51 protein-coding genes (1 of these 51 cut by a window edge) are annotated in these 57671 nt (G+C 61.8%); 32 read left to right on the forward strand and 19 right to left on the reverse strand.

Translation table 11 applies throughout. The annotated features are described in order from the left end of the window. Together AC1DUY_RS17105 and hydA are read right to left on the reverse strand one after the other, a co-directional pair. Positions 1–54 carry the 5' end (the start) of a DSD1 family PLP-dependent enzyme gene (locus AC1DUY_RS17105; RefSeq protein ID WP_478115759.1) on the reverse strand. It extends 1062 nt beyond the left edge of the window, so 54 of the gene's 1116 nt are visible here — the first part of the coding sequence; the start codon lies at positions 52–54; its stop codon lies beyond the left edge, outside the window. Further along, entirely contained in the window at positions 54–1520 is a 1467-nt protein-coding gene (gene hydA / locus AC1DUY_RS17110) for a dihydropyrimidinase (protein WP_478115761.1), read from the reverse strand. Before hydA ends, AC1DUY_RS17105 begins: the two co-directional genes overlap by 1 nt. A gap of 99 nt (positions 1521–1619) precedes the next feature. Here hydA and AC1DUY_RS17115 point away from each other — a divergent pair, with 99 nt between their 5' ends. Continuing rightward, entirely contained in the window at positions 1620–2279 is a 660-nt protein-coding gene (locus AC1DUY_RS17115; RefSeq protein ID WP_199712036.1) for an aspartate/glutamate racemase family protein, read from the forward strand. 251 nt (positions 2280–2530) lie between these two features. Here the strand turns inward: AC1DUY_RS17115 and AC1DUY_RS17120 are convergent, their stop codons facing one another. Then, on the reverse strand, positions 2531–3460 hold the full coding sequence (locus AC1DUY_RS17120; RefSeq protein ID WP_478115763.1) for an N-carbamoyl-D-amino-acid hydrolase: 930 nt from the start codon (positions 3458–3460) through the stop codon (positions 2531–2533). A 212-nt stretch (positions 3461–3672) separates the two neighbouring features. Between AC1DUY_RS17120 and AC1DUY_RS17125 the strand changes: the two genes are divergently transcribed. The 6 genes from AC1DUY_RS17125 (at position 3673) to AC1DUY_RS17150 (ending at position 11720) form a co-directional block, all read left to right on the forward strand. Continuing rightward, entirely contained in the window at positions 3673–4215 is a 543-nt protein-coding gene (locus AC1DUY_RS17125) for a DUF4142 domain-containing protein (RefSeq protein ID WP_478115765.1), read from the forward strand. Between the two features lie 80 nt (positions 4216–4295). Beyond that, positions 4296–6413, forward strand: coding sequence for a catalase (katE, locus tag AC1DUY_RS17130; protein WP_478115767.1), 2118 nt, complete (start codon positions 4296–4298; stop codon positions 6411–6413). Between the two features lie 226 nt (positions 6414–6639). After that, positions 6640–8253: an ABC transporter substrate-binding protein gene (locus tag AC1DUY_RS17135; protein ID WP_478115769.1), complete on the forward strand. Its 1614-nt coding sequence runs from the start codon at positions 6640–6642 to the stop codon at positions 8251–8253. A gap of 24 nt (positions 8254–8277) precedes the next feature. Next, complete coding sequence (locus AC1DUY_RS17140; RefSeq protein WP_478115774.1) at positions 8278–9255, forward strand: ABC transporter permease; 978 nt, start codon at positions 8278–8280, stop codon at positions 9253–9255. A gap of 3 nt (positions 9256–9258) precedes the next feature. Continuing rightward, a complete protein-coding gene (locus tag AC1DUY_RS17145) occupies positions 9259–10089 on the forward strand; it encodes an ABC transporter permease (RefSeq protein ID WP_175366988.1) in 831 nt (276 codons plus the stop codon). Next, positions 10086–11720: an ABC transporter ATP-binding protein gene (locus AC1DUY_RS17150; RefSeq protein WP_478115776.1), complete on the forward strand. Its 1635-nt coding sequence runs from the start codon at positions 10086–10088 to the stop codon at positions 11718–11720. Before AC1DUY_RS17145 ends, AC1DUY_RS17150 begins: the two co-directional genes overlap by 4 nt. A gap of 171 nt (positions 11721–11891) precedes the next feature. Here the strand turns inward: AC1DUY_RS17150 and AC1DUY_RS17155 are convergent, their stop codons facing one another. Further along, positions 11892–13196 (reverse strand): NAD(P)/FAD-dependent oxidoreductase, encoded by a 1305-nt coding sequence (locus tag AC1DUY_RS17155; RefSeq protein WP_478115778.1) that lies wholly within the window; start codon positions 13194–13196, stop codon positions 11892–11894. A gap of 123 nt (positions 13197–13319) precedes the next feature. Here AC1DUY_RS17155 and AC1DUY_RS17160 point away from each other — a divergent pair, with 123 nt between their 5' ends. Then, the gene (locus tag AC1DUY_RS17160) at positions 13320–14177 is read left to right on the forward strand and encodes a VOC family protein (RefSeq protein WP_478115780.1); all 858 of its coding nucleotides are present in this window, start codon (positions 13320–13322) and stop codon (positions 14175–14177) included. A gap of 151 nt (positions 14178–14328) precedes the next feature. Here the strand turns inward: AC1DUY_RS17160 and AC1DUY_RS17165 are convergent, their stop codons facing one another. The 6 genes from AC1DUY_RS17165 to AC1DUY_RS17190 all read right to left on the reverse strand — a co-directional run bounded on the left by AC1DUY_RS17165 (position 14329) and on the right by AC1DUY_RS17190 (position 19249). Next, positions 14329–15711, reverse strand: coding sequence for a M20 family metallopeptidase (locus AC1DUY_RS17165; protein ID WP_478115782.1), 1383 nt, complete (start codon positions 15709–15711; stop codon positions 14329–14331). 1 nt (position 15712) lies between these two features. Further along, positions 15713–17056, reverse strand: a complete 1344-nt coding sequence (locus tag AC1DUY_RS17170; protein ID WP_478115784.1) for an aspartate aminotransferase family protein — start codon at positions 17054–17056, stop codon at positions 15713–15715. 41 nt (positions 17057–17097) lie between these two features. Beyond that, the gene (locus AC1DUY_RS17175) at positions 17098–18096 is read right to left on the reverse strand and encodes a phosphotransferase (protein WP_478115786.1); all 999 of its coding nucleotides are present in this window, start codon (positions 18094–18096) and stop codon (positions 17098–17100) included. 349 nt (positions 18097–18445) lie between these two features. After that, on the reverse strand, positions 18446–18682 hold the full coding sequence (locus tag AC1DUY_RS17180) for a DUF6719 family protein (protein WP_089268054.1): 237 nt from the start codon (positions 18680–18682) through the stop codon (positions 18446–18448). A gap of 5 nt (positions 18683–18687) precedes the next feature. Beyond that, on the reverse strand, positions 18688–18828 hold the full coding sequence (locus tag AC1DUY_RS17185) for a hypothetical protein (RefSeq protein ID WP_158596770.1): 141 nt from the start codon (positions 18826–18828) through the stop codon (positions 18688–18690). 160 nt (positions 18829–18988) lie between these two features. Further along, the gene (locus tag AC1DUY_RS17190; RefSeq protein WP_141137206.1) at positions 18989–19249 is read right to left on the reverse strand and encodes a hypothetical protein; all 261 of its coding nucleotides are present in this window, start codon (positions 19247–19249) and stop codon (positions 18989–18991) included. 406 nt (positions 19250–19655) lie between these two features. Here AC1DUY_RS17190 and AC1DUY_RS17195 point away from each other — a divergent pair, with 406 nt between their 5' ends. Then, on the forward strand, positions 19656–19967 hold the full coding sequence (locus AC1DUY_RS17195; RefSeq protein ID WP_441231833.1) for a hypothetical protein: 312 nt from the start codon (positions 19656–19658) through the stop codon (positions 19965–19967). Between the two features lie 39 nt (positions 19968–20006). On the opposite strand, the gene AC1DUY_RS17200 is transcribed toward AC1DUY_RS17195, so the two are convergent. The 3 genes from AC1DUY_RS17200 to AC1DUY_RS17210 all read right to left on the reverse strand — a co-directional run bounded on the left by AC1DUY_RS17200 (position 20007) and on the right by AC1DUY_RS17210 (position 23083). After that, positions 20007–21326 (reverse strand): UDP-glucose dehydrogenase family protein, encoded by a 1320-nt coding sequence (locus AC1DUY_RS17200; protein WP_089268057.1) that lies wholly within the window; start codon positions 21324–21326, stop codon positions 20007–20009. A gap of 71 nt (positions 21327–21397) precedes the next feature. Then, entirely contained in the window at positions 21398–22189 is a 792-nt protein-coding gene (locus AC1DUY_RS17205) for an FkbM family methyltransferase (RefSeq protein ID WP_089268058.1), read from the reverse strand. A gap of 126 nt (positions 22190–22315) precedes the next feature. Continuing rightward, positions 22316–23083 (reverse strand): sugar transferase, encoded by a 768-nt coding sequence (locus AC1DUY_RS17210; RefSeq protein ID WP_478115790.1) that lies wholly within the window; start codon positions 23081–23083, stop codon positions 22316–22318. A gap of 818 nt (positions 23084–23901) precedes the next feature. Between AC1DUY_RS17210 and AC1DUY_RS17215 the strand changes: the two genes are divergently transcribed. The 9 genes from AC1DUY_RS17215 (at position 23902) to AC1DUY_RS17255 (ending at position 35558) form a co-directional block, all read left to right on the forward strand. Continuing rightward, positions 23902–24630: a metallophosphoesterase gene (locus tag AC1DUY_RS17215; RefSeq protein ID WP_478115885.1), complete on the forward strand. Its 729-nt coding sequence runs from the start codon at positions 23902–23904 to the stop codon at positions 24628–24630. Between the two features lie 116 nt (positions 24631–24746). Continuing rightward, positions 24747–25361 (forward strand): polysaccharide biosynthesis/export family protein, encoded by a 615-nt coding sequence (locus tag AC1DUY_RS17220; RefSeq protein WP_244528336.1) that lies wholly within the window; start codon positions 24747–24749, stop codon positions 25359–25361. 309 nt (positions 25362–25670) lie between these two features. After that, on the forward strand, positions 25671–27095 hold the full coding sequence (locus tag AC1DUY_RS17225) for an outer membrane beta-barrel protein (protein WP_175366891.1): 1425 nt from the start codon (positions 25671–25673) through the stop codon (positions 27093–27095). Continuing rightward, the gene (locus tag AC1DUY_RS17230; protein ID WP_478115793.1) at positions 27076–29388 is read left to right on the forward strand and encodes a GumC family protein; all 2313 of its coding nucleotides are present in this window, start codon (positions 27076–27078) and stop codon (positions 29386–29388) included. Before AC1DUY_RS17225 ends, AC1DUY_RS17230 begins: the two co-directional genes overlap by 20 nt. After that, positions 29385–30806, forward strand: a complete 1422-nt coding sequence (locus AC1DUY_RS17235; RefSeq protein ID WP_175366892.1) for a VpsF family polysaccharide biosynthesis protein — start codon at positions 29385–29387, stop codon at positions 30804–30806. Before AC1DUY_RS17230 ends, AC1DUY_RS17235 begins: the two co-directional genes overlap by 4 nt. Continuing rightward, positions 30803–31885, forward strand: a complete 1083-nt coding sequence (locus AC1DUY_RS17240; RefSeq protein ID WP_478115795.1) for a glycosyltransferase family 4 protein — start codon at positions 30803–30805, stop codon at positions 31883–31885. The genes AC1DUY_RS17235 and AC1DUY_RS17240 overlap by 4 nt, the downstream gene beginning before the upstream one ends. 67 nt (positions 31886–31952) lie before the next feature. After that, a complete protein-coding gene (locus AC1DUY_RS17245) occupies positions 31953–33059 on the forward strand; it encodes an acyltransferase family protein (RefSeq protein WP_478115797.1) in 1107 nt (368 codons plus the stop codon). Between the two features lie 76 nt (positions 33060–33135). After that, positions 33136–34116 (forward strand): acyltransferase family protein, encoded by a 981-nt coding sequence (locus AC1DUY_RS17250; RefSeq protein ID WP_478115799.1) that lies wholly within the window; start codon positions 33136–33138, stop codon positions 34114–34116. Positions 34117–34118: 2 nt separating this feature from the next. Further along, on the forward strand, positions 34119–35558 hold the full coding sequence (locus AC1DUY_RS17255) for an oligosaccharide flippase family protein (RefSeq protein ID WP_478115801.1): 1440 nt from the start codon (positions 34119–34121) through the stop codon (positions 35556–35558). A 13-nt stretch (positions 35559–35571) separates the two neighbouring features. On the opposite strand, the gene AC1DUY_RS17260 is transcribed toward AC1DUY_RS17255, so the two are convergent. Next, positions 35572–36768, reverse strand: coding sequence for an endo-1,4-beta-xylanase (locus AC1DUY_RS17260; RefSeq protein WP_478115803.1), 1197 nt, complete (start codon positions 36766–36768; stop codon positions 35572–35574). Between the two features lie 12 nt (positions 36769–36780). Here AC1DUY_RS17260 and AC1DUY_RS17265 point away from each other — a divergent pair, with 12 nt between their 5' ends. The 13 genes from AC1DUY_RS17265 to AC1DUY_RS17325 all read left to right on the forward strand — a co-directional run bounded on the left by AC1DUY_RS17265 (position 36781) and on the right by AC1DUY_RS17325 (position 49805). Further along, positions 36781–37671, forward strand: coding sequence for a WecB/TagA/CpsF family glycosyltransferase (locus AC1DUY_RS17265; RefSeq protein ID WP_439057515.1), 891 nt, complete (start codon positions 36781–36783; stop codon positions 37669–37671). Then, entirely contained in the window at positions 37668–38948 is a 1281-nt protein-coding gene (locus AC1DUY_RS17270; protein WP_478115806.1) for a glycosyltransferase, read from the forward strand. The genes AC1DUY_RS17265 and AC1DUY_RS17270 overlap by 4 nt, the downstream gene beginning before the upstream one ends. An 8-nt stretch (positions 38949–38956) precedes the next feature. Next, positions 38957–40147, forward strand: a complete 1191-nt coding sequence (locus AC1DUY_RS17275; protein ID WP_093759189.1) for a glycosyltransferase family 4 protein — start codon at positions 38957–38959, stop codon at positions 40145–40147. Further along, on the forward strand, positions 40144–40551 hold the full coding sequence (locus AC1DUY_RS17280; protein ID WP_231077799.1) for a hypothetical protein: 408 nt from the start codon (positions 40144–40146) through the stop codon (positions 40549–40551). Before AC1DUY_RS17275 ends, AC1DUY_RS17280 begins: the two co-directional genes overlap by 4 nt. A gap of 19 nt (positions 40552–40570) precedes the next feature. Beyond that, positions 40571–40966 (forward strand): hypothetical protein, encoded by a 396-nt coding sequence (locus AC1DUY_RS17285; protein WP_116664041.1) that lies wholly within the window; start codon positions 40571–40573, stop codon positions 40964–40966. A 251-nt stretch (positions 40967–41217) separates the two neighbouring features. Next, positions 41218–42378 carry an acyl-CoA dehydrogenase family protein gene (locus tag AC1DUY_RS17290; protein WP_478115807.1) on the forward strand — a complete coding sequence of 387 codons (1161 nt, stop codon included), beginning with the start codon at positions 41218–41220 and terminating at the stop codon, positions 42376–42378. A gap of 363 nt (positions 42379–42741) precedes the next feature. Further along, on the forward strand, positions 42742–43749 hold the full coding sequence (locus AC1DUY_RS17295) for an ABC transporter substrate-binding protein (RefSeq protein WP_478115808.1): 1008 nt from the start codon (positions 42742–42744) through the stop codon (positions 43747–43749). A gap of 1 nt (position 43750) precedes the next feature. After that, the gene (locus tag AC1DUY_RS17300; RefSeq protein WP_478115809.1) at positions 43751–44566 is read left to right on the forward strand and encodes an ABC transporter ATP-binding protein; all 816 of its coding nucleotides are present in this window, start codon (positions 43751–43753) and stop codon (positions 44564–44566) included. Continuing rightward, positions 44559–45383 (forward strand): ABC transporter permease, encoded by an 825-nt coding sequence (locus tag AC1DUY_RS17305; RefSeq protein ID WP_478115810.1) that lies wholly within the window; start codon positions 44559–44561, stop codon positions 45381–45383. The genes AC1DUY_RS17300 and AC1DUY_RS17305 overlap by 8 nt, the downstream gene beginning before the upstream one ends. Before the next feature lie 213 nt (positions 45384–45596). Next, positions 45597–46529, forward strand: coding sequence for a sulfonate ABC transporter substrate-binding protein (locus AC1DUY_RS17310; RefSeq protein WP_439064577.1), 933 nt, complete (start codon positions 45597–45599; stop codon positions 46527–46529). After that, positions 46526–47686, forward strand: coding sequence for an FMNH2-dependent alkanesulfonate monooxygenase (gene ssuD, locus AC1DUY_RS17315; protein ID WP_478115811.1), 1161 nt, complete (start codon positions 46526–46528; stop codon positions 47684–47686). The genes AC1DUY_RS17310 and ssuD overlap by 4 nt, the downstream gene beginning before the upstream one ends. A 59-nt stretch (positions 47687–47745) precedes the next feature. Beyond that, positions 47746–49137 (forward strand): LLM class flavin-dependent oxidoreductase, encoded by a 1392-nt coding sequence (locus AC1DUY_RS17320; RefSeq protein WP_478115813.1) that lies wholly within the window; start codon positions 47746–47748, stop codon positions 49135–49137. 65 nt (positions 49138–49202) lie between these two features. Further along, positions 49203–49805 (forward strand): RBBP9/YdeN family alpha/beta hydrolase, encoded by a 603-nt coding sequence (locus AC1DUY_RS17325; protein WP_478115814.1) that lies wholly within the window; start codon positions 49203–49205, stop codon positions 49803–49805. Positions 49806–49833: 28 nt separating this feature from the next. Here AC1DUY_RS17325 and AC1DUY_RS17330 read toward each other — a convergent pair whose 3' ends face one another. The 4 genes from AC1DUY_RS17330 to AC1DUY_RS17345 are packed head-to-tail and all read right to left on the reverse strand — an operon-like array spanning position 49834 to position 55056. Continuing rightward, positions 49834–51603 carry a dipeptide ABC transporter ATP-binding protein gene (locus AC1DUY_RS17330; RefSeq protein ID WP_478115816.1) on the reverse strand — a complete coding sequence of 590 codons (1770 nt, stop codon included), beginning with the start codon at positions 51601–51603 and terminating at the stop codon, positions 49834–49836. Then, positions 51600–52514 carry an ABC transporter permease gene (locus tag AC1DUY_RS17335; RefSeq protein WP_093759199.1) on the reverse strand — a complete coding sequence of 305 codons (915 nt, stop codon included), beginning with the start codon at positions 52512–52514 and terminating at the stop codon, positions 51600–51602. The genes AC1DUY_RS17330 and AC1DUY_RS17335 overlap by 4 nt, the downstream gene beginning before the upstream one ends. Beyond that, entirely contained in the window at positions 52511–53428 is a 918-nt protein-coding gene (locus AC1DUY_RS17340) for an ABC transporter permease (protein ID WP_478115819.1), read from the reverse strand. Before AC1DUY_RS17340 ends, AC1DUY_RS17335 begins: the two co-directional genes overlap by 4 nt. Positions 53429–53436: 8 nt before the next feature. Beyond that, the gene (locus tag AC1DUY_RS17345) at positions 53437–55056 is read right to left on the reverse strand and encodes an ABC transporter substrate-binding protein (protein WP_478115821.1); all 1620 of its coding nucleotides are present in this window, start codon (positions 55054–55056) and stop codon (positions 53437–53439) included. A 296-nt stretch (positions 55057–55352) separates the two neighbouring features. On the opposite strand from AC1DUY_RS17345, the gene AC1DUY_RS17350 reads away from it, so the two are divergent. Next, a complete protein-coding gene (locus AC1DUY_RS17350) occupies positions 55353–56690 on the forward strand; it encodes an LLM class flavin-dependent oxidoreductase (RefSeq protein ID WP_478115823.1) in 1338 nt (445 codons plus the stop codon). 64 nt (positions 56691–56754) lie between these two features. Here the strand turns inward: AC1DUY_RS17350 and AC1DUY_RS17355 are convergent, their stop codons facing one another. Continuing rightward, entirely contained in the window at positions 56755–57597 is an 843-nt protein-coding gene (locus AC1DUY_RS17355; protein ID WP_478115825.1) for a CmcJ/NvfI family oxidoreductase, read from the reverse strand. Between the last annotated feature and the right edge of the window lie 74 nt (positions 57598–57671).

The following is a 57671-nucleotide window of genomic DNA, read 5'->3' on the forward strand; positions in this document are numbered from 1 at the left end:
AGGCGTCTGGATATCCGCGAAACCCGGCAGATTGGGATCGAGCATGTTTGTCATCACAGCAGCTTCGCGCCGAAGTTCTTCGCCGGGTCCATTTCGGCAGCGAGCTTGCCTGACGGCGTCGCGGCCCTGCCGCCTTCGCGCAGCATCAGGCGTCCCTCGCCCGGCTTGCTGGTGAACGTGTCGCCATCCACCAGCACACGGCCGCGCAACAACACCTTCTCGGGCCAGCCTGTGACCGTGCGGCCAGAGAACGGCGAGAAGCCGGTGAGATCGTGCATCATCTCATCTGAGAGCGTCACCTTGCGCGCCGGGTCCCAGATCGCGATGTCGGCATCGTTGCCGATGGCGATCGATCCCTTCTTCGGCAGATTGTAGATCTGCGCCGGTGCGGTCGATGTGAGCTCGACGAATTTTGACAGGCCGAGGCGCCCTTTCGACACCATCGCATCGAACAGCAGCGGCAGGCGCACTTCGAGGCCAGGCAAACCGTTGGCGACCTGCTTGAATGTCGGGTTCGGTCCTGCGCGCAGCTTGCCGGTTTCGTCATAGCGATACGGCGCGTGATCCGACGAGATCAGTTGCAGATCGCCGAGCGACAGCGCCTGCCACAGCGCTTCCTGATCGTCCGTGGTGCGCGCCGGCGGGCTGCACATCCACTTCGCGCCTTCGGCGCCGGGCTTGTCCATGTCCTCGGCGGTCAGGAACAGATATTGCGGGCAGGTCTCGGCGAAAATCTTGACGCCGCGGCCGCGCGCCTCGCGGATCACGGCGGCGCCTTCGCGCGTCGAGACGTGGAAGATCATCACCGGCTGGTCGAGCAATTCGCTGAAGGCGATCAGCCGCGTGAAGGCTTCGAATTCCGAGACGCGCGCATGGCTGACGGCGTGATATTTCGGCGCGGTGTAGCCCTTGTCGATCAGGCGCTTCACCATCCAGGCGATGACGCCGTGGTTTTCCGCGTGAACGCAGACCAGCGCCTTCGCCTCACGCGCAGCGGCGAGAATATCCAGCAGCTTCTCGTCATCGACCTTGAGCCGATCATAGGTCATGAAAATCTTGATCGAGGAATGGCCCTGCTTCACCAGCGCCGGAATATCGTCAGAAATGACCTTGTCGGTGACATCGGAGACGATGATGTGGAAGGCGTAGTCGATCATCGCGCCCTTCTTTGCGAGCGCCGTGTAGTCGGTGACGACCTCCTGCACATCCATGCCGACATGCTGGGCCGCAAAGGAGATCACGCTGGTGGTGCCGCCAAAGGCCGCGGATCGCGTCGCACTCTCGAAAGTGTCGGCATTCATGATGCCGGCGGCGGAGAGCTGCTCGATATGGGCGTGGGCATCGACGCCGCCGGGCAGAACCAGCTTGCCTGTTGCATCGATCTCTTTACGGCCGGCTGCGAGCCCACTGCCCAATGCCACGATGGTCTCACCGGTAATACCGACATCGGCAGCAAACACATCGCTCGATGTGGCGACGGTGCCACCGCGGATCACGAGATCGTAGACGGGATCGGACAAGGGCAGAACTCCAGGAATTAGATCGGCTATGCGAACATTTTACAGGCTTTGACGGTCGGCACTTTCCGGTAATACTACTGTCCTGACAAGGAGCCGAATATGCAGCCCCGCAAGAAGATTCTGGTGGTCAATCCGAACAGCAATCCGCAGGTGACGCGCAACCTCGCGGAGGCGTTGCAACCGGTGATGTTCGAGGCCGGACCCGAGATCGAATGCGTCACGCTGGCGGAAGGGCCATTGGGCGTGCAGACGCAGGCCGATCTCGAAAGCGTCACGATACCGCTGAGCCGGCTGGTGGCCGCCGACAATTCCGCCGATGCCTTCGTCATCGCCTGCTATTCCGATCCCGGCCTGCATGTTTGCCGCGAGGCGACGCAACGTCCGGTATTCGGGATCGCCGAATCCGGCGTGCTGACCGCGCTGTCACGCGGCGACCGCTTCGGCGTCATCGCGGTGGCGCAGGGCTCGATCGGCCGGCATATGCGTTATCTGCGCCAGATGTGCCTGATGGATCGGTTCGCTGGCGAACGTCCGCTCAACATGACTGTGGCGGAAGCAGCCTCCGGCGACGACACGCTGGCGCGCATGATCAAGGTCGGCCGCCAGTTGAAGGACGAGGACGGCGCCAATGCCGTAGTGATGGGCTGCGCGGGCATGTCGCGTCATCGCAGCGCGCTCGAGGATGCGCTCGGCATTCCGGTGATCGATCCGACCCAGGCTGCGGTGAGCATGGCCATTGGCACGGTGATGTTTCAGTAGCGGATTTCACTCCGGCGGGAATGCGCTCCCTCTCCCCGCACTGCGCGGGGAGAGGGTCGGGGTGAGGGGCGAGGCACGAACTCAGCCTTAACTCTACAGCAAGTGAACTGCTCGACGATCGATACGAGAATCCGACATTAACGCGACTGCGGTGAACCGCCCCTCACCCGCCGCGAAGACGCGGCGACCTCTCCCCGCGCAAAGCGGGGAGAGGTTAGGTCAGCGCTTCTCGTCGATTTAAGAGCGTCGCCTCACTCCGGCGGCAGAACCACGCCCGTCTGGCTGGTGATCCGGCCATAATGCTCGATGCGCCGGTGGCGCTTGAAGTCGAAGATGGTGTCCTTGCCGAACTTCGTGTCGTCGAGATCGACGGTGCAGACCAGCAGCTCATCGCCTTCAGTTTTGGCTTCGGCGAGAATGACGCCGTTGGGATCGACGATCAGTGAGCCGCCGATCAGGGGATGACCGTCTTCATCGCCGGCCTTGGCGACGGCGACCACGAAGGTCGAGTTCTGATAGGCGCCGGCCTGCACCGACAGGCGGTTGTGGAACAGGCGCTGCTCCGGGCCCTCGACTGACTTCTGCGAATTCACCGACGGCGTGTTGTAGCCGAGCACGATCATCTCGACGCCCTGCAGGCCCATCACGCGATAGGATTCCGGCCAGCGGCGGTCGTTGCACACCATCATCCCGAAGATGCCGTCCAAAGCGCGGAAGACGGGGAAGCCGAGATCGCCCGGTTCGAAATAGCGCTTTTCCAGATGCTGGAACGCACGCTCGGTGTCGAATTCGACATGTCCGGGCAGATGCACCTTGCGATATTTGCCGACGATCTTGCCGGTCTTGTCGGTGAGGATCTGGGTGTTGAAGTGATGGCCGTCGGGCGTCAGTTCGGCGTATCCGATGGACAGCGCAATATTGGCCTTCGCGGCGGCATCGAACAGCGGCTGGGTCGCGGCGTTCGGCATTTCCGACTCGAACCAGGTGTCGACCTCGGTCTGGTCGGTCATGTACCAGCGCGGGAAAAATGTCGTCAGCGCCAGTTCTGGGTAGACGACGAGGTCGGCGCCCTTCCCCTTGGCTTCGTCCAGCAGCGCCAGCATGCGCTTGACCACGGCCTCGCGGCTTTCGGCTTTCTGAATTGGGCCCAGTTGGGCAGCGGCGACGGTAAGCTTACGCATAAAATTATCCGGGTTCGGGTTGCGTGCGGTTTGTACCAGAACCGAAAGCAATGATCGAGCCAACACGAGGCCCTTCCGGCCCGGCTGTGACCGGGCGGCCCAGACAGGCCTGATCCGGGCCTTCGCCCCCCGGACTCATTTGGTCCGGAACACAACACGATTGATCCGGTTGTGCTGACACCTGATGCCCTCGTCCAAACAGTGGAAAAATCATGAAACGCCGCACCCTCATTGCCGCGAGCCTGTTGCTCGTGTCCTCCGCCCTCGCCCCAGCCGTTTACGCACAGTCCGTCGGCGAAAAGACGGGCGTCAATTCCGTTCTCGGTGTCAGCCCGAGCACCCCTGATTTCGTCAAGCAGGTCGCGATCAGCGACATGTTCGAGATCCAGTCCAACACGCTGGCGGAAAGCAAGGGAAATGCCGCCGAGAAATCCTTTGCAGCCATGATGGTGAAAGATCACACCAAGACCAGCACCGAGCTGAAGGCGATGGTCAGCAGCGGCAAGGTTAAGGCCGAACTTCCGGCAGCGCTCGACAGCGCGCATCAAAGTAAGCTCGACAAGTTGAAGGAACAAAGCGGAGCTGACTTCAGCAAGAACTTCAATTCGATCCAGGTCGACGCCCACAAGGACGCGGTTGATCTGTTCGAGCGCTACGCCAAAAGCGGCGACAATACCGAATTGAAGGACTGGGCCGGAAAGACGCTGCCGGCGCTGAAGCATCACCTCGAAATGGCGCAGAACCTCGGCAAGTAGCGCCTGCCCAACGCCGAACTCCCTGAGGCCCGCGAACACAATCGCGGGCCCTTCTCCCGGTAACTTCTGCGAGACATCCCATGGCTAAATCATCGACGCCCAAGAGCGACACCACCAATGTAACGATTCACGATCAGACACTTGTTCGCGGTGAAGGCGGCGAACTCCATCAGATCGCCGGACCAGATGACGCGTTGCTGACGACGGCCCAGGGCGGCCCGGTTTTCGACGATCAAAACTCGCTCAAGGCCGGATCGCGCGGACCGACATTGCTCGAGGATTTTCACTTTCGTGAAAAGATCTTCCATTTCGATCACGAACGGATTCCCGAACGCGTGGTCCATGCACGCGGTTATGCCGCGCATGGCTTCTTCGAAAATTACGGTTCACTGGCCAAGCATACCCGCGCAGATCTGTTTCAGCGCGCAGGCGAGCGAACCCCCGCCTTCGTTCGATTCTCGACGGTCGCGGGCAGCAAGGGCTCGTTCGACCTCGCACGCGACGTGCGCGGCTTTGCCGTCAAAATCTATACCCAAGAGGGTAACTGGGACCTGGTCGGCAACAACATCCCGGTGTTCTTCATCCAGGATGCAATCAAGTTTCCCGATCTGGTCCATGCCGTGAAGGAAGAGCCCGACAGCGCCTTCCCTCAGGCGCAGTCGGCCCATGACAACTTCTGGGATTTCATTTCGCTGACGCCCGAGAGCATGCACATGGTCATGTGGCAGATGTCGGACCGAACGATTCCCCGCTCTTTCCGCTTCATGGAGGGGTTTGGCGTCCATACGTTCCGCTTCGTAAACGCCAAGGACGAATCGACCTTCGTCAAATTCCACTGGAAGCCGAAGCTCGGTCTGCAATCGGTGCTGTGGAACGAGGCCGTCAAGATCAACGGCGCCGATCCGGATTTTCATCGCCGCGACTTGTGGAGCGCTATCCAGTCCGGCGACTATCCCGAATGGGAGCTGCGGGTGCAGCTGTTCAACAACGAGTTTGCTGACAAATTCGATTTCGACGTGCTCGACCCCACCAAGATCATCCCCGAAGAACTCGTGCCCCCGATCGCTATCGGCCGTCTGGTGCTGGACCGCATGCCGGACAATTTCTTTGCTGAGACCGAGCAGGTCGCGTTCATGACGCAGAATGTTCCGCCCGGCATCGACTTCACCAATGACCCGCTGCTGCAAGGCCGCAACTTCTCCTATCTGGATACACAGCTGAAGCGGCTCGGCAGTCCGAACTTCACCCATATCCCGATCAATGCTCCGAAATGTCCGTTCGGACATTTCCAGCAGGACGGGCACATGGCCATGCGCAACCCGGTCGGTCGCGTCAACTACCAGCCAAATTCGTTCGGCGTAGGCCCGCGCGAGTCAACCGCCAAAGGCTTCAAGACATTTGCTGACATAGAGCAAGGCGCGAAGCGTCGGCTGCGCGCCGAGAGCTTTGCGGATCACTACAGCCAGGCACGGCAGTTCTTCATCAGCCAGACCAGGGGCGAGCAACACCATATTGCCGCAGCGCTGACTTTCGAATTGAGCAAAGTGAAGACACCGGTAATCCGCGAGCGCATGGTCGCGCATCTCCTGAACATCGATGAAGGACTGGCCAACAGGGTCGGCACCATGCTGGGTCTTCCGACGATGCCGAAGCCTGCTGACGCGGCGATGCCCACGCGGCAGGATCTGGCGGAGTCGCCAGCGCTCAGTATTGTCGCAAATGGCCCGCAGCGTTTCGAGGGCCGCAAGCTCGGCATCCTCGTCACCGACGGGGTCGATGCCAAGCTGCTTGCCTCCCTGCAAGGCGCGGTGACGGAGGCTGGCGCAACATACGAGATCATTGCGCCAAAGGTGAACGGGGTTGAAGCCAGCGATGGCAGCCTGGTCGCCGCCGACCAGATGATCGATGGTGGCCCGTCCGTTCTCTATGACGCAGTCGCCGTGCTCCCGGCGGAAGCCGGAATCGACGACCTCTTGCAGGAAGCAACCGCCCGCGACTTCGTCACCGACGCCTTTGCCCACTGCAAGTTTATCGGACATTCCGAGGCCGCCGAGCGGTTGTTCGCCAAGGTGGGAATCGCGGACGACCTCGATGAAGGCGTCGTTGCGCTGGGCAGCGCCGACGACGTGGCGGGCTTCATGGACAAGCTGGCCAAGCTGCGGCTCTGGAGCCGCGAACCGAGCATCAAGATGCGCTGAAGCGTGCAGTTGCCCGCCCTGTGTGCGGGCCGGCATAACTTTTGAGCAAAGCTTTCAGATCGAAGCAATGGCGCGGCATTTTATGCTGCGCCATTGCTATGTCTTGCAAGAATTCTCTGAGCCGCCGCAGCATTAGGGAATGACTTGGCCGCCGGTTATGCCCTAGGTTGCGCGGGCTATGCGCTGGTTCCATCTGCGCAGGCACGACGCAGGAGACTTCGACACCATGACCCGCCTGGAAATGACCCGCCGCACGGCGCTGCTGACCTCCGCCGCCATTGCGGCCAATGTCGCGAACCCGCTGCGCGCCTTCGCGCAGGAAACGCCCCGCAAGGGCGGCGTGTTCAATGTCCATTACGGTGCAGAACAGCGTCAGCTCAACCCCAGCATTCAGGCCTCCACCGGCGTCTACATCATCGGCGGCAAGATCCAGGAAGCGTTGGTCGATCTCGACGCCAATGGCCAGCCGGTTGGCGTGCTCGCGGAGAGCTGGGAATCCACACCGGACGGCAAGACCATCACCTTCAAGTTGCGCAAGGGCGTGACCTGGCACGACGGCAAGCCATTCACCTCGGCCGATGTCGCATTCACCGCCATGAACATGTGGAAGAAGATCCTCAATTACGGATCGACCCTGCAGCTGTTCTTGACCGCCGTGGAAACGCCGGACGCGCAGACCGCGATCTTCAAATATGAGCGCCCGATGCCGCTCGGCCTGCTGCTGCGCGCGCTGCCAGACCTCGGCTATATCTCCGCCAAGCACCTCTATGAGGGTAGCAGCGACATCCGCCAGAACCCGACCAACCTTGCCCCGGTCGGCACCGGCCCGTTCAAATTCGTCAAATACGAGCGCGGCCAATACATCATCGCCGAGCGCAACGAGAACTACTGGCGCCCCAATGCGCCCTATCTCGACCGTATCGTCTGGAAGGTCGTCACCGACCGCGCTGCCGCTGCCGCCCAGATGGAAGCCGGCGACATCCAGTACAGCCCGTTCACCGGTCTCACGATTTCCGACACGGCACGGTTGAGCAAGGACAAGCGTTTCATCGTCTCCACCAAGGGCAACGAAGGCAACGCGCGCACCAACACCATCGAGTTCAATTTCCGCCGCAAGGAGCTCGCGGATATCCGCGTTCGCCGCGCCATTGCGCATGCGATCAATGTGCCGTTCTTCATCGAGAATTTCCTCGGCGACTTCGCCAAGCTCGGCACCGGCCCGATCCCCTCGGTCTCCACCGACTTCTATCCGGGTCCGGATACGCCGCAATATCCCTATGACAAGAAGAAGGCGATCGCGCTGCTCGACGAGGCCGGCTTCAAGCCGGGCGCCGGCGGCACCCGCTTCTCGCTGCGCCTGCTGCCCGCGCCATGGGGCGAGGACATCTCGCTGTGGGCGACCTTCATCCAACAGTCGCTGGGCGAAGTCGGCATTCCCGTCGAGATCGTCCGCAACGACGGCGGCGGCTTCCTGAAGCAGGTCTATGACGATCACGCCTTCGACCTCTCTACCGGCTGGCACCAGTATCGCAACGATCCCGCCGTCTCGACCACGGTCTGGTATCGCTCCGGCCAACCGAAGGGCGCGCCCTGGACGAATCAGTGGGACTGGAAGAACGACGCCATCGACAAGGTAATCGACGACGCGGCCACCGAAATCGATCCGGTCAAGCGCAAGGCGCTCTATGCGACCTTCGTCAAGGAAGCCAACACCCAACTGCCGGTGTGGATGCCGATCGAGCAGATCTTCGTCACCGTGATCACCGCGAAGGCGCGTAACCATTCCAACACGCCGCGTTGGGGATCGTCGAGCTGGCACGATCTTTGGCTTTCCGCCTGAGCCAAACTTCGCCACAATAGCCAGATGCGCATCCTGAGCCTTGCGGGGCGGCGGCTCGCCGCCTCGATACCCACACTATTCCTGATCCTGATCGGCGTGTTCCTGCTGCTGCAATTCGCACCGGGAGACACCGTCGATGCCATGATGGCGCAGATGGGCGGCGGCGATGCCGCGACCGCGCGCGAGCTGCGCAAGTTCTATGGGCTCGACCTCTCGATCCCGATGCAACTCGGCAACTATCTGTGGCGACTGATCCGCCTCGATCTCGGTTTCTCCTCGATCTACGGCAAGCCGGTCGCCACCGTCATCCTCGAACGCCTGCCGCCGACGATCCTGCTGATGACCGCGTCGCTGTCCTTTGCGTTTTTCTTCGGCCTGCTGCTCGGCGTCATCGCCGCGCGCGGCGTCAACAAATGGCCGGATACGCTGATCTCCACCCTCGGCCTCGTCTTCTATGCGACGCCGTCGTTCTGGTTCGGCCTGATGGCCATCGTGGTGTTCTCGATCTATCTGCAGTGGCTGCCCGCTGGCGGCTTCGAGGATATCGGTGCCGCACAAGTCGGATTTGGCCGCACGATCGATATCGCGCTGCATCTGATCCTGCCGACCTTGACGCTGGGCCTGATCTTCCTCGCCATTTATCTGCGCATCATGCGCGCCTCGATGCTGGAAGTGCTCAATCTCGATTTCGTCCGCACCGCGCGCGCCAAAGGCCTCGACGAGACCCGCGTGGTGGTCAAGCATGTGCTGCGCAATGCGTTGCTGCCGATGGTGACGCTGATCGGCCTGCAGGCCGGCACCATGCTCGGCGGCTCCGTCGTGGTCGAGAGCGTGTTCTCCTTGCCCGGTCTCGGGCGCCTCGCTTATGAGTCTGTCGTGCAGCGCGATCTCAACACCCTGCTCGGCATCGTCTTCGTCTCGGCTTTGCTAGTGATATTGGTCAACTTCCTCGTCGACCTTCTCTATGCGCGGCTCGATCCGCGCATCCAGGCGGAGACGTAAGCGATGGATGCCGTGAAACGCTATTTCCGCAGCCCGGCCGCCGTTGTGGGCCTGCTGCTCCTGCTGGTGGTCATCGTGATGGCCATCACCGCGAGCTGGATCTATCCGCGCGATCCGCTGGCGCTGGCTGGCCGGCCGCTGATCTGGCCGTTCTCCAATCCGCGCTTCCTGCTGGGCACCGATAATTCCGGCCGCGATATCGCGGCGCAGATTTTCTACGGCGCGCGCATCTCGCTGCTGATCGGCGGTGTGGCGACTGTCATCGCCGTGGTCATCGGCGTGCTGATCGGCGCCTTTGCCGGCTATTATGGCGGCTGGGTCGATACGGTCTTGATGCGCATCACCGAGGCGTTCCAGACCCTGCCGAATTTCGTGCTGCTGCTGGTGCTCGTCGCCGTGTTCGGCTCGACCATCACCACCGTCACCGTCGCCGTCGGCATCGTGTCATGGCCCGCGCCTGCGCGGCTGACGCGCGCCGAATTCATGTCGCTGCGCAGCCGCGAATTCGTGCAGGCCGGGCGCACGCTGGGCATGAAAGACATCCAGCTGATCCTCGGCGAGATCCTGCCTAATGCGCTGCCGCCGGTCATCGTCTATGCCAGCGTGGTGATGGCGCTGTCGATCCTGCTGGAAAGCGCCCTCGCCTTCCTGCGTCTGTCCGATCCCAATGTCGCATCGTGGGGAAATCTCATTGGTCTCGGCCGCGACGTGCTGCGCGTGCAGTGGTATGTCTCGGCAATCCCCGGCATCGCCATTCTGCTCACCGTGCTGGCGGTGTCGCTGGTCGGCCAGGGCCTCAATGACGCGCTCAATCCGAGACTGAAAAGCCGATGAGCGCCGTGGACAATCCGATCCTCACCATCGACGGGCTCAGCGTGAAGCTGCCGAAAGGCGCCGATCGCTCACACGCGCTTGGCGGCGTCTCCATGGCGATTTCCGCCAACGAGATCGTCTGCGTGGTCGGCGAGTCCGGCTCCGGCAAGTCTGTCATGGCCAACGCCATCATGCGGCTGCTGCCCGGCGAAGTCGCCATCGATGGCGGCCGCGTGCTGTTCGAGGGCAAGGATCTCGCCAGCGCCAGCAATGCCGAGATGCGCAAGGTGCGCGGCGCCGGGATCGCGATGATCTTCCAGGAGCCGATGACGGCGCTTAATCCGCTGCGCACCATCGGCGACCAGATCGGCGAGATGTTCGAGATCCATACCGATCTCTCGAAGGCCGACATCAAGGCGCGCGTGCTGGCTTTGCTGCAAGACGTGCACATTCCCGATCCTGCCCAGGCCGCACGCGCCTATCCGCACGAACTCTCTGGCGGCCAGCGCCAGCGCGCGATGATCGCCATGGCGCTGGCGCTCGATCCGCGTCTCCTGATCGCCGACGAGCCGACCACCGCGCTTGACGTCACCACGCAGGCGCAAATCCTGAAACTGATCAAGGAATTGCAGAGCCGCAGGAATACCGCGGTGCTGTTTATCACCCACGATTTCGGCGTGGTCGCCGAGATCGCCGACCGTGTCGTGGTGATGCAGCATGGCAATGTGGTCGAACAAGGCGACGTCAAGGACGTGCTGACGAATCCGCAGCATCCCTATACGCAGCAACTGATCGCCGCGGTGCCGCCACTGACGGCGCCGCCGCCGCGCGCACTGTCCGACGACATCATCCTGACGCTCGACAACGTGTCGAAGACCTATCGCAATGGCGGCTTTCTCGGCCGCGGCGTGCGCGTGACCCATGCGGTGAAGTCCGTCTCCCTGAAACTGCCACGTGGTGCGACGCTCGGCATTGTCGGCGAGTCAGGTTCGGGCAAATCGACGCTGGCCCGCTGCATCATCAGGCTGATCGATCCCGATGGCGGCGCGATCGTGCTGGAAGGCAAGGACTGGGCGAAGCTCACGCGCGACGAGGTGCGCCGCGAGACCAAGCACATCCAGATGGTGTTTCAGGACCCGTTCGCCTCGCTGAACCCGCGCCGCAAGGCCGGCGACCTCGTGGCGCAGGGCCCGATCGTGCACGGTACGCCGCGCACCGAGGCGATAGCGGCTGCGAAAGAACTGTTCCGACTGGTCGGCCTCGATCCCTCGGCCATCGATCGCTTCCCGCACGAATTCTCCGGCGGCCAACGCCAGCGCATCGGCCTCGCACGTGCGCTCGCGCTGAAGCCCGACGTGCTGGTGGCCGACGAGGCTGTCTCGGCGCTCGACGTCTCGGTGCAGGCGCAGGTGCTGAAGATGCTGCACGAGCTGCGCGAGCGGCTCGGGCTTTCGATCGTCTTCATCACGCATGACCTGCGCGTGGCCGCGCAGATCTGCGATCTCGTGGCCGTCATGAAAGACGGCGAAGTCGTCGAGCACGGTCTGGCCGGCGAGGTGTTCGGCAATCCGCAGCATGCCTATACGCAGGCCCTGCTGGCCTCGATCCCCGGCGGCGATTTCGCGCGCAGCCGGAAGCCGGTGACGGTGTAGTTCCGCGCCGGCCTCGCGCACCCTCGCCCCGCACTTGCGGGGAGAGGGCTGGGGTGAAGGGCACTTCGATCCGCAAACGTCAGGAATGAGGTGAGCGCCGTGCGCCGCCCCTCACCCGCCGCGAAGACGCGGCGACCTCTCCCCGCGCAGAGCGGGGAGAGGTTAAGAAAGTCACGCCATCTCCTTCGCGTCCCTGCGGCGATAGACCAGCAGCATGAAGGGTGCGAGCAGACGCATGAGCCCATGCGCCGCAATCGGCACCGGCTCGGAGAATGGCAGCGCCAGTTCGCTCTCCGGCACGCCGCGCACCACCTTCGAGAATTCGTCGCCGAGCGCCACCGACAGCGCCACGCCGCGACCGTTGCAGCCGGTCCAGCCATAGGCGTTCGGCCCGAGTCTGTGCATGCGCGGCAGGAAGTCCGTGGTCATGCCGACATAGCCGTTCCAGACATAATCGAACTGGACATCGCCGATAACAGGCCACAGCCGCTTCAGACGTTCCGCGACCATAACTTTCAGCCGCTCCGTCTTGTCGCCGAGCCCAACGACATTGCCGCCGGTGACGAGGCGATTGCGCGCGTCGTAGCGCGCGAAATACAGTTCGCCATGCGTGTCGGACATCGACTGCCGGCGGGGGATGATGGTCTTGCGTGCCTCGTCCGACAACGGCTGCGTCGCCATCTGCCAGGACAGCACCGGCATGACTTCACTGGCGATGCCTGGTGAGAGCTGCTTGGAGAATTCCCCGGTATAGGCATTGGTGGCGACGACCAGGCTGCGCGCGCTGATCTCGCCGGCTTTCGTCTTCACGATCCAGCGGTCACCCTTGCGCTCGTAGCTCTCCACCGGCGAGCGCGCATAGATGCGACCACCCTGCTCCAGCACCACGCGCGCAAGGCCGCGCGCCAGCGCCAGCGGATTGATATGGCCGCCGGTCTTGTTCCAGAAGCCGCCGAACCACGCATCGGAACCGAGCAGCCCGCGCATCTGCTCGCGTGACAGCAGCTCCACCGGCGCGCCGTGCTTGGACCATTGCCGGACGCGGCGCTCGGCAATCTTGATGCGGCCCGGCGAATGCACCGGCTGGATCCAGCCATTTTGTTCGGCCTCGGCCTGGATCTGATAACGGCGCGTGAGGTCGAACAGGATTGAGGCGCTGTCGCGGATCAGCCCGACGAGGCGCTCGCCGGCCGTGCCATAGCGCTTGATGATGTCCTCGGGATCGGGCCGCGACAGCGTCGGGATGACCTGGCCGTTATTGCGCCCCGACGCACCCCAGCCCGGCTCCATCGCCTCGACCACGGCGACATCGACACCGGCTTCGCGCAGATGCAGCGCCGTCGAGAGCCCCGTGAAGCCGCCGCCGATGACGACCACATCGGCGTCAACAGCGCCCTTCAGCTCGGGCAAGTCCGGACCCGGAGGCGTGACGCCGGCCCAGAGCGACTTCGGCCAGGGCACGTTTGCGGTATCCATCGTCACGCCTTTCTGCAGCATCAATCGTGCATTGCGCCGCGCAACCGAACATAACCGTTCTCTTGCGGCACCGCTGCATTCTGCATAGTTTACGCGCCTGATCCATTGCAAGGTAATGAGCACGTGACGCTGAAAAACATCGTTGGAATCGACCACGCCGTGGTCGTCGTCAAGGACCTCGACGCTGCTGCTGCGAACTGGAAGAGCCTCGGCTTTACGGTGTCGCCGCGCGGCACCCACAGCGCCAAGATGGGGTCCGGCAATTACACCATGATGCTCGGCCCGGATTACGTCGAACTGCTCGGCGTGCTGAACGAGACCGAGCACAATGCGCCGACGCGCGCCTTCCTCGCCAAGCGCGGCGATGGCATCGAGCGCATCGCCTTCACCACCACGGATGCCACTGTCGGCGCCGAGGAAATCCGCGCGCGCGGCTATACGCCGATCGGCCCGACCGATTTCGAACGCCCGGTGACGATGCCGGACGGTAGCCTGAGCGCGGCGAAATTCGCCACCTATCAGTGGCCCTATGAGGAAGCCCCCGGCGGCCTCCGCATCTTCGCCTGCCAGCACAAGACCCGCGAGACTGTGTGGATTCCAGAGCTGCAGGTGCATGCCAATACGGCCAAGCGCCTGAAGAAGGTGTTCATCGTCACGCCGGAGCCGGAGAAGGACGCGCAGCATATGGCGAAGCTGATCGACGGATCGACGAAGACGGAAGCCGATGGCGCCGTGACTGTGCCGTCGGGCGGCGACCGCGCGGACTTTGTGTTCGTCACCAAGGACGTGCTTGCGAAACACTTCCCCGGCACGTCGCTGGCCGGCATTCCGGAGCGCGGCGGCATTTCGCTGGTGTTCGGCGTGGCGGATGTAGCGGCCGCCGAAAAGGCTGTGGGTTCAGCCGGCAGCCGCAGCGATGTCGGCGTCGTCGTGCCGCCGAGCAAGGGCAACGGTGTGTTGCTGGCGTTTGTGAAGGATTGAGAGGGCGCTGCCCCCTCCTCGTCATCCCCGGGCTTGACCCGGGGATCCATCTTTTTGAAGATGACGGGTGCGAAAGATGGATGGCCGGGTCAAGCCCGGCCATGACAGCGCAAAGCACGAGCGCCATTGCTCATCGTTACTATCGCAACGATTAGGCCCGCACCGGCGCTTCACCCAAATCCCAGAACAGCCCCGCCATGATGTTCAGCGCCTCCTCCGTCACCGGCAGGAGAATGTGCTCATCCGGCGCGTGCTGCGAGCAGCCGGGATAGGAATGCGGCACCCACACGGTGGGGAGGCCGAGAATATCCGTGAACACGTCATTCGGCAGCGAGCCGCCGAAATTCGGCAGCAGCGCCGGCGCGCTACCCGTCGTCTTGCGCACGGACTCCACGGCCCAGCCGACCCAGGGATTATCGATATCGGTGCGCGACGCCGAAAAATATTGCGACTGGCTCACCTTGATATCAGCGAAGCCGTTTTCAGCGAGATGCTTCTGAATGGCCGGCACGACATTTTCGATATCGGTGCCGACGACGAAGCGGAGCTGGAGCACCGCACTGGCCTTGCCGGGAATGGCGTTGGCCGGATTGTTGATATTGCCGGCATTGATCGCCAGCACTTCCAGCGTATTCCACGCATAGAGCCGTTCCGCCGGCGACAATCCGTCTTCGCCCCAATTCTCCGACAGAGCCGGTTCATCGGCAGACGGCGCGACGATCACATCGGCAAGGGCTGCCCGCACCTGGTTGGAAATGCGCGGCGGCTTCAATGCGTCCAGCAGGATGCGGCCGTTGCTGTCGACCAGCGTCGCTATCGCCGAAGCGAGGATCGTTGCTGGATTCGCGAGTAGCCCACCCCAATTGCCAGAATGATGCGCGCCGTCACGCAGCTCGATATCGAGATGGATGCGGCGGCCACCACGGCAGCCGAGAAAGATCGTCGGACGCTCGGCGGAGAGACGCGGGCCATCGGAGGCCAGAAACAGGTCGGCCTTCAGCGCATCGCGATGGGCTTCGCAGACCTTCGGCAGATCGGGTGAGCCGATCTCCTCACCCATTTCGATGATGAATTTCGCATTGAAGCCGAGCTTGCCGCCGCGCGCTTCATGCACGGCGCGAAGTGCGGCGATGTTGATGGCGTGCTGGCCCTTGTTGTCGGCGGTGCCGCGGCCATAGACGCGTTCTCCCACCGTCGTGCAGCGCCATGGATCGAGCCCATCCCGCCATTCGCCTTCCATGCCGGGGACCACGTCACCATGGCCATACATCAGCACGGTCGGAAGATCGTCGCTCTCGTGATAGGTCGCGAGCAGATGGGGTCCGCGCTCCGATGGCGACGGGATGATCTGCGTGGTGAAGCCGAGTGCCGTGAAAGTCGGTGTCAGTTCCTGTTCGAGATAGGCGCGCAGATCGTCGGCGCGCTTGTCGCTCTGGCTCTCGGTCTTGTAGCCCACCATGCGATCGAGCGTGGCGAGGAAATCACCTGATGTGAATTGCGCGTTGACCCGCGCGATGGCATCAATCCGTGTCATCTCAGAGCGATGCCATCACGGCTTCGGCCTCGGTCAGCAGGCGACCGGCATTCGCTTCGGTGAAGACCAGCGGCGGACGAACCTTCAGCACATTGGCACGAGGGCCCGTCGCCGAGATCAGCACGCGGCGCGCGCGCAGACCGTTGACCACGGCAGATGCCGCGGCGGCATCCGGCTCCTTGGTGCTGCGATCCTTCACGAGTTCAACGCCGACATAAAGCCCCGAACCACGAACATCGCCGATCTGCTCATATTTCTTCGCCAGCGCATGGAAGCCGTCGCGCAGGATCTTGCCGACGCGGAGCGAATTCTCGACAAGCTTCTCGTCGCGAATGACATTCAGCACGGCCTGTGCGGCCGCCATCGCCACCGTATTGCCGCCGAACGTGTTGAAGTAGCGGTTGTCGCGGCCGAATTTCTCGACGATCTCCGGCAGCATCACAGCAGCAGCAACGGGGTAGCCATTGCCCATCGGCTTGCCCATGGTGATGATATCAGGCGTGATGCCGTGGCGCTGATAGCCCCACAGTTTCTCGCCGCTGCGGCCGAAACCGGACTGCACTTCATCGGCGATGAACACGCCGCCAGCCTTGTGCACGACATCGATCACCGGCTTCAGCACGTCGGTCGGATGCGAGAAGATGCCATCGGACGAGAACATCGAATCCGCAATAAAGGCGGCAACGCCGGCACCGCGGCGCTGCAGGTCGACGATCTGCTCGGACACTTTCTCCGCCATCCAGGCGCCGATCTTCTCCGGCGCAATGCGATAGGAATCCGGTGCCGGGACGCGACGCACGAAAGTGCCGAGCGGCGAATACGGCCCGAGCGACGGCGAGAAGCCCGCGGTCAGCTCCGAATTGCCGTGATAGGCCTCTTCGGTGATGATGATGCCCTGATTGCCGGTGTGATGCTTGGCCATGCGAACGGCGAGATCATTGGCTTCCGAGCCGGTGCAGGTGAACATCGCATGACGCTTGGGCCCGTCGAATGTGCCGAGCAGGTCTTCGGCGTAATCGAGAATACCCTTCTGGATGTAACGCGTATGGGTGCAGATGGTCTGCGCCTGCTGCGTGATCGCATCGACCACGCGCGGGTGGCAGTGACCGACCGACACCACGTTGTTGTAGGCGTCGAGATATTCGTTGCCCTCTGAATCATAGAGCAGCACGCCCTTGGCGCGCGCGACCTCGACCGGGTTGCTGTAGAACAGCCGGTAGGCTGGACCGAGCAGATCGCTGCGGCGCTTCACGAGCTCGCGGCTCTCCTCAGTGAGGCCGGTTGCCGTGGCGGGGTCGAAGCCGTTGACCATCTTGCCGCGCGGGGCGCTGGTGACTGCGGTCATGTTGTTGTTTCCTCTGGAAGCAGGGTCGGATGTGGCAAAGATTATCTGGCGAAGTCCATCAACTGATCGGAGATCTCGTCCATCGAGCGGGCGATGAACCAGTCCATCTGCACCCAGGTCTGCTCATTGTTGCGCAGAACATAGGCGGCGACGGACGGCACCCGGTTGGCCATGGCCGTGGACAGCAGCAGGCGCGTCGCCAGACGCGAGAAGATCAGATGCGGAATGAGGCTCAGTTCTTCCGCCGTCAGATCGGCGATGGAGAGATAGCCTTTCAGCAGATCGCGGCCATCGGCAAAGACATCGCCGTCCATCGCGACGGGCAACTGATTGAGCATCGCCGTCGAGGCGTCGATGGCAATTGCAGTGCGGACCGTATCGCCAAAATCAATGATGCCGCTGACGAAACCCGGCAGCGCCGCATCGACGACAATGTTGGAGCGGGTGAAATCATTGTGCAGCACCTGCATGCGGCACTGTTTGAGCCGGGTTTCGATCGCCGAGAAGCGCTCGAGCGCCGCCTCGACCTTGCGGCGCTGGCCGGCATCGGTGATTTCCGCCAGCAGATCGCGCAGCGTCAGCAGGTTCTTGACGTCCCATGCGACAACCCGAGAATCCGACGGATGGCTGAAATCGGCCAGCGCGAGGCGGAGCCGCGCCAGCAATTTGCCGATCTCGGCCCGACCCGACGCCGTGGACGGCACCTCGCTGAGGGGCTGGCCTTCGAGATAGGACATCATCCGCACCTGCCGGCGCTGGCCGGCACGATCCAGATAATTGAAATGCCGCTCGCCCTTGTCGTTGGGAATGACGCGCGGCACCGGCAGATCGGGCGCACGCGCCGCGACGTGATCGAGCACCTGCACCTGCAGATCAATCTCGGGAATGTCCTCGATGGGGTTCGCAACCTTCAGGATAAAGCGCGGCCCGCTTGCCGGCGCGATTCGGAAGGTGTCGTCCTTCTCGGTGGCAAAGCGCGTGGGACGGCCTTCGATGCCAAAACGCTCGCGGGCGAGATCGACGGCCTCATCATCCGTCATATTTATATACGATGCCGCGAGTCCGCCCTGCATTGCACCCGGACGCGCGGAAGGCTCAAATGTCACCTGAACTGATCCATCTCGATTCGGAACCCGGCACGTCGCGGCCGGTACGCGCGACCATAGCAATGCTGTTCCCGCTTGTCAGGGCGTCCGCGCGGATGCGGGCATTTTCGACGAATTGAGCCCGTATTTTCTGCCTTTGCTGCCCATTTGGGCATGGATGCCACGGAAGCCACATCCATCGCATATGCGCGGCATCGATGCGCCGGGCGCCGTCAACGCCTATGGCGTGGGCCGACCGACGATACAGCAGGCGACGGCGTAAGCGCCGTTGCGGTGGCCTTGGCTATTTGCCCTTGGCGGCGCCAGGCCGCACATCGCTGATCGGCACACAGCTCTTCTTGCGACGCTGGTTGTTCGGCGCACCTTGCACCTTCAGCACCTTGCCCGCCGAACACGAACCGTTGTCGACGAACACGGTCGCATACGGATCCATCATCAAAGGTTCGAAGGAGAGAAATTTTTGCGCGAAACACGGCTGGGCGACGGCCGTCAGGAACAGTCCAAGTAGAATAGTACGCACGACGATTATCTCACATAGATGACAAGACCGCCGATGATCACCAGGGCCGCGATAGCAAGAACATGGGCGCATGCAATCGAAACCGCCTCGACGGCGGAACCGACCTTCTGCCTGAGCTTCGACTCCTTGAATCGGAGCATAGGCATGCGAGACGCCACTTGCGCCTTGAAACGAGAGTCAGTCAATGAGCAGTCCCCAAATGCCGGCGCAAGATGTGTCCCACTTTGCCGACGAGCAAAGACTTGCGGTCAAATGAGGCGACAGTGAGTCAGGGTAACAGCCGACAATGATCGCCGGGATTCGTCGTCAGTTGGATTCCATGATCCATGCCCTGCCCGCTTGCGCGACGGACGGCGCAACATCGCGGCCGCAGAACTCCGCAGCGCGTTCGAATTGTTCCTGAATTTCCGATGTTACCACCCCATTTGCGGCATCGAGTTCCCGCAGCGAGATGGTCGATGTGAAGGTTCCGGCAAAACAGCTGCAGAACTTTTTGGAATCGCTCGAAGGTTTGTTCGGCCGCTTGCGAAAGTGGTTCGAACAGCTTGTTTCCAGATTGTTCGCCATCTGATCGATTTCGTTCGCATAGATCGGGGACGCGATCACGGCGGCAAGTGCCAGTATAAATGTAGTTTGTCTCATAGTGCGATCATAACCTCGGTACTCCAGCAACGCATCGTCACTCTGTCGTCATCCTCAGGTTCCACGGGAGAAAGCTCGTGCTCACGCGCCTGTGTTCGGTATTCCGACATTCGGGGTTGAATTGTTGCAATTGTGACGGTTGAACAAATGAGCCGCATTGGCGATGTTCGCGGATGGGGCGGATGCCGAAAGTGATTGTGATTCTGCGATCTGCGGTCTGAGCGCCGCATTATTCGCTTATTCAATGGGTTCTCTGCTACGCGACGATCTCGGCATTTCCAGCAGACATGTCAGGTCGATAACGCTACACTGTCCGGGATTGATTGCGCTGTTGCTTGCGCTCGAATTCCTGAGCACCAACTGGACCACGCCGTTGCAGGATAGCGGCATGCCCCATAGGGACGCCTTCATGGACAAGATCGCTCCGCATAAAGTCACGAAGGCCGATATCGTCTTCTCCGTCGGCCGCGGCCTCGTGATGGCCGCAGCCATCATCGGCGCCACATATTTCCTTGGAAGCTGGTATCTCGGCGGCAGCGACCTGGAATCGATCTACCAGACTGAAAGCTATAACGACGCCTCCACGACGCCGCGAAGCGAACATGCCACTGCGCCCGGCACGACGGAGGAAGCGACGCAGTAAGACACTGCGCGCCTCCCCTTATCTGCGCAGATGCGCGAGCTAGTAAGCCACCGCTTGCGGCCGCCCGACGCCGCTATAGAGAAATCCGTTCCGTGTCACTTCATCCGGCGAATAGATGTTGCGGAGATCGATGATCACCGGACAGGCCATGATCGCCGCCATCTCCTTCAGATCGAGCGCGCGGAACTGCTCCCATTCGGTGACGATGACCATGGCGTGACACCCGCGGGCGCATTCATAGGGCCCCTCGCAAAAGGTGACATTTTCGAACACCTTCTTCGCCTGCTCCATGCCCACGGGATCATAGACCCGCACCTCGGCGCCCATATCCTGCAGCGCCGTGATCAACGGGATCGACGGCGCGTCGCGCATGTCGTCGGTATTCGGCTTGAAGGTCACACCGAGAATGGCGATGGACTTGCCGCGCAGATTGCCGCCGAAGGCATGCGCCACCTTGCGTGCCATGGCGCGCTTGCGCTGGTCGTTGACGGCAACCACGGTCTCGACGATGCGCAGCGGCGCTTCGTAATCCTGGCCCGTCTTGATCAGTGCCAACGTGTCCTTCGGAAAACACGAGCCGCCATAGCCCGGTCCGGCGTGCAGGAATTTCAGGCCAATCCGGTTGTCGAGGCCGATGCCCCGCGCGACTTCCTGCACATTGGCACCGACCTTCTCGGCGAGATCGGCGATCTCGTTGATGAAGGCGACTTTCGTGGCCAGGAATGAATTGGCGGCATATTTGGTGAGTTCGGCCGTGCGGCGATCCGTATACATGATCGGCGACGAGTTGAGGTGCAGCGGCCGGTAGACTTCCGCCATGACATCCTTGGCGCGCTGATCGCTGGAACCGATGACGATACGGTCGGGATGTTTGAAGTCTCTGATAGCCGCGCCTTCGCGCAGGAACTCCGGATTCGAGACTACCGCGAATTCGGCGTCCGGGTTCTCCTCGCGAATGATGCGCTCGACCTCGTCGCCGGAACCGACCGGCACCGTCGACTTGTTGACCACCACGGTGAACTTTTTGATGGCCTTCGCGATCTCGCGCGCCGCTGCATAAACATAAGACAGATCTGCATGGCCGTCACCGCGCCGCGACGGCGTGCCAACGGCGATGAACACCACCTCGGCTGCACCGACGGCGGATGTGACATCAGTGACGAATTTCAGCCGTCCCTGCTTGGCATTGCTCGCGACCAGCGCATCGAGACCAGGCTCATGGATCGGAATCTCGCCGTTGTTCAGCGCGTCGATCTTTCCCTGATCGGTATCGACGCAGGTGACGTGATGGCCGAAGTCCGAAAAGCACGCCCCCGACACGAGCCCCACATAGCCAGCGCCAATCATGGCAATTCGCATTGCATGTCCTGTCTTGTAAACAGTCCGCGGTCAGAACGACCCGGACATCCCCCGAGAATTCCGCATGCGCCTCAGCTGTTGAGGATCAACTCGCCGTCGAGATGCTGCGGAAAGAAAAAGAAGTTGTTGACGTAAGCTTGCCCGGGTTTACGGCCACCATTGGGCAACAGCGCATCGGCGTCCTGCATTTCCCCGGCGTTGAAATGATCGATGGAGATCACCTCGTCGTCCTGAAGGAAGAAGCCGCGATAGGATTTGTCGCGAAAGAAATCGAACACCGAGCGCGTCGCCTCGGCACGGTGGCGATCCTCTGCCTCGACAAGGAAGACCGGCTGGCACCGGTCGATCAGGCCGACGGCGCCATGCAAGACGCTCAACTCGTGCCCCTCGACGTCCACCTTCACAAAGGACACGTCCTCGCGCACGACACCATCGAGACGCGCCAATGGAACATGCGTCGTGATCAGTTGCTTTACCGACGGCTCATACTGCTGCTCCAGCGATGCCCTCCCGTAAACCAGGCCATCCTCGCCTTGCGGTGTGTAGAGCTCGGCATCGCCTTCATGATCCGAGAGAGCCACTTCATGGATGCGGACATTGGACGCGGAGGTGCGCCGGAGCAGATCGGCCATCTCATGCGACGGCTCGAAAGCATGGACCTGACCGGACAGCCGCGCCAGTTGCTGGGTGTAGAGACCGCAATTGGCGCCGACATCCACCGTGACGGCACCCTGCGGCACGATCTTGTCGAGATAGGCCAGTTCACGCTCCGCCGATTTGGGACGCTTCAGGAAGCGCCAGCGCAAATACATCGACGGGAAAGCGTCTTTCAGAAGCTGCTTGGTCCGTTGCGTCGCCGTCATGGCTGTCACCCTTCGTTCGAGGCTGGTTTCAAGGCAAAACAATTCCGGGCGCCGGACGGAGGTCCGCCAGCGCAATGTCTGCAATGTGTGGTGTGATCGATGCCGCCGCTCAATCGGGCGTGGGCATCAGAAGGCATTACCGGAGAGGAATTCGCGCCGGACCGTCTGCACGATGATCATGATGTCCATACGCATCGACCATTTCTCGATATATTCGAGGTCGTAATCGATGCGCGAGATCGCCCGGGGCGCCTCGACAGTGCTGCCGCGGCAGCCGCTCACCTGGGCCAGACCGGTGATGCCGGGCCGTGCGCTGTGACGCGTAAAGTAATACGGCACAAGATCTTCATAGAGCACGTTGGCGGCCAGCATGCCCGGGACATGGGGCCGCGGCCCAACCAGAGACATATCGCCCTTGAGCACGTTGATCAGCTGCGGAATTTCGTCGAGGCTGGTCTTGCGCAGCAGCTTGCCAATCCGCGTCACCCGGGCGTCGCCTTCGACCGTCTGCTGAATGCCGCGCTTGTCGCCGGCATCGGTGCGCATCGAGCGGAACTTGTAGATCTTGAAGAAGCGGTTGCGGTAGCCGTAGCGATACTGGGTGAAGAACACCGGCCCCGGCGAGGTCGCCTTGATGATGATTGCGATGGTGATCAGCAGCGGCGCGAGAAACAGCAGGGCCGAGCCCGCGGCCGCAATGTCGAACAATCGCTTGGCAACCGACCCCGACGGCTCGCACCGGGCAACCTGGTTTGTCCGGCGGCTCCGATAGGCGCTGTTCCGATAGGACCCGTGGCCGGCAAACTCGACCGGCCGCACTGAAATGAACTGCCGCTCCTTCCAGAGCGGCGTCACCTTGTTGCGATCAAAACCAACTGAAACTGTAGAGGCCATGCTCTCGCTCCCTGCTGGAACTTTGGTGCGCGATAATCGAACAGAAACATGCCTATGTGGCAGGCATGCGAATTCAGAACCCTTCCCTTCGACGAACATTCGCAATTGCGAAACCATCTTCGTCGATCAGCAAGAACCTTCATCACTGAAGATTTCTTAACTGTGCGAACGAATTAGGGCGGCAAAACGGTATTGGCGTGTAACATTACGCAGTCGCAATATTGATATAATTGTGCGGCGCGCAAAATTCGTTGTGCACGGAAGCGCTTAGATCGTTTTGTCCGTCTATTGCGCTGCATCACGCTCACAGCAGCCATGCAAAATAATTACACGACGCAGATCGATGAATTGCATCGCGTCGCTGCGAGATCGGGTGCATGATCTTCGCAATTAACAAATCGCCACCAAGCGGCAATCGATTCGAGCTTGATTTTTCACTCGATACTAAAGCGCGCCCATTATGTTGCGCACTGAGACTGCTCACTCCGCCAGATATTTCGGCATCGCCATGGTCGCTCGACGAACACCTCAGATGACTACAGGGGACATTTCATTTCCCCCGCGCGCGATCGCCGTGGATAAGGCGGCGATCTCAAGCCCTGTGGACAGTTCTACCAGCGATGTGCACAACGCATCTGGCCGCAAACTGCGAAATAGACTTCTTCTTATCAATGCGGCCGTCTGGGTCGCTGTGATCGTCGCCGTTCGCATCATTTTCTTCTGAGCTCATCGCTATCCCCAAAGCTTTATGAGTCCCAAGGCGTTGCGCGGCCGATTGAATTTGACCGCGACGGTTCCCTGATCGTAGCTTGCGCGAAATGCCGCGCTCCCTCTCCAGGTCAGATTCGAACAAGGCGGCACTGCCGCCCGATACGCGTATCTATGCTATCGGCGACATTCACGGGCGCGCCGACCTGCTGCAGGAGACCATCGCGCGCATCGATGAGGACATCCGACGTCGCCCGATCACCTATGCGGCAGAGGTCTATATCGGCGATTACATCGATCGTGGCGCGGATTCGAAAGGTGTGATCGATTTGCTGGCAGTCCGCATGGTGCACAACCATGCAATCTGCCTACGCGGCAATCACGAAGCCATCATGGAAGACTTCCTAGAGGATGCCAGCGTACTTGAGCACTGGCGCCAACTGGGCGGACTTCAGACTCTCGCGTCCTATGGCGTTTCTCCATCGCGCTCGGCAACGGCGCGCGACGTGCAGAAAGCCTTTCATGCCGCATTCCCTCCGGCGCATGACGCTTTCTTGCGTTGCCTGCGGAACAATATCAGATGTGGCGACTTCTTGTTCGTTCACGCGGGCATTCGTCCCAATGTTCCGCTGTCGTCTCAAGATCCGCATGATCTGATGTGGATCAGGGACGAGTTTCTGGATTCAAAGCGCGATCATGGCGTCTATGTGGTGCACGGACACACGCCGGTTCCCCATGCAGATATTAGAGATAACCGTGTGAATATTGACACAGGTGCGTGGCGCAGCGGCATCCTCACGTGCATTGCCATCGAAGGCACAGAGATTCTGGTTCTCTAAGAAGACATTAGTACGCAATCTGCGCACTCTCTGAGTACGCCACATTCTTTCGCCGTTTTTTGCCGGACACTCTCGCGCAATTGTCGTCTGCATCAATTGTCATCGAATTGATGCAGATGATCACATTGATGTTGTGTTGGGGGTCTACCATGTTGCGAACGAACCGATGCGCCGGCATTTTGATAGTACCGGTGCTTTCATTTTTCCTTGCTGGCGTCGCTCCGTCGATCGCGCTCGCACAGGACCAGCGGGTTTCTGCGGCTTCGCCGTCAGGCACCTATCTTCTTGGACCAACTGACAGGATTCGTCTGAAGGTCTATGGCGAAGCTGATATCACCGGTGAATATGAAGTCGACAGCAACGGATTTGTATCGATTCCCCTTGCGGGCCACGTGAAGGCCGCTGGACTGACCACACGGCAATTAGAGAAGGGCATCTCCTCCGCGCTGGCCAAGGGAATCGTGCGAGACCCACGCGTGAATGTGGAAATCGCACTGTATCGCCCCTTCTATATCCTCGGCGAAGTGAAGAAGAGCGGCGAATACCCTTATCGCATGGGCCTGACCGTGATGGACGCCGTCGCAACTGCCGGTGGATTCACCTATCGCGCCAATGAGAACAAAGTGTATTTGCGGCGATCGGGCTCAACCGTCGAAGAGATCTATGCGCTCGATTCGCCAGTCCTGGTATTTCCCGGCGACAATGTGCGTGTCCCAGAACGATACTTCTGAACTCATCATTTTTGATTTTGTCTGATGTGTAGTGACCGATGCGCGCCTTCATGTCGCGCGTCGCCATAGTCTCGACTTTTTGCGATGCGTATTCTTGTGCAGTGCGACGAACTTTACTTCGCACTTCACATTGTGGGCAGCAAAGAGAAGGGCGTTTCATCAGACGAGTGTTGAGTACGCTAGTGGGGGCGCGACATTCATCACGGGCTTGCTGAGTTTGTAAGCGCCAGGATGAATTTCTAAGCGGCAATCAAGTCTCGACGACAATTCGATAGCGGAGGAATGCATGTCCTTCGCAAGGGATGAGTGATGAAATGTACGTTTGTATCAGCAGGATCGGATGCGATCGGCGAAGGACCGGAGGGGCTGCGGCCGATTCCCGTCACGCGCCGCGCTCTCCGTATCGCGCCATGGCCGGTCACGGCGATTCTGCTTGGTATTGCATCACCCGCCAATGCTCAGGCGATCCCGGCAACCAGCGACGAGCTCGCGCCGCCCTGGAATGCGCAACGGATTTTCGAACCGTCCGCGCTGCCCGATCTGGTCGACCGGGATAACCGCGAAGCAGTAGCGCCAGAGGACATGCCAGTAAAAAAGCGACAGCAACCTGGTTATGAACCCGTCGGCATCCGCCAGGGATCCTGGATGTTCAACCCGTCGCTGATGACGGGCGCACTCTATGACAGCAATGTGTTTGCCTCGAACACCCAGAAGCGCGGCGACGTCGCGGCGGTGATCGAACCCAGCCTGCGTGCTCACACGCTGTGGGAACGACACGGCATCGACATCAAGCTCAATTCACGAACCACGGCCTATAACGAAAATTCAAGCCTCGACCAGACCGATGTGAGCCTGAAGGGCGCCGGCTGGATCGATATCGCCAACGATATGGTCGTGCTGGGCAGTTTCCAGATCGCGCATCTCAATGAGGGTGTGGGTTCGCTGAGCTCGCCTTCCAATGCCGTGACACCGACGCCTTATAATCTGATGTCCGGCGACCTGACCGTCCGCAAGGAATTCAACCGGCTGGCGACATCGATCGGTGCACGCGTCGACTCCTACGATTACGGTACGGCGCGCGCGCAGGATGGCAGTCTGATCGACCAGAGCAGCCGCGACGGCCAGATCTATGCACTTCACGGCCGCGTCGATTATGCGTTCTCGCCTGTGCTCGGCTGGTTCGGCGGCGTCGAAGGCAACCAGCGCAACATCCGCGGCGTACCCGGCCAGACGCTGGACTCCACCGGCTATCGCGCGTTGTCCGGCTTGACCGTCGGTTTCGGCAATCTGCTCCGCGGCGAGTTCGGCGGCGGCTATGTCGAGCAGCGCTTCGACAATCCTCTGATCGGCACCGTCGACGGACCGTCCTATCGCGCCAAGCTCACATGGAGCCCGACGCGATTGATGGACATCCACGTCAAGGCCGAACAACTGGTCACGCAGACATCCGATACCAGCTCGACCGGCGTGCTGGCCAATGCCGTGCAGGTTGGCGTCGACTACGAGCTGCGTCGCAACGTCATCCTGTCGCTGGCGGGCGCCTATGAGATCGATCGTTTCTTCGGCCAGGCCCGCAAGGACCGCGTGACCACGACCAATGCCAGCGTGAAGTATTTGATGAACCGCTTCAGCGCGATCTCGGCCTATCACCGCTACACATCGCGCGACAGCGATATACCCACCTTCAGTTACGACAAACATCAGGTAGGGCTCAATGTTACAGCGCAATTTTGACCAGCCTTATCCGGCGGCACCGGAACCGGTTCCGACCGCCGTTGCCGGTTGGCAGGCGCCGACCGTCGATCTCCGCGAAATGGCGCGCATCCTGCGCCGGCGCTGGCGCGCGGTCGTGCTACCCGCCGCCGTACTGGCCGGGATCGCCCTAGCCTATGTGGTGACAGCTACTACACTCTATACTGCGAACTCCACCGTACTGGTCGATCCCCGGCGCGCCAACGTGGTCGAAACCAATCAATCGGTGCTGACCAATTTCGGCACGGACGATGCGACCATCGAAAGCCAGACGCTGCTGATCCAGTCGCTGACCATTCTGCAGCGTGTGGTCGACAAGCTGAAGCTGACGCAGGATCTCGAGTTCATGCCAAAGCCCGGCCTGCTCGATCCGATCCGCAATCTGTTCCGCAGCAGCAGCCCGGTCGATGGCGTGAGCCCCGAAGACGCCGCGCGTGCATACTCTATATATCTGCTCCAGCGCCGCATGAAGGTGACACGACAAGGCACGACCTTCCTGGTCGATATCGCCGTCAGCTCGGAATCGCCGCAGAAAGCCGCGACCATCGCCAATGCGGTGGCTGACGCCTATTTCGAGGAACAGGTCCGCGCCAAATTCGACGCGACGCGCATCGCAGCCAAATGGCTCGGCGGCCAGATCGATGCGCTGAAGAACCGCGTCGTCACCTCCGAACAGGCCGTCGCGGACTATCGTTCCGCCAATAACCTCGCGGTCTCGCAGGGCGTGACGGTCAACGACCAGCAGATCACCGATCTCAACAGCAAGCTGATTGCTGCCCGGGTGCAGACCGCCGAGGCGCGTGCCAAGTTCGATCAGGTGCAACAATTGGCGAAAACCGGCGGCGATGCCGGCGGGCTCAATGCCGCCGTCTCCTCGGAGATGGTGACCAAGCTGCGCGCGCAATATGCCGATATCGCCAAGAACGAAGCCGACCTGACCAGCAAATATGGTCCGCGGCATCCGCAGGTCGCCAATGTGCGGGCGCAGCTCAAGGACACGCAGCGGCTGATCAACGAGGAAATCGGGCGCATCGTGCAGGGCACGGCGCATGATTATGACGTTGCGAAATCGCGCGAGGCGTCGCTGCAGGACAGTTTCGACAAGCTGCAGGGCGTGTCCAGCACGTCCGGTCAGGCCGTGGTCCGGCTGCATGAGCTGCAGCGCGAGGCCGAGGCCAACCGCACGCTCTATGAGTCATATCTGGCGCGCTCGAAGGAGACGACGGCGCAGGAAAGCCTGGAGATGCCGGACTCCCGCATCGTCAGCTTTGCCAGCATCCCGCTCAAGCCCTCCGCACCGAAGACGATGCTTATTCTCGGCTTTGCGATCCTGCTCGGCCTCGGCGGCGGCACCGTGCTGGCATTCCTGACCGACTATCTCGACGGACGGATCAAGACGCTGGAGCAGGCCGAAGAGATATCGGGCGTCCCCGCTCTGGCCGCTCTACCCTCGATCAGCAGTCGCGAACTCGCCGGGCGTGCCAAACGCGGCCGCACCGAACTCGGCAGTTACGATCCGCGCACCATGCGGCTGCTGCCGGCTGCATTGCAGCCACCACTGATGCGCTATGCCATCGAGGAGCCCGGCACATTCTTCGCCGAAGCGATCCGCGCCGTTCGTCTGGCGATCCAGCGCGCACGCAAGATCGACACGGTCAAGGTCGTGCTGGTGACGTCGGGCCTCGAAAGTGAAGGCAAGACGACCTTCGCCGGCAATCTCGCACTGTCTTTCGCCACGCTGGGCATCAAGACACTGCTGATCGACGGCGATCTGCGCAATCCCGGTCTGACCCGCGCCGTCAGCCCCAATGCCGATGCCGGCCTGCTGCAGGTGGCGACCGGCGAAGTGTCGCTGGAGCGCGCCATCCTACTCGATCGCAGTACCGGCCTCTCGATCCTGCCCTCGCCTGCCATCAAGGACGTCGATGCCATCACCGAGCTGATGTTCTCGGAGCAGATCGTCGAAATCCTCGACCGCCTGAAGTCGCATTATGAACTGATCATTATCGACTCGCCGCCATTGATCCCGTTGGTCGACGGCCGCGCACTGGCCGAACTCGCCGACCGAATTTTGCTGGCCATGGCCTGGAATCAGACACCGCGCGAGGTCGTCGCCCACACGATGGAGCTGCTGGCGCCGGTGCATGATCGCATTCTCGGCACCGTGCTGACCCAGGTCGATCTCAGCAAGATCCGCTTCTATGACTACTACCGCAGCTCGGCCTATCTGAAACCCTATGGCGTCGCCGCCGCCAGTGCGGGAGCTGCGCGTTGACATTGGCCCGGACCGCGCCGCTCAGGCTGCATCGCAACGGCGCCCTCGCCGCGGCGGGCTCGCGTGCACGCGTTCCGCAACGACGGCAGATCGTTAACACTGCCCAACTCATTAATTTAATGATCGTCAGTGTGCTGCTGGGCGCCATCGTCGCGATTTTCACACTGTCCGGCGGCGTTCTGACTAATCTCAAGATTCACTATCTGACACCCGGCGGCAATTTTCTTGAGAAATTGCATCCCGGCACCTATGCGACATTCATCGCGACGCTTTTGCTGCTGATGCGCGACGGTGACCCGATCGGTGAGATCAACCGTGCCTTCACGGACGCCAAGCTTTTGCTGGTGCACCTGTTCTGCTGGTTCGTCCTGCTGATCCAGATGTTCGTGCTGGAACGCCCGTTCACGGTCATCATCGACACGTTCCTGCTGCCGGTGCTGCTGTGCCTGCTGATCTGGCGGCTGACGCCGGCGCAGCGGCGGCCGCTGGTCTGGGCCATCCATGCGACACTGCTGCTCAACATCCTGATTGGCTATTACGAATATTTTTCCGGCCATCGCATCATTCCGCTGACACTCGGCAGCGTGCTGGTGGTCGGTGAATGGCGCTCGGCTGCGCTGCTCGGCCATCCGCTGACAGCCTCGGGCATCGTCGGCGCCTATATCATGGCGCTGGTGCTGCGACCGGCCATCTGCCCCCCGATCATGATCCGCGTGCCACTGATCGCCTTCAGTCTGGGCTCACTGATGGCCTTCGGCGGCCGTACCGCGCTGATGACGGTATTGTTCGTGCTGGCTTGCCTCGGTCTGCTTGAGACGATCCGGCTGATCCGCGGCAAGCGCGTGCCGCTGCTGTTCGCTGTCGGCGCAATCTGCTTTCTTTTTGCGGCGGCAGGCGTCGTGTTTGCTGCGCTCTATCTCGGTATCTTCGACAAGATGCTGCTGCGCTTCTCGTCGGACAAAGGCAGCGCCCTGGCGCGCTTTGCGACCTTCGACATGCTCAATCATTTTCAGTGGAGCGAACTGATTCTCGGGCCCAATCCGGTTCGCGTGAACGCGCTGCAGTCGCAGCTCGGTTTGAATTATGGCATCGAGAACTTCTGGGTGTCCTGCATCGTGCAATTTGGCCTGATCCACACCATCCTGATCACGCTGGGCCTGACCTGCTTCTTCATCGAACTGCTGCGCCGGTCGGACCGCGCAGCCTTCGCCATCTTGCTGCTGATCCTGATGATTGCGGCAAGCTCGGTGAGCTTCTCGTCGAAGAACATCCAGCTGGCGCAACTCGTTCTGCTCATCGCGCTGCTGTTGCCGCGCGAACGCGCGCCGGCCGTGGCGCCACCCCGCCATGTCCATCAGCGACCGCCGATGGCGGCTCCGCATGTCCGCGCCGTCCCCCGGGATCAGGAGTTTGCATGACTATCTATGTCGATCACACCCATCTCGGACGCCATGTGACCGGGCTCGAACGGATCACACTGGAGCTGTTTTCGCAGCAGGCGCTGGCGCCGCTCGATGTCGTGCCCATCACCTCGCGCGGCACCGGCCAGATGGTGGCGACGCAGACTTTCGGTCTGCCGATGCGCCTGGCGTCTCCCTCGTCGTTCCTGCTGTGCCCCGGCTTCCCGCCAAGCCCGCTGCTGCGGATGTTTTCATCACGTGTGCTGCCCTATATGCACGACGACTTCCTGCTGACGCGACAGGCCGATCTCAATGCTCGCGCACGACTTTATATGGCGACGCCTTTCAAGATCGCGCTGAAGAACTATCCGCGCTTCCTGACCAATTCGCGCGACACCCAGCGCAAGCTGGCCGAGCATTGTCGCCCGGACGCCGAGATCACGCTGTATCGCCCGCCGGTGCGCAACGTGTTCAAGCTGGAATCCGCCGAGCGCGCCGAGCGCGAGCCCGAGACGTCGCCGCTGCGCGTCGTGGCGCTCGGCACCGTGGAGCCACGCAAGAACTTCATCGCTGCGGCCAATATCGTCCGTGAATTGCGTCAGCACGGTTTTCCCGGCGCCACCCTCGACATCGTTGGCCGCAAAGGCTGGGGCGATGACTGGAAGACACTGGAACGCATGTCGTGCGTGACCTTGCATGGCTACCAGTCTTCCGAGAACGTGACGCGCATTCTCAATGAGGCCGATATTTTCCTGTGCACCTCGCATGACGAAGGCCTCGGCCTTCCACTGCTCGAAGCCCAATATGCCGGCCTGCCGATCGTGGCGCCGAATGCGCCCGTCTTCCATGAAGTTCTGGGCACATCCGGCATCTTCATCGATCCGTCGGACCACAGCACCGCAGCGTCACAGATCGGCGGGGCTATCGCGGCTTCTCAGTGGCGCAGGCAGTATGTTGCGGCAGCGACCGAGAACCTCGCGCGCTGGAACGCGCTGGCAGCGAGCGACCACGACATCGTCATCGACCTGATCGCCGAACTCGCCGGCGGGCAACTGGCCGGCCGTCGTTCGGCGGCGAAACCCAACGTCGCGCATTAGGATCGTGACGCCGGCACCCATGCCGGATCGGGGCCACGCTTGGTCCGTTCAACAGGGGACATGCTTCTTGCAGGATATCGACACCAGCACACGACATCTGGACGGGCTGCGCATCGTTGCGGCCAGCGCCGTCGTGATCCTGCATTATTCCGATTACATCAAGGACCTGCCAATTGGTCGCTTCATGGTGGACCACACCTGGCACTTCAATCTGTTCGTCGATCTGTTCTTCGTTATCTCCGGCTTCGTCATTGCCAGCCAGTATCTAGCGAAAGTCGGCTCACCCGCCGCGGTCGGTCGCTTCCTTTGGCGGCGCCTCGCGCGGATCTATCCACTGCATCTGGCAACGCTGGCTTTCTATATCGTGATCGCACTGGCGCTTCATGCGGGCATCGCCAAGACCGACAACCCGGCACGTTATCCGTTCTCGGACCTGCCGGCGCAGTTCCTGCTGCTGCACGCCATCGATGGCGACCGGCTGACCTTCAATTTTCCGAGCTGGTCGCTGTCGGCAGAGTTCTTCTGCTACGTGCTGTTTCCGCTGATGGTGCTGACGATCGCGCGGAGCAGGACGGTGATTGTGGCCCTCGTCGTGCTGCCGCTGCTGGCCAATAGCATCTATGCCGTTGCCATGGGCACCGAGCCCTGGCCGGACTGGATCAACAAGGGCGGCGCCTTCCGCGCTTTGCCTGCCTTCAATCTCGGCATCGCCTGCTGGCTGTTTCGCGACCGGATTGCGCGGCTTCCGGCGATACCGGGCCTGCTGACCACGGCCCTCGTCCTGTTCCTGATCTTCGGCGCGCAGCTTCCGATCATGGCAGCATTGGCGGTCATCTATCTCATCGCTGCACTCGCCATCCATCACGACCTCTCCAGCCAGACCACCCTGTTCTCGCGCCTTGGCTTTGAGCGCTGGTCGTCGCTGACCTATTCCTCTTACATGCTGCATATTCCAGTCGCGACCGTCGTCCTCACGCTGGCAGCACGCTTCCTTGCCCCCGTCATTCCCGGCGGCAAGCTCGCCCTGGTGCCGCTGGCCATCGCCGTTCTTGCCGCCGCCAGCATTCTGTCCCTGCGCTATTTCGAGACGCCCATGCGGCGCGCTCTCAATGAGGCTTATGATCGCCATTTCAGCACGCGAATTGCCGCGGCGACGGTGCCAAGGCAGACGTGAACTGATGGTCAATGCAACGCAGACAATGTCCGGGACGGCGCGGCCGCTGGCTCAAACGAGGACGGCCAGCCGGGACGTGGCCATCGACAGCATGCGCGGCGTCGCCATTCTGATGGTGATCGGCATCCATTCGCTGCAGCAACCGCTCGATGCATCGTGGAAGACCATGCTCGATGCGGCGTTGCGTCCCTGTGTGCCGATCTTCCTGTTCGCATCCGGCTATCTGACCGCTCTGTCGGGCCGCGTTCCACTCGGCAAGCGCGTCATGGCCGCATTGATCCCCTACGCCATCGCTTTCGCTGCGGCCTATCTCTACATGGCGCTGCAGAACCCGGCGATGGATCACCGCCCAACGACAACGGCTGCCCGTTTCGTGCTCGCTTACGTGTTCGTGTATTATTATGTCTTCGTCTATCTCGGCTGTACGCTCATGCTCTGGCTGACCCTATGGTTTGCCCATCGTGTGCCGACCCAAGCCAATGAGCGACTGCGCCTCGTCCTGATGCTCGCCCTCGTCTTCGGACTGATTATCGGCAGCTATGTCGATCCCCTGCTGATACAGCGCGGGCTGTCCGAAGGGCTGATCGAGGAAGTGCGCATGCGTGATATCCCGTTCTGGTTCAGCTTCGTGGCGCTGGGAATGCTGGTCGCCGGATCGACGGCGCGGCTGGCCCTTCCACGGATGCGCCTGACGCTGACCGCGGCGGCACTGCTGGCCTATGTGATCTATGTGGCAGCGAGACTGCTCAAGATCGGCGACGCCGCCGATTATGATTCGATGGCGTTCTTCGGCTATGCCGCTGCGCTCTGCGTCCTGTTGCTCGCACTCGGCATCCGCGCGCCGGTCCTGGCCATGCTCGGGTCCGGCAGCTACTTCATCTATCTCTGGCATATTTTCATTGTCATGGCCTTGCGCGATCATGGCGGACTGCGCCAGTTCGGCCCGGTTGCGGGGACATTTCTGATGTATGCCATCACCGTCGCCTTGAGCCTTGTCGCGTTGCTCGCCGTGCAACGATGGGCGCCGCCGCGCGCGGCCCGCTGGCTCGGAGCCTGACCATGCTACTGAAGCGCACCATCCTTTATCTTCCGGCCCAGATCGTCGGGCCGATGTTCCAGCTGATCGCGATGATCGTGTGGACCCATGTGGTCAACGAGCATACGCTGGGTGTGATCACGCTGATCACGGCAACGCATGAGCTGCTGCAGATCGCGTTCCTCGCCTGGTGGTCGCAATATGCGCTGCGCTTCTTCGGCCGCTATCAGGACGGCGAACAGGCCGAACGCTTCTATCGCACCGAGAATGTCGTCATTCTTGTTTCGCTGGTGCTGCAGAGCGCCGCCGTCATCGGCGTGCTCTATACGGTCATCGCGACTGACACCAACCCGGCGCTGCTCGGCGCCACAATCGCTTATGTCATCAGCCGCTCTCTCAATCTCTATATCGCCGAACGCGCCCGGGTCCGGCACCAGATCGGCGTCTACTCGATCCAGCAGATCGTCGGACCGTCGATCGGCTTCATTCTCGGCCTGGTACTCATCAGGCTGATCGGCCCATCGCCGGAATGGCCGCTGCTGGGCTATGCCGCCGCGCAGCTCTTTGCCGCTTTGGTCGTCCTGCCCCATATCGGCTACAGCCGCCGCCTGTGGCCGATCGATCGCGAGATCATTCGCCATGCGGTGAGCTACGGCATTCCGCTGATCATCGGCGGTGCGCTGGGCTGGGTCGGCCTCAATGCGTCGCGCTTTATCGTCAACGACATGCTCGGCGTCGCCGCCGCTGGTCTTTTTGCCGTCGGTTATGGTCTGGGCCAGCGCGCCGCGGCAGTGGCTGCGATGCTGGTGACGGCAGCGGCTTTCCCGCTGGCGGTCAAGAGCATGGAGCAAGGTGGCAGCAAAGCCGCAATGCGCCAACTTGCCGACAACAGTGCACTGCTCATCGGCATTCTGGCGCCGAGCATTGCGGGCATCTTCCTGCTACGGGCCGAGATCGTGCACCTACTGATCGCCACGCCGTTTCAACAGGTGACGCTGGCAATTCTGCCTCTCTCGGCCCTGGCCGGTTCGATCCGCAACATCCGCGCCCATTTCGGCGATCAGGTGTTTCTCCTGCACAGCAAGACCCAGCTGATGATCGTCGTCTCAAGCATCGACGCACTGGTGACGATCGTGGCGAGCTTCATCTGTATCCACTATTGGGGACTTGTCGGCGCGGCCGGCGCGACAGTGCTGTCCGCCATTGCCGCAGCGCTGGTCAGTTTCATCATCGGTTTTTCGAAATTCGGCCTGACCCTGCCCTGGGCGCATCTCGCCCGCATCGTCCTCGCAACTGGGGCCATGGCGGCACTGCTGACGCAACTGCCCGAAGCGCCCAACCATGTCTTGCTGGCAGCACATGTCGCCGCAGGCGCGGCGATCTACGTGTTGGTCCTTGCCATCCTTTACGGGCCGACGTTGCTTCGGATGCTGCGCCGGCAGCCGCAACTTTCGGAGCTCTAATGTCGTGAAATCGTCACGACCGTTTGGCGGTCTCCAGCGCACGGGCCATTGCGTACCACAGCGGCTTTTTCTGCATGTTCTCATCGAACGGCAGCGGCCGTGGCAGTCGTTCTGCGAGAGGATTCTTCTTTCTCGCGGCGTCCGTATAGAATGAATAGTGATCGGACAGCTGCCACGCGATCACGGCCTTGACCGCCGGGACCTGTAGCACCGTCTCGAGGAATTTCCCGCCGGTCTCCGCAATCATCTTGTCGCGCGTGGCTACATCATCGGGGAACGTGTCGTCGCGGACATCGAATTCGGTGATGTAGATGTCGACCTTGCGTTCGGCGAGCGCGTGGACGAATTCCAGAAACCGCTGAGGATCATGCGGATAGCGCGGCTGCAAGTGGCCCTGTAGACCGACGACATCAAGCCGGACACCGGCGTGCTGCAACTCATCGACCAGACGCAACAATCCGGCGCGCACCGCGAGACCGACATCATCATCGCGTTCCGCCTGTGCCTCATTGAGCACAAGTTTAGTCTTCTTATCCACAGCACCGGCCCGCGCGAAGGCGCGCCTGATATAATCAGTGCCAAAGGCATCGTACCACGGGCCAAGGCGATAGCCGCCGGGTGCCTTGTGACCGGGCCAGAACGGCTCATTCACGACGTCCCATGACTGCAATTGGCCGGCATAGCGCCCGGCGACTTCATCGATATAACTATCGAAGAAGGCCTGTCGCTCGGAATTGCTCATGGACTTGATCCACTGCGGAACCCATTCGTTCCAGATCAGACAATGACCGCGCATGGGAATGCGATTGCTCGCACAAAATTGTAGCAATCGATCGGCGCTCTCGAATCGCTTCGGACCCGCCATCGGCGCAAGCGTGCCCATTTTCAGAGCGATGTCCGTCGTTATAATTTTCGTCTGTGTTGTGTAAAGCTCACGATATCCGACATCCTTGTCGATCACCGGCCCCGCAGCCGCGCCAAACATCAAACCATTTTTTGCCGCAATTGTACCAAGGCTCTGCATTTGAGTCGCGCCGAGTGCATGTTGTTGCATAGCGACTGTCGCGCCGGCGATGACTGCGAGCGACTTTCTCCTTGAACATTCGAACATATCCACTCTCCATCGATTCAAAATCGTGACTGCTATCTTTTCCATATTGCGCGACAGCATCGCCATCGTTGCGTCGCAATAGTTCGTTTTGATGTCCATGACGTCGGGGAGATGATTTTCGACTCACTTTTCTTTGCTGCATCGGCAGCAAGCAGGTGTGCACTTCGTTCAAGCGTACCTCGGCTACATCGTCATCAGGGGACCGACATGTCGAAGACGCAGGCGCCACACGCCAAAAATCTCACCGTTGACGGAGTCACCGTGAACGTTTCATCGCTCGATGAAGCCGTTTTATCGATCGTAGAAGCGGCCGAACGCGGCGATAACTTCAGTGTATGCACGCTCAATCTCGATCATGTCGTACATCTGCAACAAAAGCCCGACTTTCGCGCGGCCTACCGGCGCGCACGCTTCGTGACTGCGGATGGCTTTCCGATCGTCGTTCTCAGTCATCTGCTCGGCAAACCTATTTCACGAACAACCGGTGCTGATCTTGCCGCTCCCTTGTGCGAAGCTGCAGGCAAGAAGGGGCTTCCCATCTTTCTGTTCGGTTCCGACAGGCCAACGCTGGACAAGACTGCAGCAGAATTGCGCAAACGATATCAGGGCTTGCAGATCGTCGGCACCTTCGCGCCTGGTCGCAACTTCGAGGCCTATTCAGCGGAAGCCGATACAGCGATTGCACAGATCCGCGCATCCGGTGCAAAGCTCTGCTTCCTCGCGCTGGGCGCGCCACGACAGGAAGTGTTTGCGTCGCGCTGTATCGATGAGTTGGACGGGACGGGCTGCCTGTGTTTCGGCGCGGCGCTGGACTTCATCGCAGGTACACAGGTTCGCGCACCGATGTTCACCCAACGTGCCGGTCTCGAATGGGCCTGGCGCATGTTGCGGGATCCGCGCCGCCTTGCGCCCCGTTACGCACGCTGCGCTGCCGCCGTGCCACGTTTGATCGCCAGTACGCTTCCACAAATCCTGAACGCTCGCATGAGGAAAGCCGCATGACCTCGACACTCACTCTGGGTCTTCGCGCCCGGAACGCCGCGCCGGCCAAGCAACGCTACCAGATCTGCCTCATCCACCCGTTCGATCCGCGCGGCCAGAAGGTGGGTGGGCTAGAGACCTATATCCGCGACTTCATCACATTCCATCCCACGGACACGGACATCCTGTTCGTCGGCGTGGATTCGATCGGCGACCTCAAGCTCGGCGAAGTGCGACGGCTGACTTTCCGCGGGCGCGACTTCGACTTTCTCCCGATCCTGCACTACTCCGACCAACAGGCCCGAGAGGCCGCGCGCACCATCCGCTCGTCACTGACCGGCCAGTTCTTCATGGCGTTGCTGCGCTATTTCGGCCCGGTCTCGCGGTTAATCCGCGAGCGCGGCTGCACAGTCGATCTTCGCCGTGTCGAATTCTCGTGGCTGCCGACGCTGCTGCGCCGCCCCTTCATCCAGATGCTGCATGGCGAGGGCGCCCCGAAGCTGCAAATGGATTCGCTCCTGAAGAAATATTCGTTCGTGCACAATATCGGCGAGCGTTTCGCGGTCACGACCAGCGCAAAATTTCTGTGCGTGAATCCGTTCATCACCGAACGGCTGCAAAAGACCTATCCCGACCAGAGCGGCAAGATCGATACGCTATGGACCTGGGTCAACACCGACATCTTCAAGCCACAGCCATTTCCGGCGATGACCGAGCCGTTCCGGATCATCTTCGCGGGGCGCCTTGACGAGTTCAAGGATCCGCCGTTGATGTTCAGCACCATCGCCCGCCTGCGCGAGCGGCTGCATGGCCATCTCGAATTCCATTATATCGGGACCAGCGATCCGCATCGCTTTGCCGAATTCGCCGCGATCGAAGACATCACCATCCGGCACGGCTTCAAGGACGCTGTCGGCATGGCCGCAACACTGGCCAATGCCCATGCAGGCATCCTGACGTCGGAATTCGAGGGCATGCCGCGCTGCGTGCTCGAGACGCTTGCCGTCGGCCGCCCGGTCGTCGCCGTGCACCTGCCGCAGCTGGAATCGGTGATCCATGATGGCGAGAGTGGCTATCTCATTTCCCGCAGCTCATCTCGCGACGAGATGATCGAGAACGTGGCCCAACGTTTCCTCGATACCCGCGATGCGATCGGCACGGGCGAAATCAACCCGGTGCAGGTTGCCAGCGCGATCGATAATTTCACACCAGCAACACAGCTGGCGCGCGTCTTTACCTATCACCAGGACATCCAGAATGCGCGCAACATGACGATGACGCCCTCCGCGGCACACTGAGGTTATTTGTGAATATCCTGTTGCTATCGAGCGAATATGCTCCCGCACGCGGCGGGATAGGCACCTACGCCCACGAGATCGCATTGGCCGCAACGCAGCTCGGCGCGCGGGTGACGCTGGTCGCTCCCGATTACGCACAGGATATGTCAGCCGACGATCGCGCCATGCCCTTCGCAATCCACCGCTTCAGCGGCGGATTGCATTCGGCGCGTGATCTGCCTGCCAAGATCATGCTGGCGCGCAGCCGGATCGGTACGGCCCCGTTCGATGTGGTGCATGCCGCCGACTGGCCCTTCTTCATTCCGGTCGCACTCGCGCGCGGCCGCACGCCGGCCCGAATGCTGATGACCGTGCACGGTACAGAGATCAATGAGACTCAGACGCCACTGAAGCGACTGGCGATCCGCTTCAGTGGCGTGTTCGGGCCGCGCACCGAGGTCGCTGCCAATAGCAACTTCACACGCGAGCTGTTTCGCAAAAGATTCACGATCGACGAACGCCGCATCCATGCCATTCGCCTTGGCGTCTCCGATTTCTGGTCGGGCCGGCGTAGCGACCGCGCTGCCACGCGTGCGATCTATGACATTGCGCCCGACCGGATCGTCATGGTCACTGTGGCGCGGCTCACGCGGCGCAAGGGACACCACCTCACACTCGCCGCACTCGCGCAGCTTCCTGACGAATTACGTCAGCGCGTCACCTGGCTGGTCATCGGTCCGCAGGGAGAGGCTGACTATGTCGATGAGCTTCGCGGCATGATCGCGGCGTCCGACTGCGACGTCAGGCTGCTCGGCGCGCTATCGAATGAGGAAATTCGCGACATCTACGGTGCGGCGGACTTCTTTTGCCTGACCGGTGTGCCGGATTCATCCGGCCGCGTCGAAGGCTTCGGTCTCGTCTATCTCGAGGCCGGTGCCACGGGTCTGCCGAGCGTCGCAAGCAATATCGGAGGTGTGCCCGATGCGGTGCTCGCCGGCCAGTCTGGCCTTCTGGTCGCTCCCCGCGTCGACATGATCACCCATGTGATCCGGCAACTGGCCGAGGACGATGAGCTGCGGGCGCGCCTCGGCGCCGGTGCCGCCGCACATGCGCGAGATCTGTCGTGGGAACGCTGTGCCGCAGAAACCTATGGTTTGAAGCGGCCATCGCCATCCGAGGATGCCTTGCAGACGGGATCGGAGCTGAGGGCATCGGCATGAAACAGCTCGCTGCCATCATCACACTGCTCGTGCTCACCGCAAGCACCGCGCATGCCGACAATTGCAACAAGAGCCGGGAGTATCTGCTCGGCGGCCTTGCAGGCGATCTCACGATGCCGCCACAGGCCTATGAAGGCCTATTCAAGGTCTGCACCGCGACGGCGACGATGCCAAACGTCAAAGATGCCTACATCCTGAAGGATGGGGCCATCGCGGTGATTCCGAAACAGGACACGGTAGCCGCCACCGCGGCGACGCTGTCGCGATTCTGCGACGCCAACCCCAGAGCCACGCTACGCTTCATCTCCGCCAAGGAACTCGTGCTAACGAAATCGACATCGGGCATTGTGCAGATGTCGTCAGGCTCCGCAACATCGTGTAAGAAGATCAAGGGTCTCACCTGAGCCAGAGGGAAATGCCGCCATGCTGAAGCGCATCTTTCGCTCCTCGTCCGAGACATTCCGGACACGCTCGCCGGAACGCGATCGCATCACCGATGAACGGCTGGTTCTTGCCATTGCGGCGACCATCGACTCCGGCCTGCGCAGTGCAGAATACGAGCATGACGGCCTGAAGCGTCGACTGGAAGACGTCATCTCCATCGCCGCAATTGTCGGCGGTAACGAGATCGAGGACGTCAACAGCCAGTCGGACCCACGGGCGGAACTCCTGCAGAAATCGGACGACGAGATTCGCATCGGCGAAGCACGGCTGCGGACGCTCGAAAACAATATCGAGCATTTCAGATCGCTGAAGCGGGACCTGAGACGGCGTTTCCCGGGCATCAATCTCGATGCCGCCGAGCCGGCGCCGAAATAGCGGTTTTCCACCGATCAAGACCAGCCGATCAAGATTCGACCGACCAGCACGCCATGCGCGGGTCAGTGACGCCACGACACGCTTCACGGTGATCGATGCCTCGTAGCCGAGTTCGATGCGATCGGGCATACTGATCGTGTAAATGCTATCCCTCACCTCGTCGCCGGCCACCACCCGTACCGTGATCGGCCCCGCCTGCCTCAATCCCGCCCCAGGGCTTCGCCCAAGGGGCGACCGGAGTATCTGCTTCCATGACTAATCGCGCCGACGCCATTGCCGCCAGGATCGAGACCTTCATCCGCGCCGAAGTCATCCCCTATGAGAAAGATCCGCGGACAGGTGCTCACGGCCCGAGCGACGAACTGGTGCAAGAGCTGCGCGACAAGGCCCGCAAGTCCGGCGTGTTGACCCCGCATATTCTTGCGGATGGGTCGCATCTGACGCAGCGCGAAACGGCAAAGGCCCTGATCAAATCCGGTCTTTCGCCGCTGGGTCCGCTTGCCTGCAACACGATGGCGCCCGATGAGGGCAATATGTACCTGCTCGGCAAGGTCGGCACAGCCGAACAGAAGACGCGTTTTCTGGAACCGCTGGTGTCGGGCAAAGCACGTTCGGCATTCTTCATGACCGAGCCGGCAGACGAAGGCGGCGCCGGCTCCGATCCGTCGATGATGCAGACCACCTGCAAACTCGATGGCAATCACTGGGTCATCAACGGGCGGAAGAAGTTCATCACCGGCGCGGAAGGCGCCAAGGTCGGTATCGTCATGGCGAAGTCCGATGACGGCGCCTGCATGTTCCTCGTCGATCTGCCCGATCCTGCGATCCGCACCCTGCGCGTGCTGGATACGATCGACAATTCGATGCCCGGCGGCCATGCAGAGATCGAGATCGAAAACCTGCGTGTCCCGGCAGACCAGATGCTTGGCGCGTCAGGCGACGGTTTCAAATACGCACAGATCCGCCTCAGCCCGGCGCGCCTGTCGCATTGCATGCGTTGGCTGGGTCTTGCGATCCGCGCCAACGAGATCGCGACCGACTATGCCTGTCGTCGCCATGCATTCGGAAAGGCCCTGATCGATCATGAAGGCGTCGGCTTCATGCTGGCGGAAAACCTGATCGACATCAAACAGTCGGAACTGATGATCGACTGGTGCGCCGACGTGCTCGACACCGGCTCGCTCGGCACGGCCGAAAGCTCGATGGCCAAGGTCGCCGTATCGGAAGCGCTGATGCGGATCGCCGACCGTTGCGTGCAGGTGATGGGCGGCACCGGCGTTTCCGGCGAAACCATCGTCGAACAGGCCTTCCGCGAGATCCGCGCCTTCCGCATCTATGACGGCCCGACCGAAGTCCACAAATGGTCGCTCGCCAAGAAGATCAAGCGCGACTGGAAGACGGAACAGCAATGACGCGCACGGCAAAAGCCGTCGCTGTTTGATCGAGCGCTGCGACCATTCAGGGATGGCGTCAGGAGGTCGATGGCCATCCTGAGGCGGCGCGCGGGCGCCGAAATTGCCAGACGCCTCGCTTGAGACAGCCCCCCATCAGCAACCCTGCCCTGAAACTGCTGACCGACAGGTCAATGATGTTCTCTCGTACAAGCCATTCCGAGAAAAACTCTCCTGCATTCACCGCGGTACCAGCAGGCTTCTTCCGAACATGACGCCATCGCGTCTACGTGCTGGACGCTTTGCTTGATTTCCTGAAGTGTAGTTGCAACTTCTCCAAAGCGCACACTTATGCCGCATCAGCAGGCACCGAAGAGACATATCATGAAGACAGCAAGATTTCTGCACGTCGGCGCGCTCGCATTGGGCTTTGTCGCGGCGACTATGCAAGGCGTTCGCGCCGAGACGGCCCAGCTCCGCATCGCGCAGCAGTTCGGGATCGCCTATCTCCCGCTCATCGTCGCGAGCGAACGAGGCTTGATCGAGGACGAGGCCAAGGCGCTTGGCATCACACCGCCGAAGATCGAATGGCTGCGACTCTCGGGCGCCGCATCGATGAATGAAGCTCTGATTTCCGGCGGGCTGGATTTCGCCACCGCTGGCATCACGCCGATGATCCTGACCTGGGACAAGACACGGACCACCGCCAAGATCATCGGCGTCGCCGCCTTGGGATCGATGGCCAATATCCTGACCACCAACAACCCGAACATCAAGACACTCGCCGACTTCACCGAGAAGGACCGCATCGCGCTGCCGTCAGTCAAGGTCGGCTTCCAGCCGATCGTGCTGCAGATGGCCGCCGACAAGGCGTTCGGAAAATACGACAAGCTCGACGAACTCACCGTCAGCATGCCGCATCCGGACGCAACGGCGCAGATCCTGTCGGGTCGCTCCGAGATCACGGCACACTTCACCTCGCCGCCGTTCTCGCAACAGCAACTCGCCAGCGGAAAAGTGCACCAGGTGCTGAACAGCTACGATGTGCTCGGCGGCCCGCATACATTCAACGTGGTTTATGCAACCACCAAATTCGTGAACGACAATCCGAAGACGATCCAGGCCTTCGTGCGCGGCCTCGACCGCGCCAATGACTGGATCAAGGCCAATCCGAAGGAAGCCACTGCGCTTTACATCAAGGCGGAAAACTCGAAGCTTACGCCTGATTTCGTCGAGAGCATCATCCGCGACAAGAACATCAACTTCACCACGATTCCCGAAGGTGCGCAGAAATTCGCCGACTTCGAAGCCAAGGTCGGCCTCATCAAGCAGACACCGGCCTCGTGGCGGGATCTGTTCTGGTCCGGCCTGGGCGAAAAGCCGGGAAGCTGACGTGAACGTCGCGCCGCGATCGGCTGACTTCATCGGTGACGCCGTAACGGCGCCGCTGCTGGCGCTGGATCATGTCAGTATCAGCTATCCCACCCGCGACGGCATCCTCACGGCTGTCGAGGATGTCAGCTTCACACTGTCGGCCAGCGAGCGGCTGGTGCTGCTCGGCCCGTCCGGCTGCGGCAAGTCCACGCTGCTGCGTACCGTCGGCGGTTTTTTGAAGCCCAGCGCCGGCGAGATCCGGCTACACGGGCGGCGCATCGATGCGCCTGGCCCCGATCGTATGACGGTGTTTCAGGAATTCGACCAGTTGCTGCCGTGGCGCACGGTGCTGGGAAATGTCCGCTACGCGCTGCAACGCGGCAAGTCGCTGCCGCGCCCGCAGGCCGAAGAGGTGGCGCGCCACTGGCTCAGCCGCGTCGGGCTGAAGAATTTCGTCGACGCCTATCCGCATACGCTGTCAGGCGGCATGAAGCAGCGCGTCGCCATCGCCCGTGCCTTCGCGCTCGAGCCTGCATTACTCTTGATGGACGAGCCGTTTGCGGCACTGGATGCGCTGACGCGCCGGAAAATGCAGGACGAACTGCTGAAGCTGTGCGAGGAGACCGGCAGTACAACCCTGTTCGTCACCCATGGCATCGACGAGGCAATCCGCGTCGGCACCCGCATCCTCGCACTAACGCCGCATCCCGGCCGGCTGGCCGCGACATTCGACGTGCCGCCCGACACCCGCATCCGCGGCACCGCGCGCTTCGCCGAGCTGGAACGACAGATCCAGCAGAGCATGTTCGCCGATCCGGAAACCGAACATGTCTGATATTGCTGCGCCGAAACTGGTGCGCGCGCCCGCTTTACAGCGCGCCTTCGCCGGTACACCCTGGCGGCGCGCCGTCATCCTCGCCGGCTTCGCGCTGATCTGGGAGCTTTATGCGCGCTGGCTCGACAACGCGCTGCTGCTGCCGACCATGGGCGCAACTTTGTCGGCGCTGTGGGCAGCTATCGTCTCCGGTGAACTGCCGGACCGCACCCTGACGTCGCTGCGCGTCCTGATCACCGGTTATGCGCTGGGCGTCGCCGTCGCCGCGATCCTTACCACCCTCGCCGCGCTGTCACGCTGGGGCAACGAAGCGCTCGGGCTGCTGACATCCATGTTCAATCCGCTTCCCGCCATCGCGCTGCTGCCCGTTGCATTGCTGTGGTTCGGCATCGGTACGCCGAGCCTGATCTTCGTCATCGTCCATTCGGTGCTGTGGCCGGTGGCGCTGGCCTGCTATGGCGGCTTCCTCGCCGTGCCGCCAACGCTGCGGATGGCAGGTCGCAATCTCGGCCTGTCCGGCGGTCGTTTCGTCGTGGAGATCCTGGTGCCTGCGGCGTTCCCGCAAATACTGTCGAGCCTGCGGATCGGCTGGGCCTTCGCATGGCGGACCTTGATCGCTGCCGAACTCGTGTTCGGCGTCAGCGCGCGCTCCGGCGGTCTCGGCTGGTTCATATACACCAGCCGTGCACAGTTGGAGACGGCCAGCGTGTTCGCGGGACTGCTGACGGTGATCCTGATCGGCCTCGTCGTCGAAGGAGTCATCTTTCGTACATTGACGCGGATCACGGTGGAGCGCTGGGGCCAGGAGCAGGCCTGAGCGAGCAATCTGCGGCGGCAATACCGGAAGCACAACGTTCTCCGAATGGCGGCATTGTGCAGAGCGATCAACCCATGATCGTCCTGGTTTTTGGAATTCCCCAGATCGCCTGCTTGGGACTCTAATGCGTCATCAGTGATGGCGCCTTTCACGCCCCAATGCAGGACAACGACAATGCATGCCAGACGAATGATCTTGAAAGCCGCCATCGCCATGGGTCTCGGCGTGGCTGTCGTCTCCGCTCCCACGTTGATCGGTTCCGGATCAGCACACGCGCAGGAGAAGACCGTCCGGATTGGCTTCCAGAAATACGGCAAGCTGGTTCTGCTGAAGAGCAAAGGCAGCCTTGAGCCACGCCTGAAGGCACTTGGCTGGAACATCAAGTGGACGGAGTTTTCGGCAGGCCCCGCGCTGCTGGAAGCCATCAATGTCGGCGCGCTCGATTTCGGCAACACCGGCGAGGCGCCGCCGATCTTCGCGCAGGCCGCTGGCGCACCGATCCGCTACGTCGCCTACGAGCCGCCAGCGCCGAAGGGCGAAGCGATCCTGGTGCCGAAAGGCAGTCCGATCAAATCGGTCGCCGAGCTGAAGGGCAAGAAGGTCGCACTCAACAAGGGCTCCAACGTTCACTATCTCCTCGTCAAGGCGCTGGAGAAAGCCAACGTCAAATATTCCGACATCACCCCGGTGTTCCTGGCGCCGGCTGACGCGCGCGCGGCGTTCGAGCGCGGTGCCGTGGATGCCTGGGTGATCTGGGACCCGTTCCAGGCGGCCGCTGAAGCCGCGATCGAGGCGACGGTTCTCGCCGACGGCACCGATACCGTGTCGAACTACCAGTTCTATCTGTCATCGCAGAAATTCCTGGAATCCGATCCCAAGGTGGTCGATGCGATTCTCGAAGGCCTGCGGGAAGTCGACGACTGGGCCAAGACAGACATCAAGGCCGTGGCCGAACAGTTGAGCCCGTCGGTCGGCCTGCCGGTTCCTGTACTGGAGGTCGCGCTCAAGCGGCAGGCCTACGGGATCAAGCCGATTGATCGCAAGGTCATCACCGAGCAGCAGCAACTGGCCGATACGTTTCTCGCACTCGGACTGATCCCGAAAGCCATTGCCGTAGCCGACGCCGCCGGGACACCCGCACCATGACCGCAGTCGACGACGCTCTCAAGATTCTCTGGTTCCTGCCGACCAGCGGCGATGGTCACTATCTCGGAACCACGGCCGGTGCGCGCGATGTCGATTTCGACTATCTGCGGCAGATTGCGCGTGCCGCGGACAAGCTCGGCTATTACGGGGCCCTGCTCCCGACCGGGCGCAATTGCGAAGACTCCTGGGTCATCGCATCGGCCATCGCGCCGTGGACGGAACGATTGCGCTATCTCGTCGCCGTGCGCCCCGGACTGCAGTCGCCCACGGTGGCGGCGCGCATGACTGCCACGCTGGATCGCCTGACCAACGGACGGTTGCTCATCAACATCGTGACGGGCGGCGATGCCGTCGAGAACAAGGGCGATGGCGTCTTCCTCAATCACGACGAACGCTATGAAGTCACCCGTGAATTTCTGAATGTTTACGCGCGGGAGCTCGCCGGCGAAGCCGTCACTGTCGCGGGCAAACACATCACGGTCGAAGACGGTCGTATCCTCTATCCACCGATCCAGACACCTCATCCGCCGTTCTATTTTGGCGGTTCGTCGGATGCCGGCATCGATGTCGCCGTCGATACCGTCGACAAATACCTGACCTGGGGCGAGCCCCCGGCCCAGGTCGCGGAGAAGATCGCACGCGTGCGCGGGATTGCCGAGCAGCGCGGCCGCAAGATCACGTTCGGCATTCGGCTGCATGTCATCGTCCGCCATACCAACGAGGCCGCATGGAAGGCCGCCGACGAACTGATCGAGCATCTTACCGACGACACGATCGCATCCGCGCAGCAAATTCTCGGGCGAATGGATTCCGTCGGCCAGCAGCGCATGTCGCAATTGCACGGCGGCCGGCGCGACCGGCTCGAGGTCAGCCCGAATCTGTGGGCCGGCGTTGGCCTTGTGCGCGGCGGCGCCGGCACGGCGCTGGTCGGCGATCCCGCCACCGTCGCCGCACGCATCCGCGAATATCAGGACCTCGGCATCGATACGTTCATCCTGTCCGGCTATCCGCATCTCGAAGAGGCCTATCGCTTTGCCGAACTGGTGTTTCCGCTGCTGTCGCTGCAACAAACCAGCAATGTCCGGCAGTTCCGCGCCAATACCGGACCGTTCGGAGAACCGCTCGCCGATCACCGCCGGACGACAGCAAAAGTTTGACGCGCCGCCGGTCTTGATCCCAGCGGTGCAATGACGCCGCGGCATCTGGAGGACACCACATGACCAAGCAGATTCGCCTCAACGCGTTCGCCATGAACTGCGTGGCGCACCAGTCGCCCGGCCTGTGGACGCATCCCGACGATCGCTCCGGCGACTATAATCGCCTGCCCTACTGGCTCGATCTCGCGCGAACGCTGGAACGCGGACGGTTCGACGGACTGTTCCTTGCAGATGTGCTCGGCGTCTACGACGTGTTCGGCGGCAATCCGGACGCGGCATTGCGCAATGCCGCACAGGTGCCGGTCAACGACCCGCTACTGCTGGTGTCGGCGATGGCCGCCGTCACCGAGAATCTCGGCTTCGGCGTGACCTGTACGCTGTCTTACGAGCCGCCCTATCCATTCGCGCGCCGGATGTCGACCCTCGATCACCTCACCGATGGCCGTATCGGCTGGAACATCGTTACCGGCTATCTCGACAGCGCCGCCAAGGGCATGGGCAAGGCCAGCCAGAACGCCCATGACGACCGCTACAACGTCGCCGAAGAATACATGGAAGTCGTCTACAAGCTGTGGGAAGGCAGCTGGGAAGACGACGCCGTACAGCGCGACAAGGCGCGCGGCATCTTCACCGAGCCGTCGCGTGTTCACCGCGTCCAGCATTATGGCGAGAACTACACACTCGACGCCATCCATCTCTCCGAGCCGTCACCGCAGCGAACGCCGGTGCTCTATCAGGCCGGAACGTCGCTGCGCGGAAAACTGTTCGCCGCGCAACACGCCGAATGCGTGTTCATGTCCGGTCCGTCCGCAAAGGTGATCGCGCCGCGCGTCGCTGCGATCCGCGCGCTTACGGCAGAGACAGGGCGCGCCCCGTCGGAAATCCTGATGTTCAGCATGATGACGGTGATCCTCGGCCGCACCGAGGAGGAAGCCGCCGCGAAACATACGGAGTATCGTCGCTACATCAACCATGAGGGCGCCCTGACGCTGATGTCCGGCTGGACCGGCGTCGATTTCTCGACCTATGACCTCGACCAAAAGGTGGAGCACGTCCACAACGAGGCCGGCCGCACGGCGATGGACAATATCACCCGCGCCGATCCCGATCGCACCTGGACGGTGCGCGAGGTGGCCGAGCATGTCGGCATCGGCGGCATCGGGCCAATCGTGGTCGGAACGCCCGAACAGGTGGCTGACGCCATCGAGGACTGGGTCGCGCAGACCGACGTCGATGGTTTGAACCTCGCCTTCGCGATCTCGCCGGGCAGCTTCGAGGACATCGTCGATCTGCTGGTTCCGGAACTGACCCGGCGCGGCATCTACAAGAGTGCCTATGCGCCCGGCACGCTTCGCGAAAAACTGTTCGGTGCCGGTCGCGCACGGCTGCAGGCGCCGCATCCAGCCTCCTCGTTCCGCCCCGCGCTGCCAGCCGCTATCGCCGCGGAGTAACGGCCGAACGACTCGACGTCGGCCTCCGGCTCGGGCTGGCATCAAAGCAGCAGAGGGATCGACGCATGCGGGACGCTCTGATCATTCCGGGCCTTCACGGCTCACCGGACGGCCACTGGCAGACCCTGTTGCAGAGCCATACGCCATTTGCGCGCCGCGTCGAGCAGGACGACTGGGACGCGCCTGTGCTCGATCGCTGGGTGGAGCGGCTTCTGTCGAGCGCGGATGCCAATCCCGGCGCGATCGCAGTCGCCCACAGTCTTGGCTGTATCCTCATTGCCCATGCAGCGTTGCGGGTGCCGGACATCAAAATCGGCGGCGCACTTCTGGTCGCACCGGCCGATGTGGAAACGAACACCGACGCATTCCCGCAATTGCGCAACTTTGCACCGATGCCGACGACATCCCTGCCGTTTCCGAGCATTGTCGTTGCCAGCAGCAACGATCCCTTCATGTCACTGCAGCGGGCGCGCATGCTGGCCGAGAGCTGGGGCTCGGACTTCGTCAATATGGGCGATGCCGGCCACATCAATATCGCGTCGGGCTATGGCGCGTGGCCGGCCGCGCACCACCTGGTCGATGCACTGGCAGCAAAAGCCGAGACGGCACAGCACCCGCCACGGCCATTCCGAAACCGCACGACCGGCAAACGGGTGCCGGCGTCGTAGAGTGTTTCAAGCCGTCTTGTCGTTCCGTTCAAACCGATCGTGCCGTCGAAAGACCAGCTATCGCCGCATTGGCAGACGAACGCACGAAGGCACTCTCGATGGCGGGGATCGATGACAGCAAGGCCCTGGTATAGTCATCGGCCGGGTTGGAAAAGACCTGATCGACCGGTCCGGCTTCGACGATCCGCCCGCGGTGAAACACCAGCACCCGATCGGCGATATGCTGGACGACGCCCAGATCGTGAGAAATGAAAAGCAGCGCTGTACCGAGGCGCGCCTGCAGCTCGCTCAGCAGATCCAGCACCTGCGCCTGGATCGAAACATCCAGCGCCGATACCGGCTCGTCGCACACGATGATGTCCGGCTCCGCTGCCAGTGCACGTGCAATGGAGACACGCTGCCGCTGGCCGCCCGACAGCGACCGCGGAGTGCGACCGAGATGACCGGCGTTCAGCCCGACCTGCTCGAGCAGCGCGACGATGCGGTCGCGCTTTTCGCGCGCATCACCGGCCAGGTTTTCGGCGATCACATCAGCGACCCGGTAGCGCGGATCGAAACTGCTGAGGGCATCCTGCGGGATATATTGCAGCCTTGCGCGCAGCGCGCGCCGCTCGGCCTCCGCCACCCCGGACCACGGCTGCCCAAGCAGGCGCACCTCGCCCTCATCCGGCGCGAGCAGTCCGAGCACGATCTTGGCGCAGGTCGACTTGCCCGAACCGGACTCGCCGACAATGCCGACAACCTCGCCGGCCTTCATAGCAAAACTGACCCGATCCAGCGCCGGAAGCGGCGGCTCGCGGCCAGACATCCGCCGCGATACGTATCGCTTCGATATGCCGTCCACCTGCAGCACCACGGCGTCATCCGATGGCTTGCGGGCCGGAAGCGGCTCGCGGACGATGATAGACCCGTTGGTGCTGCCGCCTTCGGCGCCGGCGACGTCAAACCGGGCGGAGGCGAGCAGATGTCCTTTTGAATCAGCGGATGGGATCGCAGCAAGAAGCTGGCGCGTATAGGGATGGCGCGGACGGCGCAAGACATCCGCCGTAGCTCCACTGTCCACGATGCGGCCGTCGCGCATCACAATCACCCGATCGGCGATTCCAGCCACGACAGCGAGATCGTGGCTGATCAACAGCAGCCCGGCGCCTTCCCGCACGCGCTCGGCCAATACGGCGAGCACCTGCGCCTGGACGGTGACGTCCAGCGATGTGGTCGGTTCGTCTGCGATGATGAGATCTGGATCAGCTGCAATGGCCGACGCAATCAGTGCGCGCTGGCGTAAACCGCCCGAGAGTTGATGCGCATATTGTGTAGCTCGATGTTCGGGATCGGGAATGCCGACCTTGCGGAGCACATCGGTGACACGTGCGGCAACTGTGTGTCGCCCACGTAACGTCCGATGCGCGGAGAGCACCTCGCCGACTTCCTGGCCGATGGTGCGTAGCGGATCCAGCGACACCAGCGCATCCTGCATGACAAGGCCGGTGACCGTGCCGCGCAGCTTGCGCCAGTCGGTTTCGCGAAACTGCAACGCATTGCGGCCCTTGATCTGGAATCGATCAGCGTCGACCTCGGCCCCATCGCCGGACAGGTTGAGCAGGCTGCGTGCGGTGATGCTCTTGCCCGATCCGGACTCGCCGACCAAAGCCACGCATTCGCCGCGGCGGATCGTCAGGTCGAAGTTCCGGACGATAGGCACGCCGCCATTGGCGCCGGCAAAGCCGATCGAGAGGCCCTCGATGTCGATCAGCAGATCATCGGGCTGTGGAATGACCAGATATGGTTTGTCCGTCATGCCAGCCGTCCTTCGAACCGTTTCTGGATGGCATTGCCGACCAGCGTGAAGGCAATCACCGTCAGCGTGATGGCGAGTCCGGGAAATACGCCCGGCCACCACGCCACGCGCAGCACATCGCGGCTCTCCGCCAGCATCACGCCCCATTCCGGCGTCGGAGGTTGCGGGCCGAGCCCCAGAAAGCTGAGGCCCGACACCGCGAGGATCGTATTGCCGATATAGACCGTCGCGATCACCGGCACCGCGACCAAGACATTCGGCAGCACGTGGCGGATGAAGATCTGCCAGCGACCGAGGCCATAGACGACGGCATGCGTCACGTAATCGGCATCGCGCACCAATTGCGTTTGGGCACGGATCACGCGACCGAATTTCGGGATGCCGGCAATGCCCACGGCAATGGCGATGTTGAGCATACCCTGCCCCAGAAACGTGACCACCAGCATCGCCAGCAGCACGCCGGGGAATGACGACAGCACGTCGAACACGCGCGACGTCGCCTCGTCGAGGAAGCGGTTGCGCTGTCCGGCGAGAATGCCAAGCACGATGCCGAAGGCCAGACTGATCGCCATGCCGCCGAGCCCGATCAGGAGCGAATAGCGCGTGCCGTGGATGGTCCGCGCGAACACGTCGCGGCCGAGCCGGTCGGTGCCGAACAGATGCTCCCAGCTCGGCGGCTTCAGCCCCAGCGCATAATCCCCGATCAGCGGATCGAACTGGGTGAAGGCGCGTGGGAATGTCGCGGCCAGCAGCAGCACGAACAGAAACGCCAGAGAGATCGCAAGGCCCGGCGACAACAATCGCGGCGCGATCACGGCCGCCGTCGTCACTGGTTCCACCGCACCGGGCGGATTGACCTGCGGGTCGAGCGCGACGGACAAGTCCGCGAGCGAACGCGTTTGAATGTTCATTGCGCCCTCAGTCGCGGATCGATCAGCAGATACAGGATGTCGAGCACGGTCGAGGCTGCGACATGGATGAAAGCGGCCAGCAGCACCACGGCCAGCACCACCGGCACATCATGGGTCAGCACGGCGCCGAGCGTCACGGTGCCGAGACCCGGACGCCCGAAGACTTTCTCCGTGATCACAGCGCCGCCGAGCAGTCCGCCGATCAGCCAGCCACCCAGCGTCACCGCCGGCAGCAGGGCATGCCGGAGCACATGGCGCGCGCGGATCACGAGCTCGCCGACGCCACGCGAACGCACCGTAGTGACGAAGGGCTGATCGAGCGTCTTTTCCATCGCCTCACGCAGCACCTGCGCGAGGAGGCCCGCCGTCGGCAGTGCCAGTGTCAGCGACGGCAGCACAATCGACTGCCAGCCACTGGCCCCGGACACCGGAAACCAGCGCAGCGTGAACGAGAACGCCATCAGCAGCAGAATGCCGAGCCAGAACACCGGCGTCGATGCGAACACCAGTTCCAGAAAGGATGCGATCTGGCGCGAGATGCGACCACGCCCTGCCGTCAGCAACGCGAGCGCGATCGCAATGATGATCGCCAGTATGCCCCCGAGCAGCGCGAGCTGCACCGTCGGCATCAGTTGCGATCCCACGACCTCGGTGACGGGCTGACGCAGCACATAGGACGTGCCGAAATCGCCCTGCAGGATGCGCAGAAGAAAATCCAGGTACTGCGCGGGCAGACTGCGATCGAGCCCCCACTCCGCCGCAATCGCCTCGCGCAGCCCTGGATATTCCAGATCGCCCGCCAGGATATCCTGGATGCGCCCCGGCAAGGCGTGCAGCGCCAAGAATGCCGCCGTCACACTTGCCCAGGCCACCACGAGACTTGTGAGCAATCTGGAAATGATACGAGACCACATGATCTCGTCTACTTCGCCAGCCAGAAGTCATAGGCGCTCGACGGCGAGTCCAGACCCGCCTCGAAGCTCAGCCCGTTGACGTTGTTCTTCGCCGCTAGAAACCAGCTCGGAGCGAACATCGGCACGATGAAGGCCTGATCGACGCCGAGCTTCTGGATTTCATCGGTGAGGGCACGCTTCTTCGTCACATCGGTCGAGCGCAGCGCTTCATCGATCAGACCCGTGATCTGAGGATCCGGATTGGCGATGTTGGAATACAGAAACCCTTTGGAGCCGAGCATGTCCCACAACTCCCGCGCGGGATCCGATGGATTGTCGGTGTTCGGATAGATCGTCCAGTTGCCATTGGCGTTGTTCTTGGCATATTCGCCGGCGGTGATGATGCGCAGGTTGAGATCGAATCCGATATTCTTGCGCAGCGCGGCCTGGATGCCCTGGATCAACACTTCGCGGTTGTCGCGGACGTAAGGCTGCGGATAGCCGACGTCGATCTTCAGGCGTACGCCGTTCTTGGTGCGGAAGCCTTCGGCGTCGCGGCCGGTCCAGCCGGCTTCGTCGAGCAGCTTGTTGGCACCCGCGATATTGTTGCCCCATGCACCGACCAACGCCTTGTTATAGGCCGGGTTGGCCGGGCCGATGATGGACCATGCTCGCGGCACCGTACCGAGATAGACCTGCTTGACCAGCGGCTCGAGATCGAAGCCGTCTCGCAGCGCGCGCCGGACCCGCACGTCATCCGCAGGCGGAATGGTGTAGTTGATGTTGAACGTGAATGACGTGCTGGCGCCGGACGGGCCGGTCAGCAATTTGAACTCGGCCTGATCCGCAAACAGCGCCACATCGGTCGGCTGCACGCCTTCGATCAGATCGACCTGTCCCGACGTCAGCGCGCCGGCCCGCACCGCGGCCTCCGGCAGGAACCGCAGCGTCACGCGATCGAGATAGGCCGGGCCGGTACGCGCGGCGTAACTCGGTCCCCACTTGTAATCCTTGTTGCGGACGAACACCGCCGACTGGCCGCGGCTGTAGCGCTCGAACACGAATGGTCCGCTGCCCGCCAGAAGCGGCCCACCGCCGCACAGGTCGCCCTTGGCGAGGGCCTTTGGCGAGATGATGCCCAGTTTGACGTTGGACGTGGACTCCAGGAACGTCGAATCCGGCTGCGTCAGGATCAATTTGACGACATAGGGCGACACGACTTCGGCCCGGTCGAAATATTGCAGCAGCGCGACTGCATTGGTGGCGTTTTCCGGCTTCTTGACGAAATCGTAATTCGCCTTCACCGCCGCCGCGTCGAACTTCTCGCCGTCGTGGAAGACGACGTCCTCGCGCAGCTTGTACGTATATTCCTTGCCGTCCGGCGAGATCGACCACTCAGTCGCCAGCCATGGCGCGAAGGTGCCGTCGGTCTTCTTGCCAACCAGCGAGTCGATATAGTTGCGCGCCACGAAAAATGCAGCCTGCTGCGAGGCGCGATGCGGATCGAAGCAGCTCGGCTCGGTCGCAACGCCCCATGTGATGGCACCGCCGGAAACCGGCTTGCCTTCCTGCGCCTGCGCAAGCTGTCCGCCCAGCATGACCGACGCGATGACGATCGCAGTGCGTGGCGAAATACTAATCTTCCTCATTGGGGACCGTCCGTTGGTGTTTTTCACTACCAACCGCAGCAGCAACGTCTCGCATTTTCTGAAGTGATCGATGGCATGGAGTTGCCACTTCATCTGAGCGCTGCAACGCGGTAGCAATTTGTAGCGCGATCTAAATCTGCAATCCGCGCAAAGACAATGCACTTCACGCGATCTCACCGTCGCGACACCAAGTTTGAAAGATCATTCGCGATGCGATGCGATCAGTGGGCGAATGTCATACGTGCGGGCCCGAAGACAACTGGATCGCTCTCCGCCTCGCCCATCAGGAATGCTCCATGAGTGAACGCAAACTGCATCTCAACGTGAACCTGCTCCATTCCGGGGTTTATGCATCGGCATGGCGGCTGCCGGACAGCGATCCCGGCGCGTTCTACGATGTGCAGCATTATGTGAATGTCGCGAAGATCGCTGAGCGCGGAAAATTCGACGCGATCTTTCTCGCCGACACGCCGGCCATCACCGACCGCATCGACCTGCGGCCGTTTCAATCCATGGAGCCGACCATCGTTCTGGCAAGCGTGGCTGCGGCGACCACGCATATCGGCCTGATCGCCACTGCATCCACGACCTATAACGAGCCATATAACATCGCACGGCGCTTCGCGACGCTCGACCATGCAAGTGGCGGACGCGTCGGCTGGAATGCAGTGACCACGGCGGACGCGTCTGCGAGCCGCAATTTCGGCCTCTCGAACGTGCTCGAACACGGCTTGCGCTATGAGCGCGCGAAGGAATTCGCCGAAGTCGTGCACGCGCTATGGGACAGTTGGGAAGACGATGCCTTTGTCGGCGACAAGGCGACGGCACGTTTCGTCGATACGTCGAAGGTCCACGCCATCGATCATCGCGGCACGCATTACACCGTGGCCGGCGCGTTGACCGTGCCGCGTTCGCCGCAGGGACGGCCGATCACCGTCCAAGCTGGCGGCTCCAGCGACGGCCGCGACCTCGCCGCGGCGCAGGCCGATGCGGTGTTCACGCTGTCGCAATCGATCGAGGACGGCGTCGCCTATGCGCGTGATCTGCGGGCGCGAGCCGTCGCCTATGGCCGCCCGTCGGATTCCATCGTGATCCTGCCGGGCCTCGCGACCATCATCGGCAGCACCGAGGCCGAGGCGCAGCGACGGCAGGATGAGTTGTGGGACCTGGTGCCGATCCAGTACAGCCTGTCGCGGCTCGCAGGAACACTGCATGTCCCGCCCGAGATCCTCGAACTCGACAAGCCATTGCCGGACATCCCACTGCCCGCCAATGCCAATCAGACGATGTTCAAGGGCACCGTTGCCATGGCCCGCAAGGATAATCTGACGGTGCGACAACTGCTCAAGGCGCTGGGCGGCGGCGTCGGCCATCGCATCATCGTCGGAACGCCCGAGGCGATCGCCGACGATATAGAGGCCTGGTTCAGGGCCGGTGCCGCCGATGGCTTCAACCTGATGCCTGACGTACTCCCGACGGGCCTGGCCGTGTTCGTCGACGAAGTCGTCCCCCTATTGCAAAAGCGCGGCATCTTCCGCCGCGACTACGAGGGCACCACGCTGCGCGACCACTTCGGACTCGAACGTCCGCCCAGCCGCTATGCAAAGCGTCCCGCAGCGGCCGTCACGGCGTGATAGCACCATAGGTGAATGCTCCCGTCACGATCGGCGGGAGCATTCATGGTCGCTCTAACCTGCCCTATGGCGCGTGGAACACCAGCGCGCGCAGCTCGATGCTCTCTCGCGGCGGCGCATCAGCAGGCGCGGTCGGATCGGCAAACGCCGTGTGCGGAGCGAAACGTGCGACGCCGTCTTTGGTCGAATCATAGCACTTCAGCAGCAATATCTCGTCGGGCGTCATATCCGGCACGTAGTACCAACGATGCTGCGGATTGAACTTCACCGCGTAGGTTTCACCGACCCGGTGCTGATAGACCAGATCCGATCCCACCAGCTCGTCAAAGCGAACGGTGCGCGCATCGGCGACCGCCAGCGGCGAATCCTTCAACGGGCCGCGGATCGGACGCCACAGATTGATGATCTGCACGCGCCCCTTGAGTAATTCTTCTGCGTCCTCCGGGATCAGATCGCGAACACGTTGCGGACCCGATCTATCGGTGTGATCGACATGTACCCGGGCGACAGGCTGGCGCGGGCCGTCGACGCGGTCATTGACGCCGTCGACGCGCTTACGCACGGTATGATCGAAGATGAAGACGCGGCTCGCGCCGGTGATGTCTTTCAGCAGCTTCTCGGCTTCGAGATAGTAGACGTCCTTGACGTTCTCGTCGTCGTAGAAATCGGATACCGCGCTGTGCTGGTGCGCCACCGCAAAGCCGTGTTCATCGAGCGACCACTGATCGATGCTCGGTCGCGCATCATGGATCGCAACCGCATGCGGCTCCGGCTCCGCAGTGGAACGCGGCTCGCCGGCCGGAGGATCGAATGTATAGGTACGAGGGCGGCCATTGATCGGTGCCAGATAGTTCAGATCCGCGGTGACGAATGCACCGGCCGTGATCTTTTCGTTGAGCAATCCCATGATGGTTCTCCCGATTGACATGGGCTCATCACGCATTTCATGCGGCCCATTTGCTTCAATCTGATCCCGGCGAC

Source organism: Tardiphaga sp. P4_G1 (genome assembly GCF_056401215.1).

Bases quoted from the DNA above. Each gene is read 5' to 3' on its own strand.
- AC1DUY_RS17155 (WP_478115778.1), bottom strand. From the start codon at position 13,196: ATGGATACCGCAAACGTGCCCTGGCCGAAGTCGCTCTGGGCCGGCGTC.
- AC1DUY_RS17295 (WP_478115808.1), top strand. From the start codon at position 42,742: ATGAAGACAGCAAGATTTCTGCACGTCGGCGCGCTCGCATTGGGCTTT.
- AC1DUY_RS17345 (WP_478115821.1), bottom strand. From the start codon at position 55,056: ATGAGGAAGATTAGTATTTCGCCACGCACTGCGATCGTCATCGCGTCG.
- ssuD (WP_478115811.1), top strand. From the start codon at position 46,526: ATGACCGCAGTCGACGACGCTCTCAAGATTCTCTGGTTCCTGCCGACC.
- AC1DUY_RS17255 (WP_478115801.1), top strand. From the start codon at position 34,119: ATGCTACTGAAGCGCACCATCCTTTATCTTCCGGCCCAGATCGTCGGG.
- AC1DUY_RS17310 (WP_439064577.1), top strand. From the start codon at position 45,597: ATGGGTCTCGGCGTGGCTGTCGTCTCCGCTCCCACGTTGATCGGTTCC.
- AC1DUY_RS17190 (WP_141137206.1), bottom strand. From the start codon at position 19,249: ATGGCGAACAATCTGGAAACAAGCTGTTCGAACCACTTTCGCAAGCGG.
- AC1DUY_RS17320 (WP_478115813.1), top strand. From the start codon at position 47,746: ATGACCAAGCAGATTCGCCTCAACGCGTTCGCCATGAACTGCGTGGCG.
- AC1DUY_RS17165 (WP_478115782.1), bottom strand. From the start codon at position 15,711: ATGACACGGATTGATGCCATCGCGCGGGTCAACGCGCAATTCACATCA.
- AC1DUY_RS17335 (WP_093759199.1), bottom strand. From the start codon at position 52,514: ATGAACATTCAAACGCGTTCGCTCGCGGACTTGTCCGTCGCGCTCGAC.
- AC1DUY_RS17265 (WP_439057515.1), top strand. From the start codon at position 36,781: ATGATTTTCGACTCACTTTTCTTTGCTGCATCGGCAGCAAGCAGGTGT.
- AC1DUY_RS17285 (WP_116664041.1), top strand. From the start codon at position 40,571: ATGCTGAAGCGCATCTTTCGCTCCTCGTCCGAGACATTCCGGACACGC.
- AC1DUY_RS17115 (WP_199712036.1), top strand. From the start codon at position 1,620: ATGCAGCCCCGCAAGAAGATTCTGGTGGTCAATCCGAACAGCAATCCG.
- AC1DUY_RS17270 (WP_478115806.1), top strand. From the start codon at position 37,668: ATGACCTCGACACTCACTCTGGGTCTTCGCGCCCGGAACGCCGCGCCG.
- AC1DUY_RS17125 (WP_478115765.1), top strand. From the start codon at position 3,673: ATGAAACGCCGCACCCTCATTGCCGCGAGCCTGTTGCTCGTGTCCTCC.
- AC1DUY_RS17150 (WP_478115776.1), top strand. From the start codon at position 10,086: ATGAGCGCCGTGGACAATCCGATCCTCACCATCGACGGGCTCAGCGTG.
- AC1DUY_RS17350 (WP_478115823.1), top strand. From the start codon at position 55,353: ATGAGTGAACGCAAACTGCATCTCAACGTGAACCTGCTCCATTCCGGG.
- AC1DUY_RS17230 (WP_478115793.1), top strand. From the start codon at position 27,076: ATGTTACAGCGCAATTTTGACCAGCCTTATCCGGCGGCACCGGAACCG.
- AC1DUY_RS17225 (WP_175366891.1), top strand. From the start codon at position 25,671: ATGAAATGTACGTTTGTATCAGCAGGATCGGATGCGATCGGCGAAGGA.
- AC1DUY_RS17355 (WP_478115825.1), bottom strand. From the start codon at position 57,597: ATGGGATTGCTCAACGAAAAGATCACGGCCGGTGCATTCGTCACCGCG.
- AC1DUY_RS17170 (WP_478115784.1), bottom strand. From the start codon at position 17,056: ATGACCGCAGTCACCAGCGCCCCGCGCGGCAAGATGGTCAACGGCTTC.
- AC1DUY_RS17210 (WP_478115790.1), bottom strand. From the start codon at position 23,083: ATGGCCTCTACAGTTTCAGTTGGTTTTGATCGCAACAAGGTGACGCCG.
- katE (WP_478115767.1), top strand. From the start codon at position 4,296: ATGGCTAAATCATCGACGCCCAAGAGCGACACCACCAATGTAACGATT.
- AC1DUY_RS17140 (WP_478115774.1), top strand. From the start codon at position 8,278: ATGCGCATCCTGAGCCTTGCGGGGCGGCGGCTCGCCGCCTCGATACCC.
- AC1DUY_RS17305 (WP_478115810.1), top strand. From the start codon at position 44,559: ATGTCTGATATTGCTGCGCCGAAACTGGTGCGCGCGCCCGCTTTACAG.
- AC1DUY_RS17200 (WP_089268057.1), bottom strand. From the start codon at position 21,326: ATGCGAATTGCCATGATTGGCGCTGGCTATGTGGGGCTCGTGTCGGGG.
- AC1DUY_RS17340 (WP_478115819.1), bottom strand. From the start codon at position 53,428: ATGTGGTCTCGTATCATTTCCAGATTGCTCACAAGTCTCGTGGTGGCC.
- AC1DUY_RS17280 (WP_231077799.1), top strand. From the start codon at position 40,144: ATGAAACAGCTCGCTGCCATCATCACACTGCTCGTGCTCACCGCAAGC.
- AC1DUY_RS17215 (WP_478115885.1), top strand. From the start codon at position 23,902: ATGCCGCGCTCCCTCTCCAGGTCAGATTCGAACAAGGCGGCACTGCCG.
- AC1DUY_RS17175 (WP_478115786.1), bottom strand. From the start codon at position 18,096: ATGACGGATGATGAGGCCGTCGATCTCGCCCGCGAGCGTTTTGGCATC.
- AC1DUY_RS17145 (WP_175366988.1), top strand. From the start codon at position 9,259: ATGGATGCCGTGAAACGCTATTTCCGCAGCCCGGCCGCCGTTGTGGGC.
- AC1DUY_RS17135 (WP_478115769.1), top strand. From the start codon at position 6,640: ATGACCCGCCTGGAAATGACCCGCCGCACGGCGCTGCTGACCTCCGCC.
- AC1DUY_RS17220 (WP_244528336.1), top strand. From the start codon at position 24,747: ATGATCACATTGATGTTGTGTTGGGGGTCTACCATGTTGCGAACGAAC.
- AC1DUY_RS17330 (WP_478115816.1), bottom strand. From the start codon at position 51,603: ATGACGGACAAACCATATCTGGTCATTCCACAGCCCGATGATCTGCTG.
- AC1DUY_RS17185 (WP_158596770.1), bottom strand. From the start codon at position 18,828: ATGCCTATGCTCCGATTCAAGGAGTCGAAGCTCAGGCAGAAGGTCGGT.
- AC1DUY_RS17240 (WP_478115795.1), top strand. From the start codon at position 30,803: ATGACTATCTATGTCGATCACACCCATCTCGGACGCCATGTGACCGGG.
- AC1DUY_RS17205 (WP_089268058.1), bottom strand. From the start codon at position 22,189: ATGACGGCGACGCAACGGACCAAGCAGCTTCTGAAAGACGCTTTCCCG.
- AC1DUY_RS17260 (WP_478115803.1), bottom strand. From the start codon at position 36,768: ATGGACATCAAAACGAACTATTGCGACGCAACGATGGCGATGCTGTCG.
- AC1DUY_RS17325 (WP_478115814.1), top strand. From the start codon at position 49,203: ATGCGGGACGCTCTGATCATTCCGGGCCTTCACGGCTCACCGGACGGC.
- AC1DUY_RS17120 (WP_478115763.1), bottom strand. From the start codon at position 3,460: ATGCGTAAGCTTACCGTCGCCGCTGCCCAACTGGGCCCAATTCAGAAA.
- AC1DUY_RS17290 (WP_478115807.1), top strand. From the start codon at position 41,218: ATGACTAATCGCGCCGACGCCATTGCCGCCAGGATCGAGACCTTCATC.